Origin of the sequence: Maribacter thermophilus (assembly GCF_001020565.1) — a bacterium.
GTDB classification, from domain to species: Bacteria; Bacteroidota; Bacteroidia; order Flavobacteriales; family Flavobacteriaceae; genus Maribacter; species Maribacter thermophilus.
This window is the reverse complement of sequence record NZ_LDAS01000001.1, coordinates 1,575,328-1,632,998: the sequence shown is the minus strand read 5'-3', so window position 1 is coordinate 1,632,998 and position 57,671 is coordinate 1,575,328. Positions and strand designations below refer to the sequence as shown.

General features: G+C 39.1%; 36 protein-coding genes (2 of these 36 only partly in view). 17 read left to right on the top strand and 19 right to left on the bottom strand.

What is annotated here, in order from left to right; all coding sequences use genetic code 11:
* The 7 genes from AB657_RS06960 to nagB all read right to left on the bottom strand — a co-directional run.
* Positions 1–117, bottom strand: the beginning of a protein-coding gene (locus tag AB657_RS06960) for a sodium:solute symporter family protein (RefSeq protein ID WP_047245831.1). The gene continues 1,578 nt to the left of window position 1, outside the view; 117 of the gene's 1,695 nt are visible here — the first part of the coding sequence; its start codon is at positions 115–117; its stop codon lies off the left edge, out of view.
* A gap of 62 nt (positions 118–179) precedes the next feature.
* Positions 180–437 (bottom strand): DUF4212 domain-containing protein, encoded by a 258-nt coding sequence (locus AB657_RS06955; protein WP_047245830.1) that lies wholly within the window; start codon positions 435–437, stop codon positions 180–182.
* A 45-nt stretch (positions 438–482) separates the two neighbouring features.
* A complete protein-coding gene (locus AB657_RS06950; protein WP_047245829.1) occupies positions 483–1,559 on the bottom strand; it encodes an anhydro-N-acetylmuramic acid kinase in 1,077 nt (358 codons plus the stop codon).
* A 22-nt stretch (positions 1,560–1,581) separates the two neighbouring features.
* Positions 1,582–3,147 (bottom strand): glycoside hydrolase family 3 protein, encoded by a 1,566-nt coding sequence (locus AB657_RS06945; protein ID WP_047247861.1) that lies wholly within the window; start codon positions 3,145–3,147, stop codon positions 1,582–1,584.
* Positions 3,140–4,414, bottom strand: coding sequence for an MFS transporter (locus AB657_RS06940; RefSeq protein ID WP_047245828.1), 1,275 nt, complete (start codon positions 4,412–4,414; stop codon positions 3,140–3,142). The genes AB657_RS06945 and AB657_RS06940 overlap by 8 nt, the downstream gene beginning before the upstream one ends.
* Positions 4,398–5,930: a glycoside hydrolase family 10 protein gene (locus tag AB657_RS06935; RefSeq protein WP_047245827.1), complete on the bottom strand. Its 1,533-nt coding sequence runs from the start codon at positions 5,928–5,930 to the stop codon at positions 4,398–4,400. Before AB657_RS06935 ends, AB657_RS06940 begins: the two co-directional genes overlap by 17 nt.
* Positions 5,931–6,067: 137 nt before the next feature.
* Positions 6,068–7,993 (bottom strand): glucosamine-6-phosphate deaminase, encoded by a 1,926-nt coding sequence (nagB, locus tag AB657_RS06930; RefSeq protein ID WP_047245826.1) that lies wholly within the window; start codon positions 7,991–7,993, stop codon positions 6,068–6,070.
* A gap of 198 nt (positions 7,994–8,191) precedes the next feature.
* Here nagB and AB657_RS06925 point away from each other — a divergent pair, with 198 nt between their 5' ends.
* Positions 8,192–8,941 carry a DeoR/GlpR family DNA-binding transcription regulator gene (locus tag AB657_RS06925; RefSeq protein ID WP_047245825.1) on the top strand — a complete coding sequence of 250 codons (750 nt, stop codon included), beginning with the start codon at positions 8,192–8,194 and terminating at the stop codon, positions 8,939–8,941.
* Between the two features lie 5 nt (positions 8,942–8,946).
* On the top strand, positions 8,947–9,762 hold the full coding sequence (murQ, locus tag AB657_RS06920) for an N-acetylmuramic acid 6-phosphate etherase (protein ID WP_047245824.1): 816 nt from the start codon (positions 8,947–8,949) through the stop codon (positions 9,760–9,762).
* A gap of 20 nt (positions 9,763–9,782) precedes the next feature.
* Here murQ and AB657_RS06915 read toward each other — a convergent pair whose 3' ends face one another.
* Positions 9,783–10,904, bottom strand: a complete 1,122-nt coding sequence (locus tag AB657_RS06915; RefSeq protein WP_047245823.1) for a PQQ-dependent sugar dehydrogenase — start codon at positions 10,902–10,904, stop codon at positions 9,783–9,785.
* A gap of 137 nt (positions 10,905–11,041) precedes the next feature.
* On the opposite strand from AB657_RS06915, the gene AB657_RS06910 reads away from it, so the two are divergent.
* Together AB657_RS06910 and AB657_RS06905 are read left to right on the top strand one after the other, a co-directional pair.
* Positions 11,042–19,735 carry a T9SS type B sorting domain-containing protein gene (locus AB657_RS06910; protein ID WP_047245822.1) on the top strand — a complete coding sequence of 2,898 codons (8,694 nt, stop codon included), beginning with the start codon at positions 11,042–11,044 and terminating at the stop codon, positions 19,733–19,735.
* A gap of 121 nt (positions 19,736–19,856) precedes the next feature.
* Positions 19,857–20,576: a carboxylesterase family protein gene (locus AB657_RS06905; RefSeq protein WP_047245821.1), complete on the top strand. Its 720-nt coding sequence runs from the start codon at positions 19,857–19,859 to the stop codon at positions 20,574–20,576.
* Positions 20,577–20,600: 24 nt separating this feature from the next.
* On the opposite strand, the gene AB657_RS06900 is transcribed toward AB657_RS06905, so the two are convergent.
* The 9 genes from AB657_RS06900 to tsaD form a co-directional block, all read right to left on the bottom strand.
* The gene (locus AB657_RS06900) at positions 20,601–22,130 is read right to left on the bottom strand and encodes an FG-GAP-like repeat-containing protein (RefSeq protein WP_047245820.1); all 1,530 of its coding nucleotides are present in this window, start codon (positions 22,128–22,130) and stop codon (positions 20,601–20,603) included.
* A gap of 100 nt (positions 22,131–22,230) precedes the next feature.
* On the bottom strand, positions 22,231–25,557 hold the full coding sequence (locus AB657_RS06895; protein ID WP_047247860.1) for a VCBS repeat-containing protein: 3,327 nt from the start codon (positions 25,555–25,557) through the stop codon (positions 22,231–22,233).
* Between the two features lie 275 nt (positions 25,558–25,832).
* A complete protein-coding gene (locus tag AB657_RS06890) occupies positions 25,833–27,572 on the bottom strand; it encodes a RagB/SusD family nutrient uptake outer membrane protein (RefSeq protein WP_047245819.1) in 1,740 nt (579 codons plus the stop codon).
* 4 nt (positions 27,573–27,576) lie between these two features.
* Positions 27,577–30,795, bottom strand: coding sequence for a SusC/RagA family TonB-linked outer membrane protein (locus AB657_RS06885; RefSeq protein ID WP_047245818.1), 3,219 nt, complete (start codon positions 30,793–30,795; stop codon positions 27,577–27,579).
* A gap of 407 nt (positions 30,796–31,202) precedes the next feature.
* Entirely contained in the window at positions 31,203–32,384 is a 1,182-nt protein-coding gene (locus AB657_RS06880; RefSeq protein ID WP_047245817.1) for a class I SAM-dependent methyltransferase, read from the bottom strand.
* Between the two features lie 7 nt (positions 32,385–32,391).
* The gene (locus tag AB657_RS06875; protein ID WP_047245816.1) at positions 32,392–33,492 is read right to left on the bottom strand and encodes an AI-2E family transporter; all 1,101 of its coding nucleotides are present in this window, start codon (positions 33,490–33,492) and stop codon (positions 32,392–32,394) included.
* Between the two features lie 2 nt (positions 33,493–33,494).
* Positions 33,495–34,142: a DUF4159 domain-containing protein gene (locus AB657_RS06870; RefSeq protein WP_047245815.1), complete on the bottom strand. Its 648-nt coding sequence runs from the start codon at positions 34,140–34,142 to the stop codon at positions 33,495–33,497.
* 146 nt (positions 34,143–34,288) lie between these two features.
* Positions 34,289–34,996, bottom strand: coding sequence for a 16S rRNA (uracil(1498)-N(3))-methyltransferase (locus AB657_RS06865; protein ID WP_047245814.1), 708 nt, complete (start codon positions 34,994–34,996; stop codon positions 34,289–34,291).
* A 9-nt stretch (positions 34,997–35,005) separates the two neighbouring features.
* Positions 35,006–36,037 (bottom strand): tRNA (adenosine(37)-N6)-threonylcarbamoyltransferase complex transferase subunit TsaD, encoded by a 1,032-nt coding sequence (gene tsaD / locus AB657_RS06860; RefSeq protein ID WP_047245813.1) that lies wholly within the window; start codon positions 36,035–36,037, stop codon positions 35,006–35,008.
* An 87-nt stretch (positions 36,038–36,124) separates the two neighbouring features.
* Here tsaD and AB657_RS06855 point away from each other — a divergent pair, with 87 nt between their 5' ends.
* From AB657_RS06855 to AB657_RS06840, 4 genes are all read left to right on the top strand, one after another.
* Positions 36,125–40,558 carry a translocation/assembly module TamB domain-containing protein gene (locus tag AB657_RS06855; RefSeq protein WP_052958757.1) on the top strand — a complete coding sequence of 1,478 codons (4,434 nt, stop codon included), beginning with the start codon at positions 36,125–36,127 and terminating at the stop codon, positions 40,556–40,558.
* A gap of 171 nt (positions 40,559–40,729) precedes the next feature.
* On the top strand, positions 40,730–41,716 hold the full coding sequence (gene pfkA, locus AB657_RS06850) for a 6-phosphofructokinase (RefSeq protein ID WP_047245811.1): 987 nt from the start codon (positions 40,730–40,732) through the stop codon (positions 41,714–41,716).
* A gap of 27 nt (positions 41,717–41,743) precedes the next feature.
* Positions 41,744–42,745: a type I glyceraldehyde-3-phosphate dehydrogenase gene (gene gap / locus AB657_RS06845; protein ID WP_047245810.1), complete on the top strand. Its 1,002-nt coding sequence runs from the start codon at positions 41,744–41,746 to the stop codon at positions 42,743–42,745.
* A gap of 83 nt (positions 42,746–42,828) precedes the next feature.
* On the top strand, positions 42,829–43,680 hold the full coding sequence (locus tag AB657_RS06840) for an N-acetylglucosamine kinase (protein WP_047245809.1): 852 nt from the start codon (positions 42,829–42,831) through the stop codon (positions 43,678–43,680).
* A 3-nt stretch (positions 43,681–43,683) separates the two neighbouring features.
* On the opposite strand, the gene AB657_RS06835 is transcribed toward AB657_RS06840, so the two are convergent.
* Positions 43,684–44,064: a RidA family protein gene (locus AB657_RS06835; RefSeq protein WP_047245808.1), complete on the bottom strand. Its 381-nt coding sequence runs from the start codon at positions 44,062–44,064 to the stop codon at positions 43,684–43,686.
* Positions 44,065–44,083: 19 nt separating this feature from the next.
* Positions 44,084–46,804, bottom strand: a complete 2,721-nt coding sequence (locus tag AB657_RS06830) for a putative LPS assembly protein LptD (RefSeq protein WP_047245807.1) — start codon at positions 46,802–46,804, stop codon at positions 44,084–44,086.
* Positions 46,805–46,947: 143 nt separating this feature from the next.
* On the opposite strand from AB657_RS06830, the gene AB657_RS06825 reads away from it, so the two are divergent.
* The 9 genes from AB657_RS06825 to AB657_RS06785 form a co-directional block, all read left to right on the top strand.
* On the top strand, positions 46,948–48,222 hold the full coding sequence (locus AB657_RS06825) for an N-acetylmuramoyl-L-alanine amidase family protein (RefSeq protein ID WP_047245806.1): 1,275 nt from the start codon (positions 46,948–46,950) through the stop codon (positions 48,220–48,222).
* A gap of 59 nt (positions 48,223–48,281) precedes the next feature.
* Positions 48,282–49,244, top strand: coding sequence for an MlaD family protein (locus AB657_RS06820; protein ID WP_047245805.1), 963 nt, complete (start codon positions 48,282–48,284; stop codon positions 49,242–49,244).
* A 5-nt stretch (positions 49,245–49,249) separates the two neighbouring features.
* Complete coding sequence (locus tag AB657_RS06815; RefSeq protein ID WP_047245804.1) at positions 49,250–50,575, top strand: (Fe-S)-binding protein; 1,326 nt, start codon at positions 49,250–49,252, stop codon at positions 50,573–50,575.
* A gap of 14 nt (positions 50,576–50,589) precedes the next feature.
* Positions 50,590–51,381 carry a (Fe-S)-binding protein gene (locus AB657_RS06810; protein WP_047245803.1) on the top strand — a complete coding sequence of 264 codons (792 nt, stop codon included), beginning with the start codon at positions 50,590–50,592 and terminating at the stop codon, positions 51,379–51,381.
* Between the two features lie 54 nt (positions 51,382–51,435).
* A complete protein-coding gene (locus tag AB657_RS06805) occupies positions 51,436–51,918 on the top strand; it encodes an ABC transporter ATPase (protein ID WP_047245802.1) in 483 nt (160 codons plus the stop codon).
* Positions 51,919–52,013: 95 nt separating this feature from the next.
* On the top strand, positions 52,014–54,923 hold the full coding sequence (locus AB657_RS06800; RefSeq protein ID WP_047245801.1) for a glycoside hydrolase family 3 N-terminal domain-containing protein: 2,910 nt from the start codon (positions 52,014–52,016) through the stop codon (positions 54,921–54,923).
* 17 nt (positions 54,924–54,940) lie between these two features.
* Positions 54,941–56,080, top strand: coding sequence for an N-acetyl-alpha-D-glucosaminyl L-malate synthase BshA (gene bshA, locus AB657_RS06795; RefSeq protein WP_047245800.1), 1,140 nt, complete (start codon positions 54,941–54,943; stop codon positions 56,078–56,080).
* Positions 56,081–56,165: 85 nt separating this feature from the next.
* On the top strand, positions 56,166–56,513 hold the full coding sequence (locus AB657_RS06790) for a hypothetical protein (protein ID WP_157491620.1): 348 nt from the start codon (positions 56,166–56,168) through the stop codon (positions 56,511–56,513).
* Positions 56,514–56,634: 121 nt separating this feature from the next.
* On the top strand, positions 56,635–57,671 hold the 5' portion of the coding sequence (locus AB657_RS06785; RefSeq protein ID WP_052958652.1) for an OmpA family protein. Its footprint extends 145 nt past the window's final position; only the first 1,037 of its 1,182 coding nucleotides appear in the window; the start codon lies at positions 56,635–56,637; the stop codon falls past the right edge of the window.

The following is a 57,671-nucleotide window of genomic DNA, read 5'->3' as shown; positions in this document are numbered from 1 at the left end:
CCCACCGCCGGCAACATAAAACTCTTTAGTGGAACCGGCCCGTGACCAAATGGCAATTCCGATATATAGCGCAAAAGTGATACCGACTAAAATGTAAGTCCATGTTTGTACGCTCATAATATTTTTGGGTTAGGTGGATTTTTTTGGTAATGGAATTGTTGGTCTGAGGTGGTGGTTAATTAATCATATCCATATTTTTTATCCAATTTGTTCATTAGTCTTACATAGATAAATATGAGTATTACAAAAACATAGATGGATCCTTGTTGTGCAAACCAAAAGCCAAGTTTAAAACCTCCTATTTTTATAGTGTCCAAAGTGTCTTTGAACAAGATGCCGGCACCATAAGATACTAAGAACCATATGGTCAGTAATAAAAAAAGATATTTTACATTCTCTTTCCAATAAGCGGTGGCTTTCTTTTTTTTGTCTGGCATTTTTTATGAAATATTCATTTATGACAGAAATTTAGTGAAAATACTTTAATTAGGTAAGAAAATTACACCGCTAGAAGAATCTCTTTTGGCTCCGGTTACCGTTTTTAAGACATTTATTTCACGCTCTTCCCTAAGTGCGCCCATTAAAGCAAAAACCAGGGCTTCCTTAAATTCGATGAGTTGTTTGTTCGGTACTACTACTTCAATTTTAGGGTCTAGCTTTTGTTTTAGGGTTTCAATTAAAAAGGAGTTTAGGGCACCACCACCGGTAATGAACAATTGTTGCTTTTGTTTGTTGGAGTTTAAGCTGACTTGCTGCGCAATTTTTTCGCAAATATGATGAATAGAAGTATGTAAAAGATTTTCGATAGTGTCGTCGGTATTTTCAACGATGGGTACTACTTCTTCCAAGAACCACTCATATCCAATAGATTTAGGGTAGGGCAGCAGGTAATATTTTAAATCGTTAAGTTCTTTAAGCATGTTCTTGTTTATAACCCCAGATCTCGCCATATTCCCATCTTGGTCATAATCCAAATCTATTTTTCTGGTAATATAATTGAGTATCATATTCGCCAGACCTATGTCATAAGCTATTCTGCGGTCTTTTACTTCAAAAGAGATATTACTTATACCCCCTAAGTTCAGGCAAAAATCATACTCTCCGAATATAAGTTGGTCGCCAATGGGAACCAATGGAGCGCCTTGTCCGCCAAGGGCGAGATCGTTGGTCCTAAAATCACAAATAACTTTCTTTTGGGAGGCATTAGCCAAATGTTGTCCCGATCCCAATTGAAAAGTAAGTCCCAGTTCTGGCCTATGGTGAGAGGTGTGTCCGTGACTTGCAATAAAATCTACCTCAAGATCATTGTCTGTAATAAAGGAATTCGCCTTTTCGCCCAGCCAAGTACCGTATGAGTTGTGTAGTTGAAGTAGTTTTTCAGCAGGAAGGTGAATAGCGTCTTTGAGCTCTTTTTCCATTTTTTGGTCGTACGAAACACTATCCGTGCATTTTATTTCGAATGTCCATTTACCTTTGTTTTTCCAGATATGGCAATAGGCCAGGTCTAGACCGTCTAGAGACGTTCCGGACATCATTCCTACTATTTTGTATACTTTCATGTGTAGATTTCTTTGCTTGTAATTAGATTTTAAATTTCACCGGTAGTTTTCCGACAGATTTTATCTTTCCTTGAAAATGGGCTGTGGCGACGTCTTGAAATTCTTTGAAATTTTGATAAACGATTACTGTGGCCTTGGTGTTTTCTATACAAAAGAGTTTAAGGGCATACGGGTTTCCAAAATGATATAAGACTACATTTTTAGTGCTCAATACTTCGTTTATAAATTGAATCTCTTCCGGTAAAAAACCAAAGTTGTTATTGGGCTTAATTTGTGGCGGGGTCAACAATAATAAAATGTTTTCCTCATTTTTAATTTGGTTACGAGATATGGCCAACGAAGAAATAATATCGTCTTTGTGCCGTAGTTCGTTGTATCTTTTAAAGGTTAGGGTACAATAATCGGATTTTCCGAACCGGGTAATTTCATTTTCCGATCCTTTGTACAGGGTAATGCTCTGTTCCGCAAGTTCCCTGTTTAGATGGGTGTCATAAACAAGTTCTTTGTCAGGTTCTGTGGTTTCTTTGGCTATAGCTTTTTGTTTCAACCTCCAAACCCTTTCAAAGCTCTCTTCTATTTGTTCATTGGTGGCCTTTTGTAAGATCATATCAATGGCATCCTCTGTATGCTCCGCAAAACATAAAATATCATTGCCGGCATCAAAGGCCAACCATTCCAACTCACCTTTTACGGGAAAATTGTTGGATACGGCATGCATGTTCAGGGCATCGGATATTACCACACCCGTAAATCCCATTTTATTTCTTAATAGGTCTTTTATGATTTCTTTTGATATGCTTGAAGGGGTGCTCTTTCCTGCTGCTAGGGCAGGAACCGACAAATGCCCGACCATTACGGCATCTACACCCTCATTTATCAATTCTTGAAAAGGATAAAGCTCATTGTTCAACAGTTCTTCTTTCGTTTTGTTTATAACAGGTATCCCAAGATGAGAATCTACATCGGTATCTCCATGGCCGGGAAAGTGTTTTATACTGGTAAGCACACCTTCACTTTCGGTACCTTTTACATAGGCCAAGGCTTTCTGCGCAACCTTTTTTTTGTCATCTCCAAAAGAACGATATCCGATAACCGGATTGTTAGGATTGTTGTTGATGTCCACCACGGGCGATAAATTCCAATGAATACCTGCTTTTTTGCAATCTTTTGCAATGTTTTTGCCTACTTGGTAAATTAAACCGGTATTGTCTTGAATGGCTCCCAAGGTAATGGCGTAAGGATACTGGGGGGTGTTTTCTATTCGCATGGCCAATCCCCATTCGGCATCTATAGCTATAAAAAGGGGGTGTTTGGACACTGATTGGTATCTCTGAACGAGCTTTTTTAGGGTGTCGAAACTGTTTTCGTTTCGAACAATTTCTTTTTTGCCTTCAAAGTTAGTGGCCGCGCTTGCCCTAGAGTGAAAGAAGCACAAGCCACCGACCCCATGGTTTTTGATGAGGTCTTCTAATTGCCTAATTTCTTCCTCGGTATCATTTATAAAGGCTGCGGGCATAAAAAATTGGCCTACCTTTTCGGCCTTGCTCAATTCATTTTTTGCTTTTTCGAGAGATATTATTTTATGCATTCGATCCATTTGTTTTTTTTCCGAACTCTGGCGGGTAGGTAATAAATTTTAATAAAAATAATGCTGGTAATGCTGCGATGACCACCCAGATAAAGAAACCATCGTAACCAAGCCATTGTTGCATATATCCGCTGATCATACCGGGAAGCATCATGCCAAGGGCCATAAAGCCCGTAGCTATGGCATAATGACTGGTTTTTGATTTTCCTTCCGCTATGTAAATCAGGTACATTAAAAATGCGGTGAAGCCGAAACCATATCCAAATTTCTCGAATATAACCGTTGCCGCTACGGGTATAATACTGGTTGTTTTGGTAAAAGCTAAAATTGCATAGAGGATATTAGGAACGTTTAAGGACAGTACCATGGGTAGCATCCATTTTTTTAGTCCATCCCTGGAAATAAGAATACCTCCTAAAATTCCTCCCAGTGAAAGCATTATGACCCCTGCTGTCCCGAAAATGGTTCCTATCTGCTCTGTGGAATAGCCCAATCCACCCTTTTCTGGGCTATCCAGCATAAAGGGTGCTGCCATTTTTACCAATTGAGATTCTCCTAACCTAAAAGATAAAATAAAGGCCAGTGCGATGCCGATGTCCTTCTTTTTGAAAAAGGAGGTAAAAACATCTATAAAGCCTTCTGGCTTGTCATTAGAAACTGCTGTAGAGCTTTCGTATTTTGGTGTTACCAAAAAATTTGAAATTGTCAACATCAACATCAATACAGCTGCAATTACCATGGTTATGCTCCAAGCTTTGGTATTGTCTCCGTATTTGTTTTCTAGAAAACCGGCCAAAATTACGATCAATCCTTCTCCCGTAACCATCGCCAAACGATAAAACGTACTTCGCATACCTACAAAAAAGGATTGTTTTTTTTCGGTTAGGCCAATCATATAATAACCATCGGAGGCAATATCATTGGTGGCAGAAGCGAATGCGGCCATCCAAAAACAGGCCAAGGTGGTAATAAAGAACATATTGGTGGGTATGGTAAGACCTACCCCTAACAGGGCTATTGCAATTAACAATTGCATAGACAAAAACCACTTTCGTTTGGTACTTTTTAAATCTACAAAAGGGCTCCATAAAGGTTTTAAGACCCAGGGTAAGTATAGCCAACTGGTGTACAAACCTATATCGGAATTGCTGACGCCTAGTTTTTTGTACATAATTACAGAAACCGTAACCACTAATACATAGGGCAACCCTTGGGTAAAGTACAATACAGGCACCCAGGCCCATGCGCCCTTATCTTTTTGAACCATATCCGTCTATTTTTTTTAAATGTAAAATTGTGGGTTTGGATTCCCTTCCGTACTTATCAAAAAAAGTAACTGCAAAATAATTGCCTTTGACCAATTTTTTGGGAATCATTAAGGTGTTTGAACCTGGCGATATAAATATTTTCTGTTTTAATTTTTTGATAGGATACGCTTCTTTTTCTTTTTTTCCGGTTCTATAGACCAATACATATCTTAAATATTCGGTTCCTTGCAGCTCTAGTTGAACGGTATCAGCAGATTGCTGGCTGGATAGTATCTTGGTTTCTTTTTGTTTTGGCGCGTCTACAATAGGAGAACTAGGGGGCAATGCCTGCCAGTGATAATATTTCTTCTTTAAATATGATACTATATCGGGGTTGTTGTTCATTAACGATTTAGCACTGAAAACTATATTACCTTGAATTTCCGGGGTCAGTCTTGCCAATTTAAATTGGTTGGGCAATTCCTTCTTTTTGTCCCAAGCTTTGTCGCTATTGTTGCGTACTTTATATGCCCCGTTTCCTATATAAATATTGGTGTTTGCACCATTGTTCGCCCACCAGTCCATTAGCTTTGAATGGGATGCGGCCGGTAGATCCATACTCCAATATAATTGTGGGGCCAAGTAATCTAACCATCCTTTTTGAATCCATAGAAGAGGGTCTGCATATAAATTGTCATAGGTTGTTTGCCCTGCTTTGGTGTCCGAGCCTTTAGGGTCGGTAGCTTTGTTTTTCCATACCCCGAACGGACTCACCCCAAATTGGACCCATGGCTTTTTTGACTTGATGGTAGAATGGCTGTCCTTGATAAGGCTGTCTATATTGCTTCTTCTCCAATCATCTAAGCTTTGTCCGGGTTGGGCACAATTATAGAAAGTGATACTATCGTTAAAAACTTCATCTTTAATAGTATACGGATAAAAATAATCGTCATAGTGAATAGCGTCAATATCATAGTTAGATACAATTTCATCAATAATGGCGACCATTTTTTTTCGAACTTCAGGTAATCCTGGATCGTAATAGTATTTTTTTCCGTATTTCAACATCCATGCCGGGTGGGTGTTAAAGTCATGTTCGTCGCTAAGAACCTCCGTTTTTAAATCGAAAGTGGCCCGGTATGGATTTAGCCAGGCGTGGAATTCCATTCCCCTGATATGGGCTTCGTGAATCATCCAATTTAAAGGGTCTTCGGACCATTTTGAATTTGCGCCTTCTGTACCCGTTAAAAATCGTGACCATGGTGCTTCTTTGGAATTGTAGAATGCATCGCCGGCAGCCCTAATTTGTACAATAACGGCGTTGTAATTAAGTTCTTTGTAAAAATTTAATATTTTCAGGTAATCTTCTTTTTGTTTGTTTACCGGGTCCGAACCATTTTTTGGCCAGTCGATATTAACGACAGTGGCGATCCATACACCTCTAAACTCCGTTTTGGGCTGAGGTATGTTAGATTTGAAAATACTACAGGAGTTAAGTATTAAGAGTACTGCGACTAAACAAAGGTATCTTGGCATGTTAAAATAAAAAAAAGGCCTATCTAAATCTAAAATAGGCCTTTAATGTTAAGGATTAAAATTAAATGAACTGGTTTTTTAGTGGTCTTCCCATCTTTTTCTAATAAGCTATTGTAGGTTTCTTGTATTCTAATGTTTTAGAATTTGTACCTTACAAAGGCTTCCATAGCGGCATATGACGAAAGCCCTAGAGCTTTGTACTTGTTGGCCGTATTGCGATTTCTTTCTTCGGCACGCATCCAGAACTCCCTAGAATCGTCGCCCTGAAACATTACACCATCTTTCTGCGATTGATGGCAAAATATGGCATGGCGCTTTTTAAGGACTTGGCTAGGGCTCATAGGTACGCACATTTCAATTTCGTTAATATCCCATTCGTGCCAAGCACCTCGGTATAGCCACAACCAACAATCTTTCATAAATGGTTCGGGTTTTAACCTGTCTACCGCTTCAAAAATAGCATCTAAGCAAACTTTATGGGTGCCGTGTGGGTCCGCCAGATCACCGGCCGCATATATTTGGTGCGGTTTTATAGAGGTAATGATATCTGTTACAATGGCAATGTCCTCTTCCGATAAATTGTTCTTTTTAATGGTGCCGGTCTCATAAAAGGGAAGGTCTAAAAAGTGTACGTTGGCATCTTTTAGTCCCATGTACCTTGTCGCGGCGTACGATTCCGATTTTCGTATATTTCCCTTTAAAGTTCTGACCTCTGGGGTATCTATATCGCTATCGGTTTTGTTTGTAATGGCATTGATAATCTGTTGTGCTTTTTCCGATGGATTCAACTTCATGGCAACTTCGGCATATTTACGTGCATCGGTATCGGAAACGGCAATATTACCGGAAGTTTGGTAAACTACATGAACCTCATGGCCTTGTTCTACTAGACGGTCGAAGGTACCACCCATAGAGATAACATCGTCATCGGGGTGGGGGCTAAAAATGATTACACGTTTTTTTGCAGGCGTGGCCCTTTCTGGTCTATTGGTATCATCGGCATTTGGTTTTCCGCCCGGCCAGCCAGTGATAGTGTGCTGTAGTTTGTTGAAAATCTGAATGTTTAAATCATACGAATCTTCCATGGAAAGTAAATCGGCCATTCCGTTGTCGTTATAATCCTTGTCTGTAAGGCTAAGAATGGTCTTTCCTGTCTTTTCACACAGCCAGATAATTGCTTTTGCTTTTAGTTCTTCTGTCCATTTGCATGCATCTACGAGCCATGGCGTTTTGTTTTTGGTAAGCTCTGAGGCGGCTCCCGAATCTAAAATAAAGGTGCAGTTGTCGTGGTTTTGAAGATAGGTGGCCGGTACTTGTGAGGATATTTCGCCCTCGATGGTTTTTTTTATGATCTCGGCCTTATTTTCTCCCCAGCCCAAAAGTACTATTCTTTTTGCCTTTCTCACCGTGGCGATACCCATGGTAATCGCTTTTCTTGGTACATTGGCAATACCTAAGAAGGCAGGTGCCGCATCTACCCTGGTAATATGGTCTAAGGTGATTACCCTTGTGCCAGAATTGTAATGTGAACCGGGTTCGTTAAAACCAATGTGTCCGGTTCTTCCTATTCCCAACAATTGAAAATCGAGTCCACCGCATTCTTTTATTTTTTGTTCGTATTTCAGGCAAAAATCTACAGTTTCGTCGTTAGAAACCGTTCCGTCCGGAATATGGATATTCTCGGGCGCAATATCTATATGGTTAAAAAGATGCTCGTGCATAAAGTAGTGGTAACTTTGAATGTTACTGGGCTCCATTGGCAAGTATTCGTCAAGATTAAAAGTGATGACATTTTTAAAGCTCAACCCTTCTTCTTTGTGCATTCTTACCAATTCTTCGTACACACGGATCGGAGATGATCCAGTGGCCAAGCCAAGCACACAGGTTTTGTTCTGGCTTTGTTTTTTCTTGATCAGTTCGGCGATTTCTTCGGCCACCCGTATAGAAGCTTCATTGGAATCAGAAAAAATAACATTATGTATTTTTTCAAAACGTGTTTCCTCAAACTGGCCGATCGGCTGATGGCTAATGTCAATTTTTTTTCTCGACTTAATTGTTTTCATATTGGTAAGTTCTGCGTTTGATGTTTAAAACCTTGCAAATATATGCAATAATATTTCAATTTGCTGTTTTTTGCATTCTTTAATGCTGTTTTTTGCTTTTATTAAGATTTATTTGATAATTAATTTACTTATAACGGTATAAAACGGCAGGTTGTTTTTTTTAATTATATTTGCCAAAATATATTTAGTGTAATAGAAATGCTAAAGGAAGAACGTCAACAAACCATATTAAACGAGGTAGAAATACATAACCGGATTCTATTGACAGATATAGCCGAGAGTTTGGATGTCTCTATCGATACTGTAAGGCGTGATGTTAAAGAGTTGGATGCAGAAAATAAATTGAAAAGGGTTCATGGTGGTGCCATATCTCTTGGTTTTACCAATAAGAACACCAGGAATACCAATATTTATGCATTGGAAGAAAAGATGAGGATCGCAAAAAAGGCGACTACCTTGTTAAAGGATGGTGCCGTAATTTTTATTGATGGCGGAACTACTTGTCTAGAGCTGGTGCGGTCCATACCTGATAATTTGCACCTTACCTGTTTTACCATTAGTCTTCCCGTAGCTATGGAACTGTCCCACAAACCCAATATTACGGTTATATCTATTGGGGGACAGGTATCAAAGGAATCTCAAATTTCTATCGGGGCAAATGCCATCCATAATCTTTCTGAGATAAAAGTGGACTATAGTTTTATTGGTACGGGGTATGTAGATGCGGTATATGGCCTTACCGAGTTTGATTGGGATATAGTACAAATAAAGAAGGCCGTGATCAAGGCATCAAAAAAAACGGTTTTATTATCTATATCGGAAAAACTAAATTCGCAACATCGTTACAAAACCTGCGATATAAATGCTATCAATACGATGATTACAGAGCTGGATCCAGAGGATAATCTATTGGGGGCCTTTAAGAGTTTGGATATAAGAATATTATAATTACTATGGGGTATAAAAAAATAACGGAGACATCCTCCAATCATGATAATTTAGAATTATTGGATACTGCTACGATTCTTCAAAAAATGAATGAAGAAGATAAAAAAGTGGCAGATGCCGTAGCACTGATGATTCCGCAGATAACTAAATTGGTAGATGCCCTTGTTGAGAGATTTTCCAACGGAGGGCGTTTATTTTATATTGGAGCAGGTACTAGTGGAAGGCTGGGTATCTTGGATGCTTCAGAGATTCCGCCAACCTTTGGTATGCCACACGAAAGGGTGGTGGGCCTTATTGCAGGTGGTGATGTGGCCATAAGAAAAGCTGTTGAAAATGCGGAGGATGATACCGAGCAAGCTTGGATAGACCTTAGCGAACATGCTATTGACCAAAACGATGTAGTGGTCGGTATTGCCGCTTCGGGTACTACACCTTATGTTATTGGAGGCTTAAGGAAGGCAAGGGCACACGGTATTTTAACGGCCTGTATTACCAATAATCCGCAATCGCCGATTACAGAAGTGGCGGACATACCGATCGAGGTAAACGTGGGACCTGAATTTGTGACCGGTAGTACACGAATGAAAAGTGGTACTTCGCAAAAATTGGTGCTCAATATGATTTCCACAGCCTTAATGATCAAAATAGGAAGGGTAAAAGGCAATAAAATGGTAAACATGCAACTGACCAACGAAAAATTGGTGGATCGGGGAACCAGATATATTGTTGAAGGATTGGGAGTTAGCTATGATGAAGCCGAGCGATTGCTAAAAAAATATGGCTCCGTTAAAAAAGCACTGGAAAAGGGTGTTCAAAATTAAATGAACACCCTTTTTATTTATTATTTCTTTGGTAACAATCTGTAGATGCCCTTACCTTCTACACCCACATATATAAGCCCGTCAGGGCCTTGTTTTACTACACGTACTCGACCTTTACCATCCAAAAGTTTCTCTCGTTTTATTACTTGATTTCCTTTTAGCTCTAAACGTTCAAGGTATTGAAAGGCCAATGACCCCACCAGAAGACTTCCTTGCCAACCATCATATGCATCCGATGTAATAAAGGCCATACCGCTTGGTGCTATCGATGGCACCCAATAATGTATTGGTTGTTCCGTTCCTTCCATTTTGGTTTTGTCGGTTATCGGGGTGCCACTATAATTAATGCCATAAGTTACTAATGGCCACCCATAATTGGCACCTTTCTTAATAATATTGATTTCATCACCACCTCTGGGGCCGTGCTCATTGTCCCATATCTCACCTGTTTCAGGGTGTTTAACAAGACCTTGTGGGTTTCTATGGCCGTAGCTATAAATGGCTGTTTTGGCACCGGCCTCATGTACAAAAGGGTTGTCTTCGGGAATTCTTCCGTCGTCATAAATTCTATAAATTTTACCACCGTCCCTAGTTATATCTTGTGGGTTTACATCGCGTTCCCCTCTTTCTCCTATAGAAAAGAATAGATAGCCGTGATCGTCAAAAACAATTCTTGAGCCAAAATGCTGTCCCTTGGTCGTATTGGGAGAGGCTTTGTACAGCACTTGTTGTTGAACCAGTGCATTGTCTTTTAATTTGGCCCGCATAATGGCCGTATGCCCTCCTTTTTCTGCCCCATCCGTAGATGCATATGAAATATAGATCCAACCGTTTTCTTTGTAATTGGGATGAATTTCTATATCCAATAAACCTCCTTGTCCTCTTTGGTATACTTCGGGTACATTGGAAATTTTTGTTTTTGTTCCGTTTGCAAAATGAATAATCTCACCAGATTTTTCCGTAATCAACATACTTCCATCCGGTAAGAATGTGAAACCCCATGGAATTTGCAGATCATCGACGAACAACTCACTGGTATAAGGAGGATTGTCTATGCTAGAAACCTTATTTTCAGGGTTTTGAGCGCAAGATGAATTTAGCAATACAATAAAAAAAAGGACTAAGAATACACTTTTATTCATAATATGACGTTAGATGTATGTTATATGGTAAATGATTTTTTAAAGATAAACAGAAAAATATAAGTATAAATAATTACACAAAGAACAATAGTGTCACCCCAAGAGCGCCATTGTTCTTACCAAACTCTACTTAACCTATGCATTCAAAACAACAGCGCAAGACGCTGTATGTACTACTACTGATACTACTTTCGGTAGTTGGCTCTACGGCACTTGCAGACTCCAGTATTAATAAACTACTTAACGAGGTAAACTTTGTATTCGACAAAGTGGTTGATAGTGCTCTTTCTGTAAAATCAGAAGAGTCCAACGCCTCAGATTCGTCAAATTCAGTTTCAAAGACTTTGGTTAGCAACAAGAAATTGGCAATGGCGCCTATGTTCGCAACTATTATACAAGGGGCGGATGAAGAAGTCGGTTGTAGTGATAATGGTTTTACAGTTGCACGTTTTAATTTGTGTGGAAATAACGATGACCGTATTATAAGTTTGTCGGGGGGACCCTATAGTTCTGTTTCTTGGCAAATTTTAGGGGGTACTTGTTCTCCGGATATTAATGAGGACTGTCCAAATACAGGTTCTTGCTACTCTCAGGTAGCTACTGGACAAACTTTTAATCTAGATGCAAGTAGTGTACCATCTACTGTCGGAGCCGAATATAGAGTAGTTGCCGACGGACAGATTTATTACTTTAAGGTTAAAAAAAGTACGATTACACAGACATATGTTAAACAAGATTACATATGTGATGTACCTGGAAGAATACAGGTTACCAATCTTTCGAGTGCTTATGAATTCAGTATAGATAGTGGTAGTGGATATGGTCCGTGGCAAGGTGCTATTTTTTCTAATTTGGCACCTGGCACCTATATGGTAAAGGCTCGTTTAAAAGATACGCCCAATACTTGTGAATATCCCTATGAGCCCATAGTGATCGAAGAGAAAAGCTTGGATATATCCGTTAATTTCACGGATATTGCCTGTTATGGAGAAACGGGGACCATTACGGTGACCCCGACTCCAGGTCTTGGTCCCTATAAGTATACCATACTAAACTCTAGTGGTATTGCGCAAGAGTTTACGGCTTTTATTCCAGATGAAACCTATACTTTTTCGGCGGTAGGTTCAGGTACGTATATTGTACAAGTGGAAACCCAACAATGTCAAGGAGACGTTTTAAATGGAATAGATCCGCCAAGACAAAATCTGGATACCTTTGGTAATCCTATAACTATTGGTTCGGATATTAGCGCATTGGACGCATCTACCGAGGTAAATAGTAGTTTTGGGTGTTCTACCATTTCCAGTGTGGATATCATTGTAAATACCAGTGGAGGTTCTGCTCCCTATTCTTTTACCGTTAATGGGGGGGCGGTTCAGCCTTCTTATGGTGATCCCTCTACGGATACTGGCTCAACAACATTTACCGTTACATCACCCGGTACGTATGACTTTTTGATTACCGATAGTAACGGTTGTACTATAACGGCTTCTTCTAATGTAGAGGAGCTTTTACCGCCAGATGTCACGGTTACTGGAATAGATGGTACGTGTAGTAATGGTGGTGCTAAAATAGATTTTACTATAAACGATGCCAGGGGATATAACCTATCTTATAGAATAGATTCTGGAGACCCTTGGGTTACAACCCCACAAATATCCGTTGCTGCGGGTACTTATAACGATATAGAGGTTAGATATCAACAAGGTGGTTTCGAATGTACTATGAGCTTACCTTCCGTAACCGTTACCAATGTAGGTGTCATTACCGGCTCGGCTACAAAGATATCCGATGTTACCTGTGATGGTAGCGGCGGTACCACTGGTGGGCAGATAGATTTTGTAGGCCCTTTTACGGGAGGGTCCGGTAGTGGGTATGAATTTAGTATCGATGGAGTCAACTTTTCAGGCGTTACATCCTATTCTGGTTTGGCTGCGGGTACTTATACACCAATAATACGTGATGGAGGCGGATGTCGTTTAGAGCTTACACCTATTGAGATTTTAGATGTAGATCCACCTTCGGATCTTGATTTTGCTCAGAGTAATGTGAATTGTAGCGCAGGTACTTCCGATGTTACCTTGACGCCGACTTCCAGTGCGCCCATAGCAAACTATTCTATAATAAGTCCTATTATCCATGATAATGGCTCCAGTAACATATTTGTAGGTTTAAGTACTTCATCATCATATATTTTTCAAATAACGGATGACAATGGTTGTACCTATACCGAAGGCTTTAGCCCTGCTGTAATAAGTTCTATAAGGGCTAGGGTAAAATCTGGTGGTGATTTAAGGGTTTGTAATGGTGCCACTGATGGTACGGGAACTTTTATAATAGACGGTTTTGCCAATAACTATACCTACGAAATTAATGGTGGACTGTACTCTGGCGGTCCTCAAAACGATACGGAGGTAGACTTGCCGTTATCCGGTGCAGGAACCTATACGATTACGGTAACGGATGCGGATACAGGTTGTACGGATACTGCTTCTTTTGATATAGAAGAAGCTACTGTTTTGGACCTAAGTGGAAGTATTGTTACACCGATGACGTGCGATAATAATAACATAGGACGGGTCGAAGCTGTAGTTACTGGAGGATGGGGAGGAAATAGATATACTCTGGAATATCCTTCTGGTATTACTGTTGGTCCTAAATCGAGCCGATTTTTTGGTAACCTTACGGAGCCTACCGATATTTTAGATCCATCCGATGTATATACTTTGACAGTAGAGGATTCCGAAGGTTGTACAGCTTCATTTACCTTTGATTTAGAAGAACGTATTCCTCCAACAATAGATATTGTGAGTTCGGATTTATGTTATTCTCCGGCAAACAATGCGTCTGTGACAGTTTCTTCTACAGGTGGAGGTACAGGCCATGTATACCGAATTAATAATGGCGCTTTCCAGGCTAGTCCTACCTTTAATGGTTTGGTACCCGGAACATATACCATAGAAGTACAAGATGACAATAATTGTCGCAATCAGGTTTCTATTACTGTTCCGCCTCAGATTAATGTAAGTTTGAGTATTATCGATGAAATACCATGTGGCGGAGATGGTACTTTAGGAATCAGTGTAAATGGTGGGGACATAAGTGATTTATCAACCACTTCTTATACAATATACAAAGATGGGGTAGCCGTTACTGGGGCTACAAATCTCCAATTACCATCCGACTCTTTTAATTATACCGTACCTTTCGGTGAACACGGTGATTATACCGTATCTGTTACGGATAGCAATGGCTGTTCCGATATATCTGAACCTATTACTTTTGTTCAGCCTACTAGTATTGTAGCTACACATGATGTAACAGGAACCAGTTGTGGAGACGATAATAGTGGATTTATAGAAATTATTCCAGATCCCACTGTAGGTATTCCACCTTTTGAAATAAAATTTGGCCCTGATGGAAGCTTAACTTATGGCGTTGGAGACGATGGTGCTTATGAGTTTTCTTCACAAACGGTTTATTCAGGGTTGTCCGTTGGTACTTATGAGTATTTGGTAAAAGATAGCAGAGGATGTTTAATACCTGGTATTGTAGATGTGACAGTAGATCCAGATCCTATTGTGGCACCAGATGCCACCGTAGCTCCTTTGGATGCCACTTGTAGTGCCAGTGTTGTTTCTGGGGGTATCCAAATAACAGGTATTGCAGATGGTGTGCCCGAATATACCTATATAGTAGAAGATTTATTAGGTACAGAAATAACAAGGGTAACAACGGATGCATCCACTACCTATCCTCTTGATATTTATCATGATGATATTGTACCAGGTCAATATCAGGTTATCACTTTAGATTCTAGGGGTTGTAGAGATATTGATGTTGTTACGGTTATAAGTGCTACCGTAGATATAGTGCCCGATAATACTACATTGCCTTTAATCTGTACTCCGGGCGGATTTACGTATTGCGTAGATATAGTGGGAGGTACTGGCCCATTTGATATTCGTATGGTGGATGGCTCTTTGCCACCATATACGTATACTTCTTTGGCCCCAGGTATAAGAAGGTATTGCTTTAGTGGTATCCAATTCGGACAGACCTTTACCGTTGAAGTCGTAGATACGGCAACTAATTGTATTTACGAAGAAGTGATAGAGGTTCCAGCTGGGCCTACGGATCTTGACGTTTCTTTGGCTATTGATAATGCCACTTGTATACCCGGAAATTTAGTGGATCTAACTTATACTATTACTGGGTTATCGGCTGTGGGGCCATTTGATATAGAAATAAGGAATACAGAGACGGGTGATTTGTTTTTATCCGAAACAAGACCGGATCTCACATATTCATATCAAGTTCCTGAAGGTGCGTATAGCATTCTAGTATATGATAATGGGACAAACTGTTCTGACGGCGCTTCTACGGTTGCTATACTTAATATGCCAAGGATAGATGTTATAGAGAATATAAATGCCAATTGTAATGCTGATGGGCAATTAACGGTTCGGGGAAGTGGGGGAACTCCTTATCCTTCATCTGGCGCAGGGTCATTACCGGACGGTGCACCTTACGAATATGCTTTTGTGCCTGCTGGTTCACCTGTTGATACGGATGGAACGCTAACACCGGCAGATCCATCGGATGATTTTTCTACGGCATCGACCGTATCCTTGCCAGGTGCGATAGCTCCAGGTATAAATTATGACATATGGGTCAGGGATTCTAGAAATTGTGCATACCAGATTTCTACTGCGGTAATTGCAGAAGATCCTCCATTGCCCGCACCAGACTTTGACGTAAGTAACCAATGTGATGTGACAGCGGCAACATTTACTATTGATGTGTATATGCCCGCAAATATAGATACCCCTAATTTTACTTTAGGTGGTGTAAGTCAGTTTGGAGTTTTTGACGCAGCTGATAACCGATGGGAAGCTACTTTTACAGTAAGTAGTATTGGAGTATATAGAGTAGATGTAATCGATGCTAATGGGTGTGAAGGTTTTGCTGAACCGGAGGTTTTTCAAAAACTATCGGCCTCAGGAAAATTTACAACGGAACCTACTTGTACGGATCCGGACGGTATAATTACTGTTAAAGCCGACGGAGGAAGTGGTGATTTCGATTATGAACTGCAAGATAACCTAGGAACGTATATTGCTAATAATAACACAGGTGTTTTTACAGGAATCGGAGCTGGAGAATATCAAGTTTTGGTTACCGATAACCAAGTTACGGACGGTACTAATAATTGTACTGTCACAGTTGATAATATTATAAGTACAATACCTACGGCCCCTTTAATCGTTGACGATGGAAAAAGTGATATTAGCTGTAATGGTGCCGATGATGGTAGCATAAATCTAACTTTGTCTCCAGGTACCGATATAGATGGTATTGCTGCTTATAATTTATATTCTGGTACTTTGCCATTGCCTCCAAGCCCAACACCTTTATTTACAAACACCTCGGGGTCTTTTACGAATTTAACTCCAGGGGATTATGTTGCCCAGGTGGTTACGGACAAAGGTTGTACAGATGAGGTAGAGGTTACGATTGCCGAGCCACTTGCATTTTCAATTACGGCATCTGCGCCTCCTTTTGCTTGTGAGACGGGTGCCAATAGGTATAGCTCAACGGTAATTACGGTAAATGTGGTGGATCCGGGTACGGTTGGTGCTGGTTATCAGTACAGTATTACCGGTTTTTCAAACTACCAAACATCCAATACTTTCGAGATCATAGATAATGGTAGTCCAAGAAATATTACGGTATATGCTATGGATGGTAATGGGTGTCAAACAACTTTTGATGTGCCTACGATAGCGATACCTGATGATGTGACGCCATCTATCATAGAAGTGGATCCATTAAATTGTAGGGATGATGAGAGGGTGCGAATTGAAGTGACAGGTACTACCGACTTTACAATACAGACGGTTTCTGCCGTACCCGTACCAAATTATACCAACAATCCTGGTGATAATTTTGTGGATGTTTATTTACCAGCTTCAGGCGATTATTTGTTTGAAGTTATCGATAACGTTGGCGGGTGTACTTATCCTATGCCAGTACATACGGTAGCAGAACCACAATTACCTACAATTTCTATTTCCGAGGCTAAACCTGTAAGTTGTTTTGGAAGTAGTGACGGAGAATTGTTTATAGAAGTAACCGACTTTTCCGGTGTTTATGATTATAATGTATATGAAGCTTCCGATGTAACCAAAACAACCCCGTTGGCAAGTGGTAGTTTTGATACCAATAATTTCCCCGATGTCAATGGCGACCCTGCGAGAATTACGGGCCTACCTGGTGGAAATTTCATTGTAGAGGTAGTATCCGTAGATGAACCTTATTGCTCAAATGATAGTAATGTAGCCAATATTAGAACACCTAATGGGGTATTGCAGGTAACTGCAACTTCGGTCGGTAATGTTGGTTGTGGTAACGATAGTGGAGAAATACAGGCTACCGGTACAGGTGGATGGGACGATTCTCCTTATGAGTATCGTTTAATGTTAAGTTTGGACGGTGGTGCCACCTATACCTCTGAAATAGCTCCTTATTCCAATAATAACGAGTTTACCGGACTTTCATTCGGATTTTATCAAGTACAGATTAGGGATTCGGAATTGTGCTCTAGTACATTTGAAATTGAATTGGAAGAGGTTCCACAAATAGACGCAGGCATCAGAGAACCACAAGGGTTGGATTGTCCTAATGGAAACAATGCGATTCTGGAGGCCTATGATCCTACCACCGGAGATGCGACTACGGCATCGGCAGGAGCTACGGGAGGTTTCCCTGGAGCAGGCTATAATTATAGATTGTTGTACTTGAACAGTAATGATAATACCGATATAGCATCTGCAAGTGGTTTGCAGAATACGCCAACATTTGTAGGTGCCAGTGGAGGGTTCATTAGTGCCGGTTGGTATGCGATAGAAGTTTCTTCAAGTTTTGATTGTTTATATGTAACGGAACCATATTACGTGGATCCACCACCGCCAATAGAGCCATTATTGGTACAGACCCGTGTTCCGGGTTGTGGTGGAGACGGTGAAATGAGACTCTCCATAGAAAATCCCGATCCATCCTATACTTATGAGTATATGAGAGTAGAGAACGGTGTGACCGTAGGAGGGTGGCTACCGATGGCAGGTACATCGGTTTTAATTACTGGAGTTCAGGGAATAACGTATCAATTTGATGTAAGAAAGACAAGTGCGCTTAGTACATGTTTAGCGGTTAGGTCTAACGGTATTACGATGACAAATGCTACGGGTATCACCATTTTACCAAATTTGCCGGATGATATTTCTTGTGCTTCAGAATTGGATGGTAGAATAGAGTCGTTCGTAAACGGAGGTGTTGGTGATGATATTTTCTACCTATATAACGGTGATCCTGTAGATGCGTTTAATCCTGATCCTTCAGCAACTTTATTCAGGGGGCCACAGGATAACGGTACTTTTGAAGGTCTTCCTGAAGGGGATGATTACTATATTGCCGTAACTAGTGGTAGTACTTGTATGGATATTGCTGGACCTTTTGAAATTGTTAGACCGGAACCCATAACTTTTGATGCTGATTCCACTCCCGTTACCTGTAATGGAGAAGAGGACGGAACCATTACTGTTGAGGTGCTTTCTGGTGGTGTTGGTTTAATTCAATTTGCCATTGAGCCTAACTTCAACGAGTTCTTTAGTGATCCTGCCAATCCGGGAACCTATGTTTTTGAAGACCTTGCACAAGGTACTTATGAGATTTTGATTCAAGATGAAAACGGCTGTTTTGAAAAGGATTATATTACCGTAACAGAACCGGATGTTCTGCAGATAGTGGATATTCAAACAACTCCCGAATTGTGTATCGGTGCCAATGATGGAACCGTAACGTTCAATATTACTGGAGGTACACCGTTTAATGATCCGTTGGTAAGCCCGACCCCTTATTTTGAATATAAGATAGAAATGATAGATCCTGTGGATGAAACGGGGACAGGAACATTTGCACCGTATACACCAGGTCAAATAATTGAAAATTTACAAGGTGGTGCGTCATACGCCATACATGTACAAGATGCGAATCTTTGTTCTACGGTTGAGTTGATTACTGTAGGCATCGGGGTAGATCTAACCGCAGAGCCCGTTATACAATATGGTTGTGAGGGAATTTTCCCCAATAGTACTGTAACAATTCAAATGCTGGCAAGTGTAGATATGGATGATCTTATGTTTGCTTTGGATCCATTAGATCCAACAGATGCCATCACCTCTAACGCCGGTGTTGAAAATGTATGGGGTAATCTACAAGCTGGAGACCATACCGTTTATATCTATCATCAGAACGGTTGTACCAATTCGGTAGATTTTACGGTAGATAGTTATGATCCATTGACCCTATCGGCAATAAAGACCGGACCAAACGAACTTACGGCTTCTGCCGAAGGCGGATATGGTGGTTATGAATATTTCTTTAACGGACAATCTTACGGTGCGGAAACTATCTATACGACCAATGATAGTGGTACGGTAAATGTTCGTGTCGTTGACTCTAATGGGTGTGTTGCAGAGGTCGAAGTGCCTTTTGAGTTTACCGGTATGCTGGAGATACCCAATTTCTTTACACCAGACGGTGATGGAGAAAACGATGTATGGTCGCCCAAAAACCGTGAATTTTTTGACACCGTAGAAGTTAAGATCTACGATAGATATGGTAGGGTGGTCGCTATATTGAACGAAGTAAGTAACTGGGATGGAACCTATGAAGGTAAAGAATTGCCGTCTGGAGATTATTGGTACGTGGTAAATGCCCTTGCCGATAGGGAAACTCGTTATGTAGGTCATTTTACCTTATATAGATAATATAGTTTATATTATAATGTTGAGGAACCCCAAGATTTAAGATCTTGGGGTTCTTTGTTATGTTATATTCGCTTTTTTAGGTTGTTTTACCTATATTGAAAAGTAAATAAGAACACTTAATTTGGTCAAGAAAATTCACTATTTACTGGTACTTTTAATTATTAATAGTTGTGCGTCGCAAACGGGTCCGAATCTAATAGATGATGAGTTTGAAACCTCCGTTAAGGAGAAACTAAGTTATTATTTATACTATCCTAACGATTATGATAAGGATCCCAATGCAGAATTTCCAATACTACTTTTTTTACATGGTGGTGGTGAATCGGGGCAAAGTCTTGGGGAGACAAAAAGGAGTGGTCCTCCAAAGCTCATTGTAGAGGGTAAGAAATTTCCGTTCTTGATATTGATACCCCAAAACCCTTATCCCAAAAAATGGTGGAATACAAGAGCTGTAAAACAATTGTTGGATTCTGTTGTTTCTGATAATAGGGTGGATAAAACCAGGATTTATTTGACAGGGTTGAGCAGGGGAGGAGCAGCAGCTTGGGAAATGGCGGTACAATATCCGGATACCTTTGCGGCCATGGCCGTTGTTTGTGGTATGACGCCATTGCCATATGCTTCCTGGATAAATAAAGAAATGCCTATGTGGGTGTTTCACGGGGAGGAAGATAAATCCATTCCTGTGGAGGAATCGGAATCTATGGTGGCAAAACTTAAGCAAATGGGCTACGACGTACGTTTTACAAAATATGAAAATGTCGGCCATAACGCATGGACAAGGGCCTATGCCACAGATGAACTCTATGAATGGTTTATGGGGCAACGATTAAACAAATGAAATTTGTAAGGACTATAAAAAGGATTAAGGAAACAGGTTATTTTTTAAGATTATAATGTCAATGTCCGAATTGTTCCAAGTATCATATAAATTATCGGGTACGGGGGTAAATGTATAGGTGAAAGAACTTAATACAATATCAATGTCCCCATCAGAGTCTACATCACCGGAATCCAATAAAAACCATCGGCCAAGATTAGAAGTGTTGAAGGTGAAGGGTTTAAATTCGAAATTTTCAGGGTTCTTGTTTTCTAAATATACGAATGAACCTTTTGGGTTTTTTTCATAGTCGGGAAAAGTGGCCACAATCGCAAAGTCGATATCGCCATCATTATCATAATCTTCACAGTTGACACGAGTAGCCCCGTTTAGTGGGTAAAAGTAAGCTTCGGTAAATTCGTTTGATCCATTGTTTATATGAATACGTAGCCCATGGTAGGGTTTGTGAACATAGCTTTTATCTGCATTATCACCATGTACGGTTATTATATCATCATCGCCGTCTCCATCAAAATCTATCAGTTCGAACCAACTAGAGCCAGATAACGGGCTAAATCTAACTAGGGTTTCCTTTTTAAATTTTAAACTGTCCTGTTGGTAAAAGGCGACAATGCTTTCTTGCCCTTGGGATGTAAGGGCCAAAATATCTGTTTTTCCGTCTCGGTTTATATCCTTTGCTATAGAGCGCAATGTTCCAGGTTGGTTCAATAGAATTTTCTTTTCAAAGTTATGGTCGCTCGATTCATGAAATAGGGATAAACTGCCTGTAAGGTTGCCGAACTCGCTTACAACAATCTCGTTATGGCCATTATTGTTCAAATCTTCTACCAAAGTGTGCACAGGCCTATGAAGAACAATGGAGCTCTTGTTTAGCTTTATACTGTCACTGTATATATCTAAAGAGCCACGGTGTTGCTCTGAAGGGTTTAAATACCCTATAGAGGTCAAGTATGTTAAGCTGTCTTTTTGAATATATGTAGTTAAAGCATCTACTGTTTTTTCCGATGATGTTAAGATTGCTTTTTTTGCATCATATTTTATGAGGTTCCCGTTGAGGTCGCCACTAATTATTGCTTTTTCTTTTTGATCAAATGCCAAAAAACTTATTAAAGACCCTTTAGTGCTATCTAGCCGTATTGCTTCTGGTTTAAATTGGAGTAGGTCTTCCGCTTTATATTTGTTGTTGGCGGAATATAAAGAATCTGGTGCCATTGAAATTATATACTCGCGAAGCAAAGACCAATCTTCTTTAGACAACATGGGGGTTCTGGGGTATATGCCAGACTCCAAGATAGCAACTTGCTCTTTTCTGGAAATTCGCCTTAACGGATCGTTGGTAGAATCTATAATGCCCATTCTTGCCGCCATGTCCGGTAACACTCCATCTTTCCATATATGTTTTGGTAGGTCATTGATCTTGGGTAGCAGATGACAACTTGCACAATAAGACTTGTAAAGAGTTACGGCTCTTTTTTCTTTTTTCGGCGTACAGGCGATAAATATTAACAAAATGAAAGAGACAATGAAATTTCTAATAATCGATTTTTCTTTCATTTATATAAAGTATCAATCTCGGCATTCAATTTCAATTCGGCATTATATAGGTGTATGCAAAATTGAGAATTCTGCCCTGTTCCATCGATAAATTTAACCATTATTGTTTTTGAAAAACTTTGAGCGGGCCTCTATTTTGGGTCACGATTATATACGGATTACCGCCACTTGCATTTTTTAAGGTAATTATATCCTTGGCGTCACCTTCGGCAACAAAACCACTTGTTTGCGGATCTATAGTGGAGAAACCTCCTTTTCCGTCCCCTTGTAATAGACTACCGTTAAAGGCATCGTATTTTCCTATAAAAATCTCATTTCCATGATCATTCCCTATCAGCAATACATCTAATATATCATCATTGTTATAATCGGTAACCGTTGCCCCGTTGATCGGCGCGGACTGTGTCTCCCATGGAAGTTCTTTGTAATCGAATTTTCCATTTCCTAAATTTTCCAGAAAGATACTTCTGTCATAATTACCGGACAAGGTGTTGGCTCCCTTAAGTTCTTCTTCGTTGAACAAGGTATGTTCCGTAGCTTGGGCATATGCTTTGTACGAAGTGTATTTTGACCTGAACAAAGGACTTTGGCCATACAGGTCTCCCCAGAAATTTACAGGGAAGGATTTATATTCTGGATTGTCGAAACTATCCATAAAATAAGCGAACATCACCGGGTCTACAGTACCATTTTTGTCAAAATCTTTATAGATGAGCGTTACTGGTTTTTCTTTTGATGGTTGGTAAAAGTTGTTCGCACCCATATTACCTACAATAAAGTCTATATCGCCATCCTTGTCGATATCATAGGGTTCTATGCTTTCCCACCATCCCAATAAACTATCTACACCTATGTTTTCCAGTTTGGTAAGTTTAGATTTTTTATTCTTAAAAATGGTTATGGGCATAAACTCACCAACAACAACTAAATCTTTTAGTCCGTCAGCATCAATATCTGCCCATGAAGCATCGGTGATCATGCCAATTTTTCTTAATTCAGGTGCATCGGTATCGGTTGCATCTATGAGCTTTCCGTTTTCATTTTTTAATAAAAAGCTATTTTCTGCAATCGGATATTGAGAAAAAGGAGTTCTTCCTCCTACAAATAGGTCGTCAAAACCATCGTCATTATAATCATACACAGAAACTACCGATCCACTGGCATTTATATTGGGCATTCTGTCCAATGCCAATTCATAATTACCATTACCATCGTTAATAAATAGCCTGTCTTGGTATAAGCTTTTGTCCAGCATAAATTCATTGCTGCCTGAAACTAGATAAAGATCAAGGTCACCATCGTTGTCCAAATCGAAAAGGGCGATGCCTTCCTCCTCATATTTTTTGTCCTCTTCATTTTCAAACAAGATCTTTTGCTCAAAGTTTCCTTCTTCATCTTGGTAAAAGATCACTGGTGAGTACCCTGCAGAGCTTCCGATAATGAAGTCTTCGGTACCGTCACCATTCATATCCCCAGAAGCCAAACATGGGCCATTTTGTGTTAGTTTATGAGGTAAGATACGTTGAACGTTATAGTCTATGACATCCAGTTCTTTGTGCTTGTATGCCACACCTATTTTTTCAGATACTTCAGCAAAGTATTTTTTATTGTCTTTTGGGACAAAAGGAAAGTTTAGCTGGCTTAAGGCTATTGGTTTGGCATCTTTTTGTTTTAAGGATATTGTTTGGTTTATAGTAATATCGGATATCTTTTGATACGAACCATTTGGCCATAAAACCTCTAAAGAACTTACTTTTTTATTGTTCCCCAAGCCAAAATGCACAATACCCTCTACCGAAGACATATATCCTCTATAAAGGTAGTTTTCGTGATATTGAAAGGTGCCATCGTCGAACCTTACTACTAATTTTGCTCCAATTCCATGTGTTTTAGAATCTTTGAGGTTTACTTTTAGGTAATTGGGGCTTTTGGTGTCCGAGTTGTTTAGGTTGTTCTCAAATAAAAAGGCAGGGTCGTTTATGTTGTTTACAACGTAGTCTAGATCACCATCATTATCAAGGTCGGCAAAAGCGGCACCGTTGGAGAAAGAGGGAACACTTAAGCCCCAATCATTTCCTTTGTCCATAAATTTCTTGGCACCATCGTACTTATAGGCGTAGTTAGGAATTTTAATGGTCGGTATAGAATCTAAAATTTTATCTGGACTTAAGTATCTACTGGTGTTGAACTTAAATTCTCCAAAATCGAGGTCTGTAATATCTCGGGGAAATCCATTGGTGATCAAAAGGTCTTTGTAACCATCATTGTCCATATCGGCAAATAGGGGAGACCAGCTCCAATCTGTTCTTGAAACTCCGGACATTAATCCGATTTCACTATGGGGTATACCGTTTCCGTTCCCCTTTTGTAGCATATTTCTACTGTATTGATACTCGTAGCCATATCTATCGTTAAGTACGTAGCTTGTATACTTATTGTTGGAAATGGTAGTTTTTAATCTTCGGTTTGTTTCCCCTAACATATCTAGGGTAATAATGTCGAGGTAACCATCATTGTTAAAGTCCGATATATCGTTACCCATAGAAAATTTACTTTGGTGTTTTACAAATTCCGATATATTGTTGGTGAAAGTTCCGTCTTGGTTGTTAATGTAAAGGATGTCATTGGTCAAATAGTCGTTACTAACGTAAATATCTGGCCAACTGTCAGAGTTCATATCGGCGATGGCCAGGCCAAGGCCATATCCTTCGATGGTAATGCCCGCTTTTTCTGTAACATTGGTAAAAGTTCCATCACCATTGTTATGGTACAGTTTGTCATTGCTTAAAGCGGTACCGTCGGTAATTTTTTTACGATAGTTGGCGGGTAGTATGTGTATATCTACGTTGTTTAGAACATATAGGTCAAGTAGGCCATCTTTGTCGTAATCAAAAAATGTGGCCCCCATGCTATTGCCAATGTCCGCGATACCATATTGTTTTGCCATTTCTTTAAAAACAGGAACACCTTTATCGTTGGTTCCCTGATTTACAAAAAGCATGTTGGCTTTTTCTTCGTCCGAAGCAAGCATGGCAGCACACACATAAATATCCATAAGGCCGTCGTTATTTATATCGGCCAAGGCAATGCCCGTATTCCATTTGTTTATAGCTTCGATATTCGCCTCTTTGGAAACATCCACAAATTCGAGGTCTCCTTTATTTATATATAACTTGTTTGGGACTTGATTACCAGAAAAGAAAATATCTGGAAGGTCATCATTGTTGAAATCTGCTATGGCAACACCACCTCCATTGAAAATATACTCGCTTGTTAGAATGTTAAAGCTATCGGTTTCAACTATTTTATTGTTAAAGGTAATTCCTGAACGATCCGATGGAATTAATGAAAACAAGGTTTCTTTTTCTTTCTTACATGAAAAAAAAGCAAGTAAAATTGTTATCGTGAAAAATATTAATTTCCTCATAGAACTTTGCGATAATTTGGTTGAATGGTATAAATGGGTCATATAGTGAAAATGACAGCAAAATATCTCAATGATATTGTATAAATATGATATTTAGACAAATTTAGGTAAAAGCTGTTGTTTTTTATATTATGTCTTAAAAAAGAAGGTGTTTTTAATCTTCTGTTAGTTTTAGGTGCGCCATTTTAATTTTTCATTAATCTTTTATTGAGGTATGACAATAAAAAAAGGGCGTTTATAACGCCCTTTTCCATTGTTTTTCAATTTACTATTGATTAGTAACCGGGATTCTGGGTTAGAACTCCACCACTTTGGTCAATAGCATTTACTGGAATTGGAAACAGATTATGTTTATCTGTATATGTTTTGAATTTACTGTCATATCCAGCGCTTATCGTAACAGTTTCTCCATCGACAACTTTTTCTATGGTAAAGTCTTCACCTTCATTTTCAATGTAGGTATTGATAGTTTCCTCGGCAACACCCCATCTTCTTAAATCGAACAAACGATGGCCTTCCATACCAAATTCTAAACGACGCTCAAAACGAACCGCTTTTCTAGCAAAATCTTGACTAGGAAAAGCAGCGTATGGCTCTATTTGATAATTAGCGGCAGGCGCATCACCAGCCTCATTCTGAACATAGGTCATATTTTTAGCCCTGTTTCTTACTTGGTTTACATACTCAAGTGCCAAAGGAAGATCTGGACTCGTTTTTTCTACAGCAGCTTCTGCGGCCATTAACAGAACATCGGCAAAACGCATGATGTTGTAGTTGATACCAGACCAATCAGATCCCCAACCACCTGTACCTCGGTTGGCATCTACTTCATCAGCTTGGTATACGTTCTTTTTAGGTAAATAAGGGCCGGAGATATCGGCAAAGGTAGCTCTTATCCATTCTTTTCCTGGGTTAGGACCAAAACCATTATAATCGATACCTCTTCTAGATACGGTGTAGTCCAATCTTGGATCTAAAGGTCCTGTATGTGGAGTAAAAGGTTCATCACTCTCAATTCCGTAATCATTGGCAACATCTGTTGCCGCATAATTATCCAATAAAGGAAGACCACTACCATCTGTTTGGAACGCATTTACCAAATCTTGTGTTGGTTGATAAAAACCACAACAAGTTTCCAATGGTCCACCACCAGGGAAGTTCAATGTGCCGGCACCATTACCGTTATACGAACGTCCGTCATCTGAAACAAATTGAATTGCGAACATAGATTCTGCACTGTTTTCTCCAACAAAGTTAAAGTTGTTCACATATTCGGTGTTTAGCTCATAGGGGCTTTCGGTAGCCACTTCGTTTAACAAAGTAAAAGCTTCATCCCATTTTTCTTGATATAAATACGCTTTTCCCAAAAAGGCTTTTGCTACCCAAGAATTTGCTCTTCCCGTTACAACATCTGATCCTAAATTGTCAATGGCAGCTTGGAAGTCAGCTTCGATTTCTGCCCAAATTGGTCCAGGATTAGGTTGGTTAAATTCTTGGTTGTCCAAATTCTCTACAGAGATAAAAGGAACATTTCCATAAAATTTCTGTAATTCAAAATTGAAATACCCTCTTAAAAATTGGGCTTCTCCCAATTGTTGGGTAAAATCGCCGTCTGGAATCTGGTTTATGAGCGAGATAACGGCATTGGCACGGTTTACGCCACCAAAAAGTGCACTCCATCTTCCAAGAAACCAGTTATTACCTGTTTGCCAATCCAAGGTTTCAACCTGAAACAATGCAGTATTATCACCGTCTGTACTTCCTCTATGGGCATCATCGGCAACGACATCGGTCCACCAGTTGTCACCACCTGCAGCAGTTCCTTCACCTTGTCTGTTAATACGTTCACCGTCCATAACAGAGTATGCAGCGGTCAACTTTAGGTCTACACCAGTCGCATTTTGTAGTGCTTCATCAGAAAGAGCCCCCGTCGGAGCAATTTCCGTAAAGTCGTCACTACATGCACCCAGCATCATGCATGTAAGTGTTATTGAATAAATTAATTTCTTTTTCATTTTATTAAAATTTTAAATTAACACCTAATGAATAAATCGAGGCCAATGGATAATTGTTGTCGGATACACCTATAGTAAGGTTGTCGACAGATCCATTGTCATTGTATCTAGGTTGTAGTTCTGGGTCTACACCATCGTACCCTGTAATAGTAAATAAGTTGGTACCTTGAAGGTAGAACCTAACACTATCCATTCCGAGTAAACCAGAAATTTCATCATTAAATGTGTAACCGATCTGTAAGTTTTTCAAACGCATGTAAGAACCATCCTCAACAAAAAATGAATTTGCGGTACCTTCATTGTTGGTAATACTCTGGCTTAGTGCCGGTAAAGAGGCATCAAGATTGTCGGGAGTCCAAGAATCCAATACTCTCACACTTCTGTTTGCATTAAAAAACGTTGGAAAATCGGTGTATACTTTATCGTTGTTAAAGATTTCATTGCCTTGAGAACCTTGGAAGAAGGCAGACATGTCAAAACCTTTGTATGCCATTGTTAGGTTTACCCCGTATGTGAAATCTGGGTGTGGAGAACCAATAAAGGTTCTGTCGTCATCATTGATTACACCGTCATCATTTAAATCGGCATACTTAAATCTACCAACGCCGTCTGCAGCAGTTGCAAAACCTTGATCGGCACTAGCGCTAACTTCAGCTTCAGAAGCGAAGATACCTTCAACTACTCTACCGTAGAAAGAAGATAGAGGCTGACCTACCTGGGTTCTTGTAACCGTACCGGTAGTTCTAAAACCACCATATCCTGATTGGAAGGCACTGATCAAATCTGTAACCTCATTTTTGTAACTAGAGAAATTAACATCGATTCCATAACTGAAACCAGAATCGGTTTGATCGGCAAAGCTAAGCGTGGCATCAATACCTTTATTTTCAATTGAACCAAGGTTCACATAAGGAGGAGCAGAATCTATTGAAGTAGAACTGAACAAACTTTCATCTTGGTTGATCAAATCTTTGGTCTTAATGATAAAGTATTCTGCACCAAGATTAAGTTTACCGTCAAAGAAACCAAGTTCTATACCAAAGTTGGTGGTTTCACTGGTCTCCCATTTTAGATCAGGGTTACCGGCAGCCGATAAAATAGCTCCTTGAGATACCGCACCACTACCGTTAAAGCCGTAGTTGGCATATTGTTCACTTAATATAGATATATTGGTAGTTGGGTTGTTCACAGGAAGTGTTTGGTTTCCTAATTGTCCCCAAGAACCTTTAAGCTTAAAACGATTTACAAAAGAATCTTCTGGCCAAAAGTCTTCATTACTGACTACCCAACCAGCACTGAAAGAAGGAAAAATATCACTTTTGTTATCTCCTATGAATCTTGACGATTCGTCTTGACGAACTGTAGCCGTCAATAAATATTTGCCTGCGTAATTGTAATTAACAGTTCCGAATACAGAGAATAAAGAAGAAGCATTGTCATAAGCATATGCAACGTTCGCTGCACCACCACCATTACTTAATAGGTAATATTCGGGAGTTTCGAAGAAGTAATCGGTTCTTGAAATTTCCTTGCCTTTTCCTGTTACTTTTAAAGCTTCTATACCAACCAAGGCATTAATGCCATGATCACCAAAAGATTTGTTGTAACTTAAGGTGTTGTTCCATACCCACTCGTAAGTGTCTTGGTCCGCTTCTGTAAGCGTATTGGTCGAAATTGGTTCAGAAGACTCAGGAATCAAAGCTCTAAAACGTCTGTCGTTGTAGGCTCTAATAGAACCACCAATCGAAGTTTTAAATTGTAATCCGTCCAATATATCTACCGTAGCATAGATATCACCAAATACCCTAAATGTTTTTTGGAAATCATCCGCTTGTCTGTTAGCTTCGGCTACTGGGTTGTTAGGGTTCGATAGTCCTGTGTCGTTACTATAGTTACCTGCATAATTGCCATTGTCATCATAAACAGGAACTAGAGGAGACATTCTTGTAGCAAAGTTGTACCAAGATTGTCCACCACTTCTTCTGTCAAAAGAGATGTTGGTATGCTCTCCGATCTTGATTCGGTCACCGATCTTAAATTCTGAGTTTAATCTTACAGAACCTCTTTTGAAACCTGTCGCGATTTGAATACCTTGACGGTTTAAATAACCGGCAGAAAACAAGAATTTAGACTTTTCATTACCGTTCTCTAAAGTGATAGAGGCATTTTGTGTAATGGCCGTTCTGTATATTTCATCCAACCAATCTGTTCCTCCGTTTGGTTTTACCGTGGCGGTAATACCCTCTGGGGTTCTCTGTAACGTTGTTGGTACAACAGGCTCTGGTCCACTTCCGTATTGAGCATGTGAAGGTGTACCACCATCGTTTAAGATACTTTGCCATATCATTTGTCCGTGTTGTTCGGTATCCAATAATTCTGGCAAATTGGTAGCTTTGGAGAAACCAGTGTACATATCAACGGAAACACGAGCGGTATCCATGTTGTAACCACCACTTTTCGTGGTAACGATCACAACCCCATTAGAAGCTCTCGCACCATAAATGGCGGCAGCTCCATCTTTTAACACGTTCATCTGATCAATGTCCGCAGGGTTCAAAGAGTTCAAGATACTAGGGTCGTCCGTTTGTACCCCATCAATAATATATAGAGGGTCGTTACTGTTACCTGTACCATAACCCCTAATTCTAACAACAGGTGTAGCTCCTGGTTGTCCGTTGTTGGTAATGGTAACACCCGAAACCCTACCTTGTAATGCTTCGGCAGCATTTACCATCGGCGTTTTTGTAGCTTCGGAGACATCTACACTACCTACAGAACCTGTTAGGTCCCCTCTGGTTTGAGTAGAATAACCAGTTACAACTACTTCATCCAATGCGGCTGCATCTTCTACCATGGTAATGTTAATGGTAGATTGACCGTTTACCGCAACTTCTTGGGTTTTAAAACCTACATAACTAAATACAAGTACAGCACCTTCTGCTACGTTTAAGGTGTAGTTACCATCAAAATCACTTTGGGTACCGTTTGTAGTACCTTTTTCGATTATCGTGGTTCCGGGTAGTACTTGACCCATTTCGTCAGTAATTGTACCGGTAACCGTAGACTGAATAGCTTCGACCTCTACTTCTTTTGAGGTATCGGTCTTGTCATTTGCTAAAGCCGCTTGTGCTCCTAAGCAAATGATCATCGATAAAAACCCCAATCTGAAGAAAGAAGACTTTCTTTTGGATTTCACCGATTTGAAATCATTTTTTAGATTCATAATCCTTTGTTGTTTGTTAGTTTAAATTAATTTCATAATTCTGGCCTTCAACAATTCTTTAGGGTAAACAGACTTGAAAAAACCAAAATTAACCGTAATAATAACAAAATATTATGAAAAATGATGGAGGATAAATTCAATATTTCTAAAAAGCAAGTGTTAAAAATGAGTCTTTAAAATTGCGTAAATACCATAAAAGACTGAATATATAGTGGTTGTGAAAAAAATATAGGGGTCTAAATTATTAATTTGATAATTTGTAATTTTAACAACTTGGCAAGCTAATGTGTTAATTTTATCGGTATGTGGTCTATTTTACGGCATTTTAATTTAAGAATTTGTTGGTAGGTTATTTCTTGTTAATGATTGTTTTGTGCACTATTTTGTAGTTCCATTACTGTAGTGTTTTAGAACACTTTTTTGCAGGATATTACAATAGGTTTGTCCGTGTGGTCTTTAGTGAAGAAAAGGTAGTTGTCGCCACCTTCCTTTAATTTCAATTTTTTGCGTATACCTTCTACGGAGTCAGGAAAGTTTCTGGAAGTGATATTGGCTTTTGCAATGCCTAAGGATTTAATTTCTTTCCTGTTGTATTTGAGAACGGTATCTATCAAAAATCTTCGGCCGGGAAATTCTTTTAGTTCATTAGAAGTATATAGATGTGAATGTGGATTTAGCTTGTTGATCCCATATGCCTTTGCTATGACTTGAAAACCGCCAGACTTCATAATGGCGGCATTGGGTTCGTATAAATAGGTGAGGGGGGCTGAATATACTGCGACGGAACCGAGCTCTTCTTTTAGGTTGAACTGAAATTTATCGTGCCTGCTTTTTTTAAGATTGATTGTTTTAATGACCGTGTTTTCGGACCTTTCCTTTTTTAAAACCCAAAGCACTTCCTTTACTTCATTTTCCGAAGCGACTATATGAACTTCTGTAACATGGTCCAGTTGCTTTAAGCCGGCCTTAATATCTAAAAGTGGGCCTGTTTTTATCAAGATGTTTGGCGATTTGGAAAAAAAAAGATCTAGGTGTTCTATTACATTTGGTTCGCAATCTTCTAAAAAAAATACTTTTTTGTTGTTTTTGTCCCTTCGAGACGGGTCTACATAGATCCAATCGAAAGTATCTGTGGTTTTTTGTATAAAGTGGACCCCGTCTTCATTTATGGGTACAATATTGTTTTGTTCCAAAACTTTAAAATTGTGGCCGGCAATGGAAGAAAGTGTGCTGTTTTTTTCTATATGAATCACCTTTTTGGTTCTTTTGGCAAATGCAAAAGCATCTACCCCGAACCCCCCTGTTAGGTCTACCAATGTTTTTCCATTGATTATTGCTGCTTTGTAATTGGCGGTGGCCTCTGAAGAGGTCTGTGACAAGTTAAGCTTATTAGGGTAGTATATATTATGGGTAGAAAACCATGTCGGCAATTTGTTCTTTGCCCTGCTTTTTGATTCTATTTGTTCAACAAGCTCTTTGGCGGTTATATTGGCAAACGAAATATTTTTTAAAAGTATACCATGTACGTCGGTATTTAGGTTGTTGCTTATAAACTCTTGAGCCTCTTTTTTTAAAAGATTTTGGTTCATTACAGTCTCACAGGTTTTCGGTCAATGACTTTACTATCTTGTTATCGGCCAAAAATTCTTTCAATATGACTTTTATAGCAGTATAGCTAGGTACGGCTACTATCATACCCACTACACCAAATAAGAGACCGGCTATTATGATGACAAGAAAAATCTCTAAAGGATGAGACTTTACGCTATTCGAAAATATAAATGGCTGTGAGAAGAAATTATCGACCAACTGGCCAATGGCAAGACCAATTAATACGTAACCTGTTTTGGGCAGAATAACCGAACTAAAATCGGCACCAAGATTACTGCTCATTGTAAGTATTACCATTAATACCCCTCCAATAATGGGGCCTATATATGGTATGATATTGAACAGGGCGCATAAAAACGCTATAACAACGGCGTTCTCTATACCCACAATCAAGAGAACTATGGTATATATAATAAATAGAATAAATATCTGAAGAAGTAGTCCAACAAAGTAGCGGGATAGTAAATTGTTGATTTTGTTAATTGAATTAATAGTGCCCTGCTCCTTGGTTTTCGGAATAAAGGTAAGTAGGCCTTTTTGAAATAGTTTGCTATCCTTTAGAAAGAAAAATGAAATAAAAAGTATAGAGAAAAGTCCCATACTGGCTGAGCTGAGGAAGTTCAAAAGGGAATTTAGAAAATCGGGTATGAAACCAACATCCATTCCTTGAAGGATATTTTTCTCTATTTCATTGTCTTCGATTACATCCTCTACCACATGTGATGATAACCCAAAGTAATCCGTAACGGTATGATAAAGGGTATTTAAGCTTTCTTGCAGTTCTTCAATATTCAATAAAGAAAGGTTTTTGCTCTGTTCGGTCAATAAGGGTATAAACAATGCAAAAATGCCTATTAGGATACCTATCATTAAAATCATGGTCACTACCACAGCTAGAACATTTGGGAAATTAAATTTTCCTCTTAAAAAAAGAACAATGGGTCTTCCTATTAAGGCGACAATGGCCGCAGCTGCCAAATAAGCCAATACCGAACGTATTGTGTATAGAAAATATAAGGTAATGACAATAGCCGCTATAATCCCCAGGGCTCTTAGAATTCCGTTGGAAATGGTTTTAGAGGTCATATTTAGTTTTTAAAAACATAAGAAATAATATTAGCTCCCATTTTTAGGGCTTTGGCCCTTATCTCTTCTGGGTCGTTGTGAACGGCCGGATCTTCCCATCCATCTCCTAGGTCAGATTCTACGGTAAACAATAAAACTAGCCTATTGTCTTGAAAAATACCAAAAGCTTGAGGTCTTTTTCCGTCATGTTCGTGAATTTTAGGCAATCCTTGGGGGAAGTTATATTCTTGAGAGAAAATAGGATGGTCCGTTCCAATTTCCTCTAATCCATTATTAGGGAATAATGTTTCCAGTTGCTTTTCTATATATTGTTTCATTCCATAGTTGTCATCTATATGCAAGAACCCTCCAGATAACAGATAGTTTCTTAAGTTTTCCATTTCTTCTGGTGAAAAAACAACATTTCCATGTCCGGTCATGTGAATAAATGGGTATTGGAATATGGCATTGCTTCCTACCTCCACCGTTTCTGGTTTAGAATTTAACCGGGTACCTATATTCGAATTACAAAAGTTGATCAGATTGGGTAGTGCAGTGGGATTAGAATACCAATCGCCCCCACCTTGGTATTTTAAAATAGCAATTTCTTGAGAGTTCGCCTTTAGGGAGAATAAAAACAATAAGATTAGTATTGGTGTAAATTGCTTCATTTTATAAGGTGCATTTCATTATCAAATTTACATAATATTGATCGCGAAATAGCCCCAACCATTTGTATTGTTATATATTTCTTGTTTTTAGTGCTTATTATCGAACAATATGTCCGTATATTTTAAAAACTATTGGGTTGTATTGTTTAGCCATTATTTATCATGGCCACGGTGGTACAGGCTACAATGGCCGCCGTTTCTGTGCGTAACCTATTTTTGCCCATAGAGACGGGCATATATCCTTTTGATATTGCTTTCTTTATTTCTGCGGTAGAAAAATCCCCTTCTGGCCCTATGAGTATAGTCGTGGGGCTGTCGGGTATAACGCTTCTTTTGAGTTCGTATTTTTCCATATTCTCGCAATGGGCTATGAATAGACTACCTTCTGCAGGTTTTTCGAGAAATTCGTCCAAAGGTATTAAATCGTTCAATTTGGGTAGGTATGCCTGAAAAGATTGTTTCATTGCCGACAGAATTACTTTGTTGTACCGCTCCAATTTAATGGTTTTTCGTTCTGATCGTTGGCAAATAACCGGGGTTATTTCATTTACACCAATTTCGGTGGCTTTTTCCAGAAACCACTCAAAACGATCGTTCATTTTGGTAGGTGCCACCACCATATGCAGCCAATGTTTTTGTGGATGTACTTTTTTTATCCCGGTAACCTCTACCGAACATTTTTTCGGATTGTCGTCGATGATTTTGGCACTGAGCATTAAACCTTTCCCGTTGGTGATCAATAACTCATCATTTATTTTTCTTCTAAGCACCTTAACAATATGCTTGCTCTCGGCAGAATCAAATGAAAATAGAGAGGTGTTCCCGGTAAGCTCGGCGTTATAGAATAGTTGCATAATTAGGAGTTAAGAAGTCAAACTGTATCGGGCTTTTGCAGTAATGCCTTGGTCGGTAAACTGTCCACTTTTGTACTTGTGGTATCCGACTATGCCTATCATACCGGCATTATCGGTACAAAATTCGAATTTAGGTATGTAGGTTGTCCACCCAAATTTATTTTCGGCTTCTTTTAGTGCGGATCTTATACCGGAATTGGCTGATACCCCACCACCGATAGCAATATTTTTTATTCCCGTTTGCTTAACGGCCTTTTTAAGTTTGTCCATTAATATATTTATAATGGTAGCTTGTATGGAGGCGCATATATCTTCCAGGTTTTCGTTTATAAAATCTGGATGCTTAGCAGTTTGTTTTTGTATAAAATAAAGGATGCTTGTCTTTAACCCACTAAAGCTAAAATCAAGGTCTTTTACTTTTGGTTTGGGAAATTCGAATCGTGTCGGATCTCCATTAAGGGCATGTTTGTCGATCAATGGTCCGCCCGGGTAGGGAAGACCTAAAATTTTGGCACTTTTATCAAAAGCTTCCCCAACGGCATCGTCCAAGGTCTGGCCAATTATTCTCATGTCAAAATAGTCGTTTACCTCCACGATTTGGGTGTGCCCCCCACTGATGGTCAGTGCCAAAAAAGGAAAGGTGGGCATGGCCATGCTTTCATCTTTTATGAAGTGGGCCAAAATGTGGGCCTGCATATGGTTAACCTCAATTAAGGGTATGTTCAGGGCCAGGGACAAAGACTTGGCAAATGAAGTGCCTACCAATAAAGAACCCATGAGTCCAGGTCCTCTTGTAAATGCTATGGCGGATAATTGTTTTTTATCGATATTTGCCCTAGCTAAAGCTTGATTCGTTACAGGAACAATATTTTGTTGGTGTGCACGTGAAGCAAGCTCAGGTACGACCCCGCCATATTCTTTGTGAATTTTTTGGGATGCGACCACATTGCTCAGCACAGTATCATTTTGTAGAACGGCCACCGAGGTGTCGTCACAAGAAGATTCTATGGCAAGAATATAAATATTTTCTTTTTCCGTCATGTTTGGAACAAAAATTGAAACACAAAGGTAAAACATAAAAGCGCTATCAAAAAACTAAGGAAAATACTGGTTAGAACTATATTGGTTCTGTTGTTGACTTGTGTTTTAGGAACTATTGTGCTTTCATTGCCTATAGTGCAGACCGCTTTGGCCAAATACGCCACAGATTCTATAAATAAGGAGTTTGGTACCAACATTAATGTGGACAGGCTCAGGGTGTCTTTAATTTCGTGGGATACCTCTCTAAAAGGGGTGTATGTCGAAGATTATAAAAAGGATACACTTTTTTACATAAACGAGCTAAAAACATCAATTCTAAGCATAGGTAATTTGGCACAGGGACGTCTAGAGTTTGGTGACATCGATATTGATTCGTTACATTTTAAATTAAAGAATTATTACGGGGAGCAGACCACCAATATCAATGTGTTCGTTGATAAGTTGGATGATGGCCAACCCAGGGATCCCGGTACTCCTCCGTTTTTCTTTTCGTCCTCTTTCGTCGATATCAACAACAGTAGGTTTCAATATATAGACGAGAACCTGGAAAACCAGAAAGTATTGGACTTTAAGGGGCTGAATATTGAAGCCGATGATTTTCAGATCTTAGGGCCAGAAGTTACTGCCGATATTGGCCGAATGTCTTTTTTGAGCAAAAGAGGTATACAGGTTCAGGATATGAGTACCGATTTTAAGTATACCAAACAACAAATGCGATTTGATTCGCTTCAGATAAAAACGGCCAAGTCCAATCTAGATGGCAACCTTGTCTTTAACTACAATAGGGAAGATTTTAAAGATTTCGTGGATAAGGTGAACGTGGTTGCCGATTTTGAGGAATCTACGGTTTCCTTCGATGATATAAACATGATCTATAATGAATTTGGAAAAGGGAAACAGGCGATGATAACCGCCAATTTTAATGGGGTATTAAATGATCTCAACGTTGACAACTTGTTTTTGATTTCCGATAACACCGGGGTAAGGGGCGATTTTAATTTTAAAAATCTTTTTAATAAACAGAAGTCGTTCATCTTGGATGCCCAGATGAAAAACGTGACAAGTAGTTATTATCAGCTTAATGCTTTGTTGCCTAACTTAATAGGAAATTCACTGCCTTCTACGCTTAGTAAGCTGGGGCAATTTACCATACGCGGAAATGCCTTGGTAACAGATTCTTCGATAGATGCAAAGGTAAACTTGAACACTGCTATAGGTAGCAGTTATTCAGATGTTGTCATAACCGATTTTAATAATATAGATGCGGCAACGTATAAAGGGTTTGTGTCGTTGATAGATTTTGATTTAGGGGATTTTGTCAACAGTAAAAGCCTAGGGAAAACAACATTGGATTTTAATGTGGAAGGAAAGGGGTTTGTTACCGAACATTTAAATACAGAGGTAATAGGTAAGATTTATTCCATAGATTTTAATAATTATAAATATCAAGATCTGAGCGTTTCCGGAATATTAAAAGAACAGTTGTTCGATGGTTCCCTTACCAGTAATGACGAGAACATTAAATTTAACTTTAAGGGATTGGCAGATTTCGAGGAAGAAAGCAACAACTTTAATTTTAAAGCATCCGTGGCCTATGCCGATCTTAAAAAACTAAACTTTATAAACGATAGCATCTCCATCTTCAAGGGTGATGTAAGCATGAATATAAACGGTACTACATTAGATAATATAGTAGGGGACGTCAGTTTTTCGAAAACCAATTTTCAGAATGTGAACGACACCTATTATTTTGATGATTTCAAAGTAACATCCTCGTTTGAGAATGATTCTGTCAGAACCATAAATATAAATTCCCCTGATATTATCACGGGGTATATGAAAGGTAATTTTAAAGTAAAGGAACTGGGGAAATTGGTCCAGAACTCTGTCGGAAGTATTTATACCAATTACCGACCGTATGAAATCTCCGAAGGGCAGAACATCGATTTTAACTTTAAGATATATAACAAGATCGTAGATGTCTTTTTCCCCGAGGTGAGGTTCGATCCCAACACTTTTATTAGAGGGAAAATTGTTTCTGATGAAGGGGACTTTAAACTAAATTTTAAATCTCCTAGTATTGAGGCTTACGGTAATGAGGCAGACAATATAGAGTTGAAGATAGATAACAAGAACCCTCTTTTTAATACCTATGTATCGGTAAGCGATTTAAAGACCAGATATTATGACGTTAAAGATTTTAGCTTGATCAACACTACGTTGAAGGACACTCTGTTCTTTAGGTCAGAGTTTAAAGGGGGTAGTGAGTTTAACGATAGTTATAACTTAAACTTTTATCACACCTTTAATAAAGAAAACAAATCTGTAATAGGTCTAAAGACCTCTGATGTAAGCTTTAAAGGCAATAAATGGATACTGAACAAGGAAGGCGATACTAAAAATAAAGTGATATTAAATAGGTCTTTGGACAGCATTACAATTCAAGAAATTGTAATGAACAACGAAGAACGCGAGCAAATTCGTTTAAAAGGGCAATTGGCCGATTCTACTTATAAAGATCTTCAGCTTCAATTTAAAATAGTTTCCTTGAATAAGATTACCCCGGTAATCGATAGTCTTAAGCTTCAGGGAGAGGTAAACGGTAGTTTAAATATTCTTCAAAAAGATGGTATTTATTTACCATCCTCGAATTTGAACATAGAACAGTTCGGAATAAACGACATACCCTTGGGCGACTTGGCGATCAGTATTGTGGGAAATAGGGATCTTACCGAGTTTCAGGTTAATTCGCAACTCAGCGAAAATGGAACTGAGAAATTTGGGGTGGTAGGTAAAATAAACAATAAGGCAGATGTGCCTACGGCGAACTTGGTGGCTAATTTCAATAATTTTAATTTGGAACCTTTTAGTCCTTTAGGGGATGGTGTCATTGATAATATTAGAGGGGATATGGACGGTCGCGTAAGTATTACGGGAGACGTGGACAATCCTAATTTTGATGGTCTTATTACCTTGGACAATGCCGGTATTGCCATACCCTATTTAAATGTGGATTATGCCTTTGCCCCTAGATCTAGGGTGCGCTTGGATAAACAGACCTTCGATTTTGAAAATATTGGCCTTACCGATGTGGCTATGAAGACAAAGGCAAATCTAGATGGCACCATTACTCATAGCTATTTCGATAACTGGGTACTTAACTTGAACGTTGATACCAATGACAATCGATTTTTGATATTGAATACAGAGTTTAAAGAAGGCGACCTGTATTATGGAACCGGTTATTTGAACGGTACGGGCCGTATCTATGGACCGACAACGGCATTGAATATTACCGTAGATGGTGAGACGGCGAAAGGGACATCTTTAAAAATACCATTGAGCGATGTTGCTACAGTGGGGGATTACTCTTTTATAAATTTCATTGAAAAGAACGATCTTGGGGTCATTGATGAACAAAGGGAGTTGAAAGACTATCAGGGGCTGGAATTGGAATTTAACCTTGATGTAACACCCGATGCCGAAGTAGAGATAGTTACCGATACCAAAACGGGCAGTTCTTTAAAAGGAACCGGAGAGGGTATTCTTTTAATTCAGATAAACACCAATGGAAAGTTTGAGATGTATGGGGATTTTGTTGTGGTTACAGGGCAATTTCATTATAAATTCGGTGGGTTGATAGACAAAACTTTTAAAGTGGAACCTGGAGGCACCATAAATTGGGATCAAAAGCCATTGCAGGCCCAGTTAAATATGGAAGCGGTATATTCTTTAACGGCGAATCCGGCCCCATTGTTAGACGACGATAGCTATACAAGTAGAATATCGACAGATGTTATAATACGGCTAACAGGAGAATTGGAGAACCCTGATATTGAGTTTGGTATCGATTTTCCTGGAACCAACTCAATTGTACAATCAGAGTTGGAGTATAGGTTGCAAGATCCAACGGTGGCCGAGAAAAATGCCATATTTTTATTGGCACAAGGTTCTTTTGTAAGCGATCAAAGTGGAATAAACCAGCAGGCAATTACAGGTAATTTGGTACAGAGCGCTTCTGGAATATTGAATTCTATTTTAGGAGGAAGCAACGATAAATTAAATTTTGGACTTTCGTATGAACAAGGTATTCAGAGTACGGATTTGGAGACAGATGACCGAATAGGTGTAACCGTATCTACACAAATATCCGATAGGGTATTGTTCAACGGTCAAGTAGGGGTTCCTGTGGGGGGGGCAAGTGAAACATTGGTAGCTGGCGATTTTGAAATACAGTTGCTTTTAAATGAAGAAGGTAGTCTAAGTGCTCAATTTTTTAGTAGGCAGAGCGAAATAGAGGCCATTCTTCCCGATCAGCAAGGATCTACACAAGGAGCGGGATTATCATACGAGGTGGATTTTGATACCTTTAAAGAGCTGTTCAGGAAAATTTTAAAGAAAGAAGATTCGTCAAAGTCACAATCGGTGAGCAAACCTACTCCCCAAATAACTCCCCAACCTGATAATGTTATGGGAAAAGATAGCTTGCTAAATTTTTATTCCAAACCAAAATCTTTCTAATTTTTTTACTGTTAGAACATTTGAAAATGTTAATAAATTACAGGTTTGCGTTATTTTTTGGTTAATATGTAACAGTGGTGTCTTTTTTTTCGGGGATTGTAGTAAAATGCATGGGCAAGCCATTTCTTTATTGGCAGAAGTTTTAGTAATTTCGTTGGCTTAAATTTTCACATGTCATCAAAAATTAAAAAAATAGCAGTACTCACATCTGGGGGCGATTCTCCAGGTATGAATGCGGCCATAAGATCGGTCGTGAGAACATGTGCCTACATGAAAGTTGAGTGTGTAGGTGTCTATAGGGGGTATCAAGGAATGATAGAAGGAGATTTCAAACCTATGGACGCAAGAAGTGTAAATAACATTATCAATAAAGGAGGTACTATCCTGAAATCAGCGAGATGTACCGAGTTTAGAACTCCCGAAGGCAGGAAAAAAGCTTATGACCAACTGGTGTCGGCAGGTATAGATGCCTTTGTGGTTATTGGGGGTGATGGTAGTTTTACGGGTGCTATGATTTTTAATCAAGAATTTAGTTTCCCTATTATGGGGATACCCGGTACTATCGATAATGATATTTTTGGTACCAGTTTTACACTTGGCTTTGATACGGCACTAAATACGGTAGTAGATTGTATAGATAAGATCAGGGATACGGCCAGCTCCCATAACAGGCTTTTCTTTGTGGAAGTAATGGGTAGGGATGTTGGACATATTGCCTTGAACGCCGGTGTAGGTGCAGGAGCAGAAGAAATTCTGATACCGGAAGAAAATTTAGGGCTCGATCGCCTATTGGAATCCTTGAAGAGAAGTAAGGAGTCTGGAAAATCCTCGAGCATCGTTATAGTGGCAGAAGGTGATAAATCTGGTAAAAACGTATTCGAATTAAAAGAATATGTAGAAGAACATTTACCAATTTATGATGTTCGTGTCTCTGTATTGGGACATATGCAACGAGGAGGGGCTCCGTCTTGCTATGACCGTGTACTTGCCAGTAGAATGGGAGTTAGGGCGGTTGAAGCCCTGTTGGAAGGTAAAACAAACCTTATGGTAGGTATTCAGGACAATAAAATAACCCTGACGCCAATAAATAAGGCTATAAAGGGGCATACAAAAATAGATAAGGAACTAATAAGGGTTTCTGAAATAATGACTACATAATTTTTAATCGATTAAAAACAATAGAAGATGTCAAATTTAAAAATAGGAATAAACGGTTTTGGTAGAATAGGTAGATTGGTGTTTAGAACAACGATCAAACGCGGAGATGTAGATGTAGTGGCAATCAACGATTTGTTGGATGTTGAGCATTTAGCTTACTTGTTAAAATACGATTCTGTTCACGGACATTTCGATGGCACCGTAGATGTTAAGGATGGCAATTTGATCGTTAACGGAAAAACTGTTAGAATTACTGCAGAAAGAGACCCTAAGAACTGTAAATGGGATGAGGTAGGCGCAACTATTGTTGCAGAATGTACCGGTATTTTTACTACACTTGAAACGGCCCAGTACCATATAGACGGTGGAGCAAAAAAAGTAGTTATTTCAGCTCCTTCGAAAGATGCTCCAATGTTTGTGATGGGGGTTAATCACAAAGAGGTTAAGGCTTCTGATACCATTGTTTCAAATGCGTCTTGTACAACTAACTGTCTTGCTCCAATGGCCAAAGTGTTGAACGATGCCTTTGGTATCGAAGAAGCGTTGATGACTACGGTACACGCTACAACGGCTACTCAAATGACCGTTGACGGACCATCTAAAAAAGATTGGAGAGGTGGTAGAAGTGCTATGTTGAACATTATACCAGCATCTACTGGTGCAGCAGTTGCCGTAACCAAAGTTATTCCTGCCCTAAAGGGGAAATTGACAGGAATGGCGTTCAGGGTTCCTACGGCGGATGTTTCTGTGGTAGATCTTACCGTTCGTTTAGAAAAGGAGACTTCTTACGAAGAAATTAAAAAGGCTTTTAAAGCTGCTTCCGAAGGAGAGTTGAACGGTGTTTTAGGCTATACCGAAGAAGCGGTAGTTTCTCAAGATTTTATTGGTGAGGCCAAAACAAGTGTGTTTGATGCCGGTGCCGGTATAGAGTTGAATTCCAAGTTCTTTAAGCTTGTTTCTTGGTATGATAACGAATCTGGTTTTTCAAATAAAATGGTAGACCTTATTCAACATGTAAACAGCCTTTAAGGAACAATTTAGTTTTATAATATTAATCCTGATTATAAGGCGATTTTTCCTTATTTTCAGGATTATTTTTTAAATGAAAGTGTATGATTTTAATAGTGGATAGCGGTGCTACCAAATCAGATTGGATAGCCTTGGATGAAAACGGGAATGAGCTTTTTTTGACCCAAACATTGGGTTTGAGCCCTGAGGTTTTGACCAAAGATGTAATAGAGGATAGATTGGCTAATAATTTTGAGTTATCTAAAAATAGGGACAAGGTTACAAAACTGTTTTTTTACGGTGCGGGATGTGGTACCGATAGAATGAAAAAATTTTTAAAGGATATTTTTAAAGACTTTTTTCCGAATGCCAAAGCCGATGTAAGAGAAGATACGTACGCTGCTATATATGCCACGACAAAAATAGGGCATCAAGGTATTGTATGTATACTCGGTACCGGTTCTAACTGCAGCTATTACGATGGTAACCAACTGTTTCAAAAAGTTACTTCGTTGGGGTACATACCTATGGATGATGGTAGTGGAAATTACTTTGGGCGAAAATTGATAAGGGATTATTATTTTAATAAAATGCCCGGGGATCTTGGTATCAAGTTTGCACAGCAATATGATTTGGAGGCAGATACTATAAAAGAGAATCTATACAAGCAACCCAATCCTAATACGTATCTCGCTACCTTTGCAAGGTTCTTGATAGAAAATAAAGAACACCCGTATTCTAAAGGTGTAATAGATAAAGGTTTTCAGCAGTTTATAAACAACTACGTGATGCAGTTTGAACTGGCAACCAAGGTGCCCATTAATTTTGTAGGCAGTATAGCCCATTATTTAAGGGACGAACTAACCACCGTATTAAAAAGAAATGATTTGATCGTGGGTGTTATTCGACAAAGACCCATAGAGGGCCTTGTTGAATTTCATAGAGAAAATATGTAGAGCTTATTTTACGGCGATCATAGAAATCTCCACATTTACGAATTTAGGCAAATTAGCCACTTCGACCGTTTCTCTCGCAGGAGCGGTTTCTTCGTTAAAATAAGAGCTGTAGACTTCGTTTACTTGCGAAAATTGGTTCATGTCGCTCAAGAATATAGATGACTTTACCACGTTTTCAAATGTCATATCGGCCTCTTCTAGAATAGCCTTTAGGTTTTCCATGGACTGGCGAGTTTCTTTTTTAATGTCACCAGAAATAAGTTCACCGCTCTTTGGGTCTATAGGTATCTGTCCAGAAATATAAAGGGTGTTTCCGCTCAAGATGGCTTGGTTGTATGGGCCTATCGGTGCTGGTGCATTTACAGTGTTTATGACCTTTTTCATAATATAGCTGTTATTGTTCCTAATAAGATTTACTTCTGTTTTCCCATTTTAGATCACTCAATATAGAGGCGTCTATACCTATAAAGAAATACCATCTTTTATATGTGCCAAAAGGTGTCCAGTTAAAACGCATGGAAAAACTCTTTAAATCTCTTTGAAATCTTAATTGGGTCAAGGTAAAACCTTTGTTTTTAAAATCATATCCCGAAGAACCGCCCACTTTCCATCTCGGGGATAGTTCTATATCTCCCGAGAACATTAAAGAGTGGCTGCTGAACTCGTTTTGTCGGGCACTGTTTAAGTAACTTGCGGAATAAGCAAGTCTAAAGTTCCACGGTATTTTGGTGCCATATACGGGATTTTGAACATCTTCGTCCTTGTCTTGCGGTCTTACGGGGTTGTCTGTAAAACTATCGGCTCGTCCAAATAGGTCGTCCGTTCGGCCACCACTCTGGGCTACATAGTCGAATGGATCTTCTTCTTCCTGATCTTTTTTGTCATCCTTGTCTTTTCCGAACATATCGCTACTGATAGAATAGGAAATGTTGGCGTTTGCCCTTGTTAATCGGAAAAGGCTTCCGCCGTTATCAATATTCCATGTGTCGATCCGAGTACCGTTATTATCTATCGCATAGGGGTCTAATCCGGCAGAAAAGTTAATGGACATTTTGTTGTCCAATATCGTGGTTCCCCCGTTTATACTTAGGGGGCTCAATCTTAAAGAATCCGATTCTAGGTTGTATGAGGTAGAGATGTTGAGATTGCTTAAGATAGGAATCTTTTTAGGTTCTATTTTTGTAGAATCCTTATCCCTGACCTTTGCTTCAAGGGTATTTGCCAATGAGAAACTTACACTGTTGGATCTTCCTAGGCTAGGGGCTCCGTTAAGGGTGCCTTCAAAACGGCTATATTGTACTACATCACCATCTTCATCTATATATTCATCATAAAATTGATCAAAAGAGGGAGCGTATCCGTAACTTAAAGAGGGGCGCATTACATGTCTTATTGCCTGTATCTTTTTGTCCTCACCAAAGTTGAAAGTTCCGTAAAGTGTGGTACCTATACTAGCGCTAAGGTTGTATTGGTTGTATCTGTCAAAGCCACTTATGGTATCTCTTACGACAGCGTCCGATTCGCTATCATAACGTTGGTCGTAGGTCTCCAATGTCCACACGTCCTTATAACTACCGCCCATACTAACACTAAAGAATTTTGCCACTTTAAAGTTGGTGTTTATGGGGATGGTGTGTACGGCACCAACTTTGGCATTATCGAACATTTTGCCCGTTAAAAAATCATCGTCATTGGTGGTTAATCTATTTTGGGCGTTTAAGTCGTACTGAAAATTGATATTTTGAATTATACCTTTCTTTATGCCGTCCCTTTTTGCAAAAGGATAAATGCGTTCCATACTTGCCTGTAGTGTAGGAAGGGTCATTGTAATGTTATCCGTGTCCGATTCAAGAACCGTGGCCGAGGTAAGCTGTGAGTGTGTCGCGGTCAAGCTCATGTTTACCGAGGGGTATTCGGGAAACGTTTTTGAGTATGATATAGAGGAAGATAGTGTGTTGTTCTGTGTACTGGGCAAATTTCTTTGCTGTAAAGAGTTTCTGTAATATTCGCTACTCCCTAAGTTAACAGACGCAGAAAATCTTGAGTTCGGACTTGCTTTCGTGTCCTGCGAATGTGAAAATTGAATGTTATAGTTTTTTGAAAGACTATAATCACTAAATCCCTTTTGGCTATTGACCAGATTCTCGTACCTTATATTAAAGTTTCCTCTGTACTTATATCGTTTGGTATACACCGAGGTGGCTCTAAATCCCCAACTGCCGTTCGTGTAAAAATCACCTGTAAATGTTACGTCGGCATAATCTCCCAGCGGCAGGTAGTAGCCCATGTCCTGTAAGAAATAGCCTGTATCGGGATCGTTACCGAAAGAAGGCATTAAAATACCTGCGGCCCGACCTACGGATAATGGAAAATAGGCAAAGGGCATGATTATAGGTGTGGGAACATCGGCAATGTACAGATTGCTAAAACCTGCAATCACCTTTTTCTTGGGAACAAATTTAGCCTTTCTTACCCTAATGTAATAATCGGGATTAATGGTGTCTTTTGAGGTGGTCAGTTTTGCTTCGCTTAAAAAATATACCGAGTCGTTCTCCTTTTTCGTAATCTCGGCATAAACTTTCATGGCATCACTTCCTAGTTGTCCTGCAGCGGCCTGTTGTTCTGTTCTAGAGTTCCAGATGATAGCCTTTTGAGTGTCAAAATTAAATCGTATGGAATCTGGAATTACGACATTGGATCCCTGTTTAAAGTATGGCAACTGGGTGTAATTGCCCAGGGAATCCTTTATACGGCCAGCGTATACCTCGTTTTTAACATAGTCCATTGTAATTATACCTGCTTTTAGCTCGGTGTCTTGATAATAGATCTCTGCTTCGTTGTACAGGTATATTTTATTCTCTTTTTGACTTAATTTAACGTAATCCTTGGCTTTGTACTTAATATTGTCCAATAATATTGGAGGCTTTTGGTTGAGGGAATCTTGAGCCAAAGAATCTCTCATAACACTGTCGTTTACAACAGGTTTTGGAAAAAGTGGAGCTATAATAGAGTCCTTTTCCGCTTTTACTTCAATGGGTACAACCTTGTTCTCTTGGGCTACTAGAGAAAATATACCAACAAAAAGTAGGAATAGGAAAAGTACGTTCTGTTTATTTGATTGCAAGGCTATATATCCTATTTTTGTAAAGGTTTGGCAATCTGTGAGCCATTAGATTCAGATGCCAAACTTACATATATTTTTTATTCCCTTTATAGAGTATTACAATAATTTTAACCATGTAAAGGGCTACGAAAACCCAATTGAATATGAAAATTAAACCATTATTTGCATTCTTGTTGTTGGTGTGCCCTATGTTGCTTACCTCTTTTACCGATTATGATGCGGTCGAGGACACTGATCCCTTTGTTGTTGTTCTGGATGCTGGACATGGTGGCCACGACCCGGGAAACTTGGGAAATGGATATTTGGAAAAAAATATAGCCCTTAATATTGTATTGAAAGTAGGGGAGATACTATCTAAGAATAAGGATATTAAAGTAATCTATACTAGAAAGGACGATACCTTTATAGATCTTTATGTAAGAGGGGAGATTGCCAATAAGGCAAATGCAGATCTTTTTGTCTCGGTACATTGCGACTCACATACTTCAGATGCACATGGTGCGGGTACTTTCGTACTGGGGCTCCATGCCAACAAACAAAATTTCGAGATTGCAAAAAAGGAAAACTCTGTAATCTATTTAGAGGACAATTATGAAACTCGTTATGCAGATTACGATATCAATTCTCCAGAATCGGTTATCGGTCTTACCATAATGCAAGAAGAATTTTTGGATCAAAGCATTGCATTGGCAAAAAAAATACAAGATAATATGTCGGGTAGGTTAAAGCGTAATGATCGTAAGGTGAAACAGGCCGGTTTTATTGTGTTGCACCAGACCTTTATGCCCAGTGTTCTTGTAGAGACCGGTTTTTTGACCAATAAAGAAGAAGGGGCCTATCTGAATTCTAAGAAAGGACAATCGGAAATGGGAGCTGCAATAGCGGATGCCATTCTTAAATATAAAGACGAAACAACAAGTAATAGTTCTCTTGTCGGTTCTGAAATTTCGGCTCCGGAAATAAAAGAGCCCGAGAAAAAAACCGAAGAAAAGAAACAAACGGGAGAGATCGTGGCCGTGGTAGTACCTGAAAACAAGCCGAAACCCACTTTAGACGATGCTAAAGAAAAAGAACTTCCGAAAAAAGAAGAAGTAAAAGAAGTAGTCGACGTAAAATCGGAAAAGAAGCCAAAGATATCTGAGAGCAGCAATGATCAAAAGCTGATTTTTAAGGTCCAATTAATGGCAAGTGGTAAAAATTTACCGTTGGAGGCCGCAAATTTTAAAGGTCTGTCACAACTTTCTAAAGAGCCTTATAAAAATCTTTTTAGATACATGTATGGGGAAACGCATTCGTATCGGGAAGCAAAGATGATGCAAGCCAAGGCCGTTAGAACAGGCTATCCCTCTGCTTATATTGTAGCATATAAGGATGGGGAAAGGGTACCTGTTCCAAAAGAGCTGCAAGACGATTTATAATAAATCTTACTGATATAATATTTATTTCTAATTTTGTTGATAACCGTAAAACTGATTACTTGAAACTATCCAGAGAAATTAAAACCGGAATTATAGTAATTGGAGGAATACTTTTATTCATATTGGGGTTTAGTTATTTAAAGTCCACTCCACTTTTTGACAACAGTAAGACATTGTATGCCATTTACCCCGATGTAGGAGGCTTGCAAGTAGGGACCGTCGTTTCTATAAACGGCTTTGGGGTAGGAAAGGTAAATGATATAAAGTTTCTGGATACCAAAGGAAACCTTATGGTCACCTTTACGGTGAGCAGTGATTTTGAGTTTTCGAAGAACAGTACCGTAGAGTTGTACGATACCGGTATTATTGGAGGTAAAGGACTACAGATAACACCTGTTTTCGATGGTGCCCGCGCCATCGAATCTGGAGATACCCTAAACACACAGACCAGGCCTGGCCTAACAGAACTCGCTCAACAAAAACTTACCCCTTTGTTCAAAAAGTTCGAATCTGCGGTGGGAGACGCTGACTCGGTGCTAATAAACGTAAACGATGTCTTAAGCGGTAATACAAAGCAAGATTTGCGAAAGGCCATTAATGGTCTGAGCGAACTTATGGTAAGTCTTAACGGTAGTGCACGGGTATTGAATGATATTTTAAAAAACAATGAGAGCAAATTGGATAGTTCTTTAAATAATTTTGAGCGATTGACCCATAATTTTGCGGAACTTTCAGATACACTGAACAACGCCGGACTAGGCAGAACGCTGTCCAGTTTAGAATCTACAATGGCTAGTTTAAATGATATCATGTCCAAAATAGACCAAGGCGATGGTACCCTTGGTAAATTGATGAACGATGAAGAGCTGTATTCTAACCTGAATAGTGCCTCTAGGGAATTGGATTTGTTGTTGCAAGATTTTAGGTTAAACCCAAAACGTTATGTGAATGTATCTGTCTTTGGTAAAAAACAAAAAGAATATAAGGTTCCCGAAGAAGATCCAGCAGATAAAATAGAATAGTTGTTATGCAATATGTACCTAATTTTCTTTTTGTTGTCATTCTTGTGATAGGGATAGGGTTCTTTACTCGAAATATTTTTCGTTTAAGAAGAAATATTCTTTTAGGTAAGGATGTCGATGTCAGTGATAACCGGTCTCAAAGATGGGCTAATATGACCCGAATTGCCTTGGGGCAAACAAAAATGGTGGTTCGTCCAATTCCCGGTATACTCCATATTATAGTGTATTTGGGTTTTATCATCATCAACCTAGAAGTGTTGGAAATAATCATTGATGGTATTTTTGGCACTCACAGGGTTTTTGCGGGCTTGGGAGGTTTGTATGATTTTTTGATCGCCTCATTTGAAATATTGGCCTTGCTGGTAATTGTTTCCGTTACCATTTTTTGGATCCGTAGAAATATTATTCGGTTAAAGCGTTTTTTTAAGCCCGAAATGAAAGGATGGCCCAAGATGGATGGTAATTTGATCTTGTATATAGAGTTGGTCTTAATGCTTTTGTTCTTAACTATGAACGCAGCAGATTTTCAATTACAGCAGTTGGGTGCGGACCATTATGTACAGGCAGGGTCTTTTCCGGTAAGTAAATATATTTCTGCGTTGTTCGCAGATATGTCCATTTCTAATTTGATTTTGTTGGAACGGGTTACATGGTGGATGCATATTGTTGGTATATTGTTCTTTCTTAACTACCTATATTATTCAAAACATCTACATATTCTTTTGGCCTTTCCGAATACGTTTTATGGTAAATTAACGCCTAAGGGACAGTTTAAGAATTTAGAATCGGTAACCAATGAGGTTAAGCTTATGATGGATCCATCTGCAGATCCCTTCGCGGCGCCTGCCGAAGATGCTTCCGAACCAGAGAAATTTGGGGCATCTGATGTAACCGACCTAAATTGGGTACAACTTCTAAATGCTTATTCATGTACGGAATGTGGTAGGTGTACAAGTGAATGTCCCGCCAATTTGACCGGTAAAAAATTATCTCCCCGAAAAATAATGATGGATACCCGTGATAGGTTGGAAGAAGTGGGTAAGATCATGGATAAGAACAAGGGGGAGTTCAAAGAAGACGGAAAACAACTTTTAGACGATTATATAACCCGGGAGGAATTATGGGCATGTACCTCGTGCAATGCTTGTGTAGAAGCTTGTCCTGTAAGTATAGACCCATTGTCCATAATTATGGATATGAGACAATATTTGGTTATGGAGCAATCTGCGGCACCATCCGACTTAAATAATATGATGGGCAATATAGAAAACAACGGGGCGCCTTGGCCCTTTAACCAAATGGATCGTCTTAACTGGAGCAAAGAATCTTAAAAAAAAACAATGAAATGGCAAGTGAATTGAATGTACCTACAATGGCAGAAATGTTCGCTTCGGGCCAAAAGCCAGAAGTACTGTTTTGGGTAGGATGCGCAGGAAGTTTTGACGATAGGGCCAAAAAGATAACCAAGGCCTTTGTTAAAATACTGAACCAGGCAAATGTGTCATTTGCAGTTTTGGGAACAGAGGAAAGTTGTACCGGTGATCCGGCAAAACGAGCCGGTAACGAATTTTTATTTCAAATGCAGGCGGTGACCAATATAGAGGTGATGAACGCTTATGAGGTGAAAAAGGTAGTTACGGCCTGTCCACATTGTTTTAACACGTTAAAGAACGAATATCCGGGTCTTGGGGGTAATTATGAAGTAGTGCACCATACCCAGTTTCTTAAACAGTTGTTGGAAGAAGGCCGCATTACAATGGAAGGTGGTAGTTATAAGGGAAAACGTATAACATATCACGACCCTTGTTATTTAGGTAGGGCCAACAATGTGTATGAAGCTCCTAGAGATCTTATAAGAAAATTGGATGCTGAGCTGGTAGAAATGAAAAGCTGTAAGCAAAGAGGGTTATGTTGTGGTGCCGGAGGAGCCCAAATGTTCAAAGAACCCGAAAAAGGGGATAAGGATATCAACGTGGAGCGCACCGAACAGGCTTTGGAAACTAAACCCGAGATTATTGCCGCTGGTTGTCCCTTTTGTAATACCATGATGACCGATGGCGTAAAAAGCAAGGAAAAAGAAGCTTCGATAGCAGTTTTGGATATAGCAGAGCTAATTGCCAATGCCCAGGATTTATAGGTTTTTTCTTGAATAGAAAAAAGATAATACAAATATTAAAATATAGAAGGAATAATGTTAGTGGATTTTGATAGGTTATCGGATAGTTCAAGGGTATGGATTTATCAAGCCAATAGGAGTTTTACCCCAGAAGAGTTGGCTCAGATAAAAGAAGAGTTGAATACATTTATCGAGAATTGGACCGCTCATGGAAAGGATTTGGAAGCGGGGTATGAAATAAGGTATAATAGATTTTTGGTCATAGCCCTGGACCAAAGAAACCAAGCGGCCACTGGTTGCTCCATTGATGCCTCGGTTCATTTTATACAGGCTTTGGAAAAAAAGTACAACGTTGAGCTGTTAGACAAAATGAACGTGTCTTACAAGCAAGGTGAATATGTGGCCTACAAGACATTGTTAGACTTTAAGGCCATGGCCAAACAAAAGGCAATTTCAAAGAATACCATTGTTTTTAATAATCTAGTAGCCACAAAAGGAGAATATAAAGAGCACTGGGAGGTGCCTGCATCCGAGAGTTGGCACGCCCGTTTTTTGTAGTCCCAATCTTTTGTTAAACACCATTTTTATTAGGTTTTATCGGTGAAATGCAATAATTTTCGGGGTTTTAAGTTATTTCCATACATTCAAATTACATGCGCCCTTATATAGTTTGCATCATAACATTTTTTGGTTTTTTTCAACTTTTTGGACAAAATCCTTTGGTTAGTAAAGACAGCCTTGCCCAGGCAACATGGGTGAATGAGCAGTACCAAAGAATGTCTTTAGAAGAAAGAATAGGACAGCTGTTTATGGTTAGTGTTACCTCTGACCAAAAGACATCGAACGCCAACAAAATTAAAGAACTTATTAAGACCCATCATATCGGAGGGGTTATTTTTTCTAAAGGAGGTCCCGTAAGACAGGCTAGGTTATGCAACGAATTTCAGTCGGTTTCTAAAATACCTTTATTGGTCGGTATGGATGCCGAATGGGGGTTGGCAATGCGTTTGGATTCTACTTATGCTTTTCCATGGAACATGACTTTGGGGGCCATACAAGATGATAATATCGTAGAAAAAGTAGGGTATAGGATAGGGCAACATGCAAGGCGACTTGGGGTTCATATTAATTTTGCCCCGGACATAGATATCAATACAAACCCTAAAAATCCTATAATAGGAAATAGGTCTTTTGGGGAAACAAGAGACGTCGTAACCAATAAGGGAATTGCGTTTATGAAGGGGATGGAAAAAGCAGGAGTACTATCTAGTGGGAAACATTTTCCGGGACACGGAGACACGGCGGTTGATTCCCATAAAGATTTACCTTTGATACCCTTCTCAAGAGAAAGATTGGATAGCTTAGAGCTATATCCGTTTAAAAAATTAATAGATCAAGGGCTTAGCAGTGTAATGGTAGCCCATTTAGAAGTACCCTCTTTGGAGATAAAAGAAGGTTTACCTTCGTCATTGTCGGAACAAATTATTTCAGGGATCTTACAAGAGGAATTGGGGTTTCAGGGCTTGGTGTTCACAGATGCACTAAATATGAAAGGGGCTTCCAAGTTTGGTACAGATGGAGATGTAGAGTTGGCCGCATTTATGGCAGGCAACGATATCTTGTTAATGCCAGAGAATGTATCTGAGGCTAAAAACAAGTTGATTAAAGCTTATAATGATGGTAAAATCAGTGAAGAGAGATTGTCTTTGTCCGTAAAGAAAATCCTGATGTCCAAATACAAGGTAGGACTCCATAATTATCATTCCATTAAAATTGAAAATCTTTATGAGGACTTAAATTCTAGGGAAGATGATCTGATATATGAAGAGGCCATAGAAAATGCGATTACCGTTGTAAAGAATAAATTTGATCTCATAGGAATCAAAAACTTACAGAACAAGAAAATTGCTTATGTGAAGTTTGGCGATGCATCCAACGATGCTTTTTTTAATGCCTTGAACAAATATGCGGAGGTAACCCAAATAAACGGCAATAATATTACCGAAGTAAAGAACCAGTTATCAGATTATAATCTGGTAATTATTGGGCATCATAAAAGTAATGATAGTCCATGGAAATCGTATAAGTTTTCCGATAGGGAGCTATCGTGGTTACAGGAAATTTCTAATTTAAGGACCTCAAACCTTATTCTATGTGTATTTGCAAAACCGTATGCACTGTCCGCAGTTTCTACCTTTCAAAATATTGATGCCGTTGTAGTATCGTACCAAAACAGTAAAATAGCACAAACGAAAACGGCAGAATTGCTGTTTGGAGCCATTCCGGCCACAGGTAAGTTGCCCGTAAGCGCGGGCGCCGATTTTAAAGTGGGTAGTGGGGTTCAGATAAAATCGTTGAAAAGATTGGGGTATAGTATACCGGAGCGGGTTGGACTCAGTTCCGAGGGACTAAAGGAAGTTGACAAGTTGGTACAACATGGTCTAGATAGTCTTATGTTTCCGGGGGTTCAAGTTTTGGTGGCTAGAAAGGGGAAAGTGGTCTATAACAAGAGTTTTGGAAAACCTACGTATGATGCCAATACGAAAATCACCAATGAGAATATTTACGATCTCGCCTCCTTAACAAAAATATTGGCGACCTTACCCATGATCATGAAAATGGAAGAGGAGGGAAAAATAGCCTTGAACGATACATTTGAAGAACTTATTCCCGATTATTCCAATACCGAAATAAAAAATGTGACGGTATTAAAGGCTCTTTCCCATTACGGTAGGCTACCTGCCTGGATTCCTTTTTATGTGAGAACCCTCGATGAGGACAGAAAACCGTCCAAAGAATTTTATAGAAGTGAACCCATGCCGGGCTTTTCGGTTAAAGTCGCAGATCATTTGTATTTGACGGATGCTTATAACGACTCGATCTACAATCGTATTGGTCGACAAGATTTAAAGTCGAACAGGTATCGTTATAGTGATGTTCCTTATTATGTAATGAAGAAGTACATAGAAGACACCTACGGTAAAAAGTTGAATGTATTGGCCGATGATTTCCTGTATAAAAGAATCGGTGCAAATTACACTACCTATAATCCGTTAGAGAAGTTTCCTAAGAACAAAATAGTTCCTTCAGAAGAAGATAATTACTACAGATATCAGACGGTGCAAGGGTATGTTCATGATATGGGAGCTGCCATGCAAGGAGGAGTAGGTGGTCATGCAGGATTGTTCAGTAATGCCAACGATATTGCCAAAATTATGCAGATGTATTTGCAAAATGGGTATTATGGGGGTACAAAGTTTTTTGAGTCGAGAACGGTAAAAAAATTCAACACCTGCTATTTTTGCGATAAGAATGTGCGAAGGGGCGTTGGTTTTGATAAACCGCAACTAGAACATAGTGGCCCCACTTGCGGGTGTGTTTCTAGAAAAAGCTTCGGACATAGTGGTTTTACGGGTACATATACTTGGGCGGATCCAGAAGAAGAGATCGTATATGTCTTTTTATCGAACAGAACATACCCTACCGCTTCCAATACACTTTTAGTTAAATCTGGGTTAAGAACCAGGATTCAACAAGCTATTTACGACTCCATTGTAAATTAAAGAGTAGTTTTGTAACTATGAAAATTGCAATAGTATGTTATCCTACTTTTGGCGGAAGTGGGGTAGTGGCCACAGAATTGGGTATTGCCCTTGCAAATAGGGGGCACGAGGTTCATTTTGTCACTTATAGGCAGCCGGTAAGATTAGAGCTTCTGAACAATAATATTTATTTTCATGAGGTTCACGTTCCTGAGTATCCATTGTTTCACTACCAACCATACGAGCTTGCGCTTTCCAGTAAATTGGTAGATACCATTAAGCTTTATAATATAGATCTACTACATGTGCATTACGCGATTCCACATGCATATGCCGGGTATATGGCAAAAAAGATGTTGGAAGAAGAAGGTATGTATGTGCCTATGGTCACCACGCTTCATGGTACCGATATAACCTTGGTAGGAAAACATCCTTTTTATAAGCCCGCGGTTACTTTTAGTATCAATCAATCCGATGTGGTAACCTCGGTATCAGAAAGTTTAAAACAGGGCACTTTAGAAACTTTTGATATAAAAAAGGAAATAGAGGTAATTCCTAATTTTATAGATAAGAAAAAATACAATACTTCTTTCACAGATTGCCAACGTTCTAATATGGCCAAAGAAGACGAACGTATCATAACCCATATCAGCAACTTTAGGAAAGTAAAAAGAATTCCCGATGTCATTAAGGTTTTTAATGAGATTCAAAAGAAAATTCCGGCGAAACTGATTATGGTCGGTGAAGGACCCGAGAAAGAAGGGGCGGAAAGGTTGTGTGAAGACTTGAGAATTTCAAATAAGGTTATCTTTTTAGGGAATAGCAATGAGATAGATAAGATCCTATGTTTCTCGGATCTGTTTTTGCTTCCTTCCCAAACCGAAAGTTTTGGTTTGGCGGCTTTGGAAGCAATGATCAATAAGGTACCTGTTATTTCTAGTAATACCGGTGGCATACCAGAGGTGAATATTCAAGGCGTTACAGGCTATTTGAGCAATATTGGAGATATTGAGGATATGGCCTCCAATGCCATTTCCATTTTACAGGATGACGTTACGCTTGAGAGGTTTAAGAACAATGCCGTAAAAGAAGCGGAGAAGTTCGATATTCTTAAAGTGTTGCCTTTGTACGAAGAGGTTTATGAAAGAGCTTATAAAAGAAGGTTTAACAATGCTTAAGAGTTTATTTACCTGTTTTTTATGTATAATTTTTATAAGTTCATGTAAAAGTCAGGGGCGTCTAAAAAATACCAATACCGATGCCATGGAGCTAACATTTCTTTTAGAGGATAATTATAGCGGGCATGATAAGGAGGAATTTCTTACCATCAATGACCAAAATGAGTTGGAAAAGTTTTTTGGAAAAATAAATAGAACAAGAAAACCGGGGCTGCCCATTCCGGAAGTCGATTTTAAAAAAGAGATGGTAATCGTATGGTGTGGCGGAAATAAGGATGCTTCAAAACTTAGATTATCGGTTAAAAATACCACGGACCAAATTCTCTTTTTAAAAAAGGAAAGAATGACTATATCTAATTTAAAAGGGGCGGTGATCACTCCTTTTGTCATGTATAAGCTTCCCAAAACCCATAAGGTTGTTAAATTCAAGTAAGTTTCGTCGGTAAATTATACGAATTCATCTATCGACCGATAATAATTACCTTACAAAGTACTTTTTTTACAATCTAAATTCATTGTAGTAATTTTACGTTTCAATACCCAAATTATAGTATATGAGAATTAAAATTTTATTAAGTTTCTTGTTGGCATGTGCATTGGTCAATACCACTATTGCCCAAGAAGAATTGGAGATTACGGCTAAGGACAGTATTGTTCAAAGCTCTTGGATGTTTGGTATAGGATTTAATGCCGTTGACGATTCGGGGAATGTATTCGACGGACTTTTCAACGTCAGTGATGAATGGAATATGCTACCTTACCCGTCAAGAATTAGTATAGGAAGGTATTTTAAAAATGGTCTAGGACTTGAGGCCATAGGTACTATAAACAAGTACAAGGAAGGCAAGATAATAGATGGGGTAGTTAATCTAGAGGATAGCGATTATTATGCAATAGACGCTAGAGTTACTTATGACTTAAATAAGATTATAGGAGAGACGGGTTGGTTTGATCCTTATGTAGGAATTGGTGCCGGTTACACGGACGCGAACAATCTTGGGCGTGGTACCTACAATGCCGTGGTCGGTTTCAGAACATGGATTTCTGATCGATGGGGATTGGACTTCAATTCTTCCGGTAAATGGGCCATGAGTAAGGGTGATGGCGCTACCAATCACATTCAACATGCGGCCGGGGTCGTATATCAATTTGGTATAGAAAAAGGGCTCTCGAAAAAAGGGGAGGAGAAGAAAGAACTGATGGCCGCTATCGAGGCAGAAAGACAACGTCAGCAAGATTCGATAGCTGAAGTAAATAGATTGAAAGAAGAAGCTCTGTTGGCCGAAAGGTTGAAAAAAGAGAAGGAAGCCGCTGCTTTGGCCGCAGCTGAAAAAGCAAAACAAGATGCTGAAAATGCTAGAAGAAAATCTATAGAAGATCAGATAAAGAACAGTGGCTTGGTTTATTTTAACCTAAATTCCTCTGCTATAACTAGGGAATCTAAAGGTGTTTTGGATAAAATTAAAACCATACTGGATGAAAATCCGGAGTTGAAAATTAAAATTACTTCGCATACAGATTCTCGAGGCACCTCTAAATATAATGATTGGCTATCACAAAGAAGGGTCGATAACACCAAAGATTATTTGGT

Excerpts from the sequence above, each read along its gene's own strand:
- AB657_RS06955 (WP_047245830.1), bottom strand. The coding sequence starts at position 437 with ATGCCAGACAAAAAAAAGAAAGCCACCGCTTATTGGAAAGAGAATGTA.
- AB657_RS06950 (WP_047245829.1), bottom strand. The coding sequence starts at position 1,559 with ATGAAAGTATACAAAATAGTAGGAATGATGTCCGGAACGTCTCTAGAC.
- AB657_RS06945 (WP_047247861.1), bottom strand. The coding sequence starts at position 3,147 with ATGCATAAAATAATATCTCTCGAAAAAGCAAAAAATGAATTGAGCAAG.
- AB657_RS06940 (WP_047245828.1), bottom strand. The coding sequence starts at position 4,414 with ATGGTTCAAAAAGATAAGGGCGCATGGGCCTGGGTGCCTGTATTGTAC.
- AB657_RS06935 (WP_047245827.1), bottom strand. The coding sequence starts at position 5,930 with ATGCCAAGATACCTTTGTTTAGTCGCAGTACTCTTAATACTTAACTCC.
- nagB (WP_047245826.1), bottom strand. The coding sequence starts at position 7,993 with ATGAAAACAATTAAGTCGAGAAAAAAAATTGACATTAGCCATCAGCCG.
- AB657_RS06925 (WP_047245825.1), top strand. The coding sequence starts at position 8,192 with ATGCTAAAGGAAGAACGTCAACAAACCATATTAAACGAGGTAGAAATA.
- murQ (WP_047245824.1), top strand. The coding sequence starts at position 8,947 with ATGGGGTATAAAAAAATAACGGAGACATCCTCCAATCATGATAATTTA.
- AB657_RS06915 (WP_047245823.1), bottom strand. The coding sequence starts at position 10,904 with ATGAATAAAAGTGTATTCTTAGTCCTTTTTTTTATTGTATTGCTAAAT.
- AB657_RS06910 (WP_047245822.1), top strand. The coding sequence starts at position 11,042 with ATGCATTCAAAACAACAGCGCAAGACGCTGTATGTACTACTACTGATA.
- AB657_RS06900 (WP_047245820.1), bottom strand. The coding sequence starts at position 22,130 with ATGAAAGAAAAATCGATTATTAGAAATTTCATTGTCTCTTTCATTTTG.
- AB657_RS06895 (WP_047247860.1), bottom strand. The coding sequence starts at position 25,557 with ATGAGGAAATTAATATTTTTCACGATAACAATTTTACTTGCTTTTTTT.
- AB657_RS06890 (WP_047245819.1), bottom strand. The coding sequence starts at position 27,572 with ATGAAAAAGAAATTAATTTATTCAATAACACTTACATGCATGATGCTG.
- AB657_RS06885 (WP_047245818.1), bottom strand. The coding sequence starts at position 30,795 with ATGAATCTAAAAAATGATTTCAAATCGGTGAAATCCAAAAGAAAGTCT.
- AB657_RS06880 (WP_047245817.1), bottom strand. The coding sequence starts at position 32,384 with ATGAACCAAAATCTTTTAAAAAAAGAGGCTCAAGAGTTTATAAGCAAC.
- AB657_RS06875 (WP_047245816.1), bottom strand. The coding sequence starts at position 33,492 with ATGACCTCTAAAACCATTTCCAACGGAATTCTAAGAGCCCTGGGGATT.
- AB657_RS06870 (WP_047245815.1), bottom strand. The coding sequence starts at position 34,142 with ATGAAGCAATTTACACCAATACTAATCTTATTGTTTTTATTCTCCCTA.
- AB657_RS06865 (WP_047245814.1), bottom strand. The coding sequence starts at position 34,996 with ATGCAACTATTCTATAACGCCGAGCTTACCGGGAACACCTCTCTATTT.
- tsaD (WP_047245813.1), bottom strand. The coding sequence starts at position 36,037 with ATGACGGAAAAAGAAAATATTTATATTCTTGCCATAGAATCTTCTTGT.
- pfkA (WP_047245811.1), top strand. The coding sequence starts at position 40,730 with ATGTCATCAAAAATTAAAAAAATAGCAGTACTCACATCTGGGGGCGAT.
- gap (WP_047245810.1), top strand. The coding sequence starts at position 41,744 with ATGTCAAATTTAAAAATAGGAATAAACGGTTTTGGTAGAATAGGTAGA.
- AB657_RS06840 (WP_047245809.1), top strand. The coding sequence starts at position 42,829 with ATGATTTTAATAGTGGATAGCGGTGCTACCAAATCAGATTGGATAGCC.
- AB657_RS06835 (WP_047245808.1), bottom strand. The coding sequence starts at position 44,064 with ATGAAAAAGGTCATAAACACTGTAAATGCACCAGCACCGATAGGCCCA.
- AB657_RS06825 (WP_047245806.1), top strand. The coding sequence starts at position 46,948 with ATGAAAATTAAACCATTATTTGCATTCTTGTTGTTGGTGTGCCCTATG.
- AB657_RS06815 (WP_047245804.1), top strand. The coding sequence starts at position 49,250 with ATGCAATATGTACCTAATTTTCTTTTTGTTGTCATTCTTGTGATAGGG.
- AB657_RS06810 (WP_047245803.1), top strand. The coding sequence starts at position 50,590 with ATGGCAAGTGAATTGAATGTACCTACAATGGCAGAAATGTTCGCTTCG.
- AB657_RS06805 (WP_047245802.1), top strand. The coding sequence starts at position 51,436 with ATGTTAGTGGATTTTGATAGGTTATCGGATAGTTCAAGGGTATGGATT.
- AB657_RS06800 (WP_047245801.1), top strand. The coding sequence starts at position 52,014 with ATGCGCCCTTATATAGTTTGCATCATAACATTTTTTGGTTTTTTTCAA.
- bshA (WP_047245800.1), top strand. The coding sequence starts at position 54,941 with ATGAAAATTGCAATAGTATGTTATCCTACTTTTGGCGGAAGTGGGGTA.
- AB657_RS06790 (WP_157491620.1), top strand. The coding sequence starts at position 56,166 with ATGGAGCTAACATTTCTTTTAGAGGATAATTATAGCGGGCATGATAAG.